This is a genomic window from Caballeronia sp. INML2, from assembly GCF_023631365.1.
In the GTDB taxonomy this organism is placed as follows: domain Bacteria; phylum Pseudomonadota; class Gammaproteobacteria; order Burkholderiales; family Burkholderiaceae; genus Caballeronia; species Caballeronia turbans.
Genome location: NZ_JALQDH010000111.1, coordinates 55,062 through 111,157, shown reverse-complemented (window position 1 = coordinate 111,157; position 56,096 = coordinate 55,062). Strand labels below are relative to the sequence as shown.

The following is a 56,096-nucleotide window of genomic DNA, read 5'->3' as shown; positions in this document are numbered from 1 at the left end:
GCAAGCGCTTTCTGCTCCTGCTGATCGTGATCGTCGCGCCGCTGTGCGCGCTGCTTCCCAATGCGACGACGGTGATCCTCCTCGCTCCGATCATCATTCGCGTTGCCCGCGCGCTCGACATCGACATCGTGCCGCCGATGATCCTGACCGCCCTCCTCAGCAATGCCGCCGGTCTGCTGACGCTCGTCGGCGATCCGGCGACCTTCCTCGTCGGCAGTTCGATCGGCATGAGTTTCGGCGAGTATCTGCGGCGCGCGAGCCTCGGCGGCGTGCTTGCGATCGCCGTGGTCATTCCGTTGCTGCCCGTGCTGATGCGCGGGATCTGGCGAACCGTCGCGCCCCTGCCGCCCCGCGTCGCGCGGGCGAAACTGAAGCGGCCGGTCTACGCCGCGCTGGCGGTCGCGGTGCTCGCGCTCATGATGGTGCTCTTCGTGTTCGGCGAGGAACTGCCCACGCGCATCGTGCCGCCCGTCGTCGCGGTGATCGCGAGCGCGCTCGCGCTGCTCGTCGCGTATGCGTTCAAGGTCGAGCCCACCGATCGCGTGCTGCGCGATGTCGACTGGAAGACGCTGCTCTTCCTCACCTGCATCTTCTGTCTCGTGCAGGGCATGGCAAAGACGGGGCTGCTGCAGGTGATGTCGCTCAAGCTGTACGAGGTGTTCGGCACGCGCCTCACGCTCGTCGCGCTCGCGATGATCTGCGGCATCGGCCTGCTTTCCTCGCTGCTCGCCAATGTGCCGGTCGCGGCCGCGTCCATCCTGATGGTCAAGGGCTATCTCGTCACGGCGGAGTTCGTTCCGGAGTCAGCCATGTCGGACCAGTTCACGCAGTGGCCCGCGCCTGTCATTCCCGTTTTCATCGCCATGATGTACGGCGCGACGCTCGGGGGTAACGCGACGCTCGTCGGTTCGGCGGCGAATGTCGTGGCTGCGGGCATCTGCACACAGGAAGGCGCGCCGATCAGCTTCGGCCGGTTCCTGCGCTATGGCCTTCCGCTCACGGTGTGCCAGCTCGCGGTCACGGCGGCGTATGTCGTCGTGCTCACGCGCTTTCTTCATTGAACGCTTCACGATGCCGATCCATGCCAACTGATCACACGGCCCGGTCGCGGCGGGCCGCCCCCGACGCAGTGCGGCGCTGGACGCGCCATCTGCCGGTCGTCGCGATGTTGAGGGACTATCGCGCAGCGTGGCTGAAGAACGACATCGTCGCCGGTCTCGTGTTGACGACGATGCTCGTGCCCGTCGGCATCGCGTACGCGGAGGCGTCGGGCGTGCCCGGCGTGTGCGGCCTCTACGCGACGATCGTTCCGCTGCTCGCCTACGCGATCTTCGGTCCGAGCCGGATTCTCGTGCTCGGCCCCGATTCGGCGCTCGCCGCGCCCGTCCTCGCGGTCGTCGTGATCGGCAGCGCGGGCGATCCGTCACGCGCCATCGCCGTCGCGGGCATGATGGCGATCGTCTCGGGCGTCGTGTGCATCGTCTTCGGCTTGCTGAAGCTCGGCTTCGTCACCGAGTTGCTGTCCAAGCCGATTCGCTACGGTTACATGAACGGCATCGCGCTGACCGTGCTGATCAGCCAGTTGCCGAAGCTCTTCGCCATTTCCATCGACGATCAGGGGCCGCTGCGCGATCTGCTGACACTCTCCGAAGCCATCGCCGCCGGGCAAGCCAACTGGACGAGCTTCGCCGTAGGCGCGGGCAGTCTCGTGCTCATTCTGCTGCTCAAGCGCTTCGACAAGGTGCCGGGCATTCTGGTCGCCGTCGTGCTGGCGACCGTCTGCGTCACGGTGTTGCATCTCGACCGCGAAGGCGTGAAGGTGCTCGGCACGATTCCGCAGGGATTGCCCGCGTTTTCGCTGCCGTGGGCGAGCGGCGCCGATTTCTTCCGCATCGTGCTGGGCGGCTGCGCCGTGGCGCTGATCGCGTTTGCGGACACCAGCGTGCTGTCGCGCACCTTCGCGGCGCGCGCCAACATGCGCGTCGATCCGAATCAGGAAATGATCGGGCTGGGCGTTGCCAATCTCGCAACCGGGCTATTCCAGGGCTTTCCGATCAGCAGCAGCTCGTCGCGCACGCCGGTCGCCGAAGCAGCGGGCGCGCGCACGCAAGTGACGGGCATCGTCGGCGCGCTCGCCGTCGCGGCCGTCCTGCTCGCGGCGCCGAACCTGCTGCGGCATCTGCCCAACAGTGCGCTCGCGGCCGTCGTGATCGCGGCGGCGATCGGCCTCTTCGAGTTCGGCGATCTCAAACGCATTTATCGCATCCAGCAGTGGGAGTTCTGGCTTTCCATCTGCTGCTTCGTCGGCGTCGCCGTGTTCGGCGCGATACCGGGCATCTGCATCGCCGTGGTGATCGCGGTGATCGAGTTCCTGTGGGACGGCTGGCGCCCGCACTTCGCGGTGCTCGGCCGGGTGGAAGGATTGCGCGGCTATCACGACCTGAAGCGCTACCCGAACGCGGAACAGATTCCCGGACTGCTGCTGTTTCGCTGGGATGCGCCGCTCTTCTTTGCGAATGCGGAGTTGTTTCAGCAGCGCGTGATCGAGGCGGTGGATCACGCGCCGACGCCCGTGAAGCGCGTCGTCGTCACCGCCGAGCCCGTGACGAGCGTCGACGTGACGTCCGCCGACATGCTGCGCGAGCTGAATCGCGCGTTGAGAGAACGCGGCATCGACCTGCATTTCGCCGAGATGAAAGACCCCGTGCGCGACAAGCTCAGACGCTTCGAGTTGACGTCGGTCTTTCCCGCCGAGCGCTTTCATCCAACCATCGGCAGCGCGGTCGATGCGTATCGCGAGGCCGCGCGTGCGGATCAGGCGTCTTCCTTCTGAGGGTCGTCGAAGCGAATTCCGGGCGTCCTGGGTGCAAGCGGATGCCTCGGATCGAGACGGTTAAGGATCTAGACGAGACCCGCCGTTCGGCACCGGTGACTGCAGCGCAATGCTGCTTGTCGCCGTCTCGATCGATCTCCGTTCGAACCATTCAATTTCGGACAATTCGTGTTTGCCCATAGCGATCGGTAAGCTAAATTTCCGGCGCGTCGCCGCAGGATTGGGCAACAGCCTGCGCTCACGCGATCAGGTTGCACAACGTCAAACGCACTCAACGTCCACCTGACCGCCGAGCATGCCCATCCTCCCCCGTAGTCGGTTGTACAGCCTTTTGCTGCCCGTACTCTTTCTCGTCGTTACGCCCTCGGTTGTTTATGCGCAGGTTGCATCGCCGGACCGCACGGTCGTCGGCGCCAACGTCAGGAAGTACGCGAATGGCGTGCTCGCGATCATGTCCTATACCGCGGTGCCCGACGTCACGACGAGTTCGCTTTCCATCAAGAACGGCACGAGCGGCAATCCGGGCTTCGGCCAGACGCAGTTCGGCGGCGGCTTCACCCTCAGCCGCTCGTTCCCGCTCTATCTCGAAGGCACCGTCGCATACAGCCGGTACGATCCGATCTTCATCGCAACCAACGGCAATCAGCAACGCCCGGTGCCCGTGAAATGGAACACGGCCAGTTCGACCATCGGCATCGGCTGGGATTTCCCGACCACCGACGAGTTGCGCCTGCGGCCGATCGTCAACGGCATGGTCGGCCGTGTGGCGAGCGATCTGCACGTCGCCGAGACCGTGTTCAACCATGTCGCCAACACCAACCTCCAGTTCCTCGAAAACGGCGCGCTCAATGCGTATGGCGTGGGCGGCTCGCTGATGCTCGACCTGGAGCATTACCGCGAGCACTACGAGGTCGATCTCGAACTTCGCGCGACCGATATCTATTTACGCAGTTTCGGCGGATCGTCGGAAGCCGTGCGGGGATCGGCGACGGCGCAGCAGTTCAGCCTGTGGGGGCGCTGGCGCGCGCCCACAGGCCTTTCCGCGCTCGACCGCCCGGTGCGCTATGTGCTCGAAACCGCGTATTCGCATTACTTCGGCGACAGCGCCGGCGTGCTCGGCTTCAACGATCTGACTTCGCTCGGCGTGGGTCTCGAACTCGACAGCAGCAAGTATCCGGTCGTCATCACGCCCACGCGCGCGATGGCGCGTTACGTCTTCGGCCATAACGTGCGCGGCGTGTCGTTCGGCTTCGCCGTCAGCTTTTGAACGCGCTGTCACTGCCGTTTGATTTTCCATTGGCCGCCGCCTTTCCTGCACGCGGTCGGCGTCCACGATTGCGTCTGCCCTTTTGCGACCGCAACGAGCGTGACCTTACGGCACGTCTCGCTCCCGCTCTTCGCAGTATCGCGAGGCGTGACTGTGCCTTCGATGTGCACCGTATTGCCGGTGCCCGCGTTACTCCACTTGAGCGATTCGCCGTCCTTCTTCGTGTCTAGCGCTTCCTGTGCCGCGCGGTTGAGCGCCTGGCGGTCGGCCGGTCGCATATAGGTGATGGGCGTGTCCTTGAGGAAATTGAGATTCCCGGCGCAGGCGAGGGAGCAGGACATCGCCAGTGCAGAAATCGCGGTCCGCCGTGCGAAGCCGCGAACAATACAAGGCAAGCGCGCGCTCATGCTGACTCCTTCCTCGTAAATCGATCCGTTGACGGAGCGGCCTTTGCGTTCGCTTCCTGCGCGCCCCGAACATCGAAATAACATTGAAAGAGCATACGGTCGATGTTGGACTCTTCGCGTCACCCCGCAACGCCGTTCCGATTCGATCCAGGCTCACTGCTCCGCGTTTTCCCACCCCTGCGAGCTATTGACCCGATCGCTTGGACCGTTCTCGAGGAAATCGTCCTCGTAGCTTCGGCCGATCAATTCGTCGTACTTCGCTGATTCAGTGTCGACGATTGCCCGGAACATTTGTATCAATGCGTTGCCGTCGTGCAGATGCGCCACGATCACGCGCGCGGTACGCAGGGAAACCGATTCCCGCACGGGCGGCGCTTCGCTTCCGTCCTGAAGTTCAAACGCAAAGCGATGAATCTCCTCATGGCCGTCTGGCAACAGGCTATGGCCCCAAATAGTCGCTTTCATCATGCTCCGTCCATAGTTCTCGTGCGCAAAGCAAACGGAGTGCCACGCTTAAGCCTGCAATGACAAAGTGGCGCATCGTCAATTAAGAACGGTCGTTCGCAAACCTGCAAAAGCCGCCGGCACCGCATATCAGATGGCTCGCGCACAACGTCTCAGTGCTGCATCGACTGCCACTGCAATACAGGATACGTCGCGTCGGCCGGCATTGCCCACACACCGGACCGGCCGAAGCGATGGAGCCGCTTCCATCTGTCCGGCCCCACCACGGAAAGCGCGCTGCCCGACATCGCAATCGAGCCTCACACGCGAGCGCCTCTTTTATTCCTTCATCCCCCCGAAAATAAATTGTCGATCGCACGCGGAAGAAACGCGCGCACCCCGTTGTTCTGATATCACGGTCGCCGCAACCCGTGGCGATCCGAACGGCGCGTTTTCATCCGCCGAACCGCACGAACAGGGGGAATCATGCACCGCGCAATCTTTATCCTGGACCAGAGCTTTTTCAGTTTCGGCTGCTTCTACCGGGTGGACCTGCGCAGTCGCAGCGGCCGCCTGATCGAAACCCACTACGTGAAGCTCAACGATATCGCGTGGTGCTAGGGCGGCGCGGCGCAGCCAACGATCACATCCGGTTCCGAGGAGACCCATCCATGCCCTACGCTTACGCCAGTTTGCCCGACATCGTTCGCCACGATGAATGGCTGAGAGGAACGTCGTCGCTGCTTCAGGTGCGCAGTGCAGCGTTGAAAGATCTGGACGAGCAGATCCTGCTGTACCAGAGAAACCGAACCGTTCACCGGTTCCACAGCCTTGTGCGCGCCTTCGAGCGCTGGCAGCAGTCGGTCGGTCCCGGCGATGCCTGGAAAACAATGTCCCGCAATGGCGCGAAGTGCTTCACGCTGCTCGACCAGCAACTGCACGGCCAGGGCGACTCCGATGCCGCAGGCGGCGCGCTCGACTTCATGGCGCCCGCGCTCATCAATTCGCGGCTCGGCGTCCTCTATCTCTTCGGCAACATGGAAGTCGAGGACGACACGTTCCAGGTGCTTCTCGAAGGCGCTTTCGAAGTCACCAATGTCGGTCTCGGCTTCGCGCCGGAGGCCAATGTCGCGGCGTCGCGCGCCGCCGAGGTACTGGACAACAGTCTCGTGCAGAAGTCGGCATCGCTCGCACTCGAGCAGGTTCAGAAGAAGATAAAGAAGCACAAGGAACCCACGCTCGTGAGTTCGAATCAGCTCACGCTATCCACTGTCACGCTGCCTGCGTTGAGCAGTGCGGCGCGCCGTCTCTACGATGCCATTCGCGCCAAGGTCGAGGAAGGCGCGAAAAAACTCTGGGACATGATCCGCGAGAAAGTCACGGATATTCGCAATGACCCCGGCGGCTTCGCGCTCGATACGATGCCCGCGCTCTTGCGCAAGCTGGTGGACGTGCTGTGCGGCAAGCTGCTCGCCACGCTCGCACCGTTCATCGGCGCGGGCCTCGACATCGCCAAGGGCATCGCGAATACCGTCGACAGCAGCATCACCAAGTATCGCGAATGGGTGCAGGGCCGCGATGTGCAATTGCTCGCGGGACACCCCGGTACCATCGTGGAGGCGATCAGACGCGCGATGAAGCTGAGCATCGGCTCCGGCGTGTACGACCTAGTGAAAGGCGGCGCGAGCCTCGGCTTGCAGTTCGCGAGTCAGGGTGTATCGACCATCGTCGACGCGGTCGTCTCCATCATGGAAACGCTCGCGAAGGTCATCTGGAAGATCGTCGAAATCAAGCGCATCAAGCGGTTCTGCGAGCAGGCGAAGGAGTACTGGGACGCCCGCATGCAGCGCGATGCACTGCATACCCGGCCGATCGCGTTCAACAACTGGTTCAAGCGCTACGCGGTATCGATTCCGGCGCTGTCGGTGCTCGCCCTCAACTCGGGCATTTGCGGCGACAAGATGCACTTTCTCGCGATGTTCAAGGACGACGAGACCATCATCACGCAGGCGGCCTACACGGCGGGCTGCAAATACGTGGATAGCCTCAAGGTCTGGGGATCGAGCTATCTCGGGGATGCGGGTTTCGCGTTCAAGTCGGACGATGCGATGATCAGCGGCCTGCTCACGCTCGCCGCGAACCACGCGCAAGAGCAGACGTGGGACCTGAAACTGCGCAAGGCCGTTCTCGGTTTCCTGAACGCGTAACACCCCGCGATCTTCGACACATCGGACGCCCTCGCGCTCGCGAAGGCGTCCGCCGTTCAGCCGCTCATCTTTGCGGCTCGAGCATCACCGCGAAGCTCACAGGCGCGGAGCCCGCGAGCACATCGAGGTTCATCAGCGCGCGCAGCGCCTCGACCTCGTCTTGCAGGCCATAGTCCTTCAGGTTCACCACGATCGGCAGACGAGTACCGACATAAAGCGCGCCGTTCGCGAGCTTCACGACGCGCAAGCTGGCGCTCAGCGGTCGTGCCACGCCGCTGATCGCGAGCGCGCCGCTCACGTCGATGTCCATGCTCGCGCCCGTATGGAGCGCCTGCACGCGCCGCATATCGACGGCACCGTTGAACACGGCCTTCGGATGATCCGCGACCTTGAACAGCATGTCCTTCAGCCGCTGATTGCGCAGGTCGATGTTCGTTTCGACGCTTGCGAGATCGACATCGAAGACGAGCTTGCCGTCATCGCCGATCGAGCCGTCGATCTGCCTGAACGTCTGCACTTCCGCGAGCGCCGCCGCGCCCGGACGGGCGGCCTTCGTGGTCGTGAAGGAGAACGTGGACTGGCCGCTGTCGACGCGCCACGCCGCCTGGCTCGTTGCGCATGTCAGCGAGGCGGCGAGCGCGAGCGCGCCGGCCACGGCTTGTGAAGCAAGTTTGCTCATCATGGAGATTGCCCTGGTTGAGTGGTCCGAGTGTGCGAAAGCGACGCGCGATCACGAACGGCATCGCGCGGCGGTCTCGTCCTGCCGACAACACCGGGCGGTGCCGATTTGTTCCATCGGCCATAGGGGAAATTCTCTGGAATAGAAGCGGTGTCCCGGCTGTTTTCGTCGCAATCCCTCCATGCTTCGAGGCATCGACAGCGATGAACGTCCGAACCCTTTCTCACGCTCTGCGCTCAGGCTTCGCCGTTGCGTCTCTATGCGCGCTTCAGTGCGCATACGCGGGCCAGCCCGTCCTGCTGCCCGACGGCGCGGTCACGCTGGTCCGCGGCAAGACGGTCGTAAGCGTCGATGCACCCTTCGCTGTGGAGCCTGGCGATCTGCTCGCCACCGATGCCCACGGCGGCGCGCAAATCGAAGACGACGACGGCACGATCGTCGCCCTCGGTGCCGATACGCGCCTCGCCATCGATGCGGCGCCGCACGCCGTTGCGCTCGCGCTGCTGTCGGGCTGGATCAAGATCGCGCGCATTCACGCCGCAGCCGAACCCCTGTCGATCGAGACCGCGGCGCTTCGCGTTGCCCTGCGCGAAGGTTCCGCCGTCCTGCACGCAAGCCGCGATGCGACCTCGCTCTTCATCGAAAGCGGAAGCGTGACGCTCGCCCTGCCCGAGCACGCCGAAGCCCGCCAGCCATTCGACGGCGAGCGCTACATCGAGCGTGCGGCCGGCAAGCCGCTCGACGTGCACCCGCGCGCGGCTCAATCGTTCATCGCCGCGATGCCGGTTTCGTTCCGCGATCCGCTCGCGTTCGTCGCCTTCGCGAAAACGAAGCCCGACGCGCCGGTGCAAGGCCGTCCGGCGACGTATGCCGACCTCGCCGGCTGGCTCACCGCACCGCTCGATATCCGGCGCACCTTCGTCGCGCGTTTTCGGCCGCTCGCACAGGGCGAGCCGTTTCGCACGCAAGTGCGCCAGAACCTGCGCGATCTTCCCGAATGGCGGCGCGTGCTGTGCCCGCCGCCCGCCATGCCGCGCCGGCGCGCGGTCGCGCCCGTCAACGCGCAATCAACCGAGGTGGAGTCATGAGACTGTCGCTCGCCGTCAAGTTCAATCTGGTGTTTCTCGCGGTGTTCGTCATCGGTTTCGCGTCGGCCGGGTTTGCCGCGCGTGAACTGCTGCGGCGCGCGGCCATCGAGGAAACCGTGCAGAATGCGCGCGTCCTGATGGAAGCCGCGAGCGCGGCGCAGAACTACACCGCGACGCAGGTCACGCCGCTCCTGCAGACGCAGCTCAAATACAGCTTCGTGCCGCAATCGGTGCCGGCGTTCTCGGCGGTCGAAACCCTGATGACGCTGGAGAAGCGTCTCGCGGGATACTCGTATCGTTCGACGATGCTCAATCCGACCAATCCGCGCGACCGTCCCTCGGACTGGGAAGCGGACGTCATCCGGCATCTGCACGACAAGCCCGAGCTGAAGGAAGTCGTCGGTCTGCGCGACACGCCTTCCGGGCAGAACCTGTATATCGCGCGCCCCAACCGCATCAACGATGCCGCGTGCATGGAATGCCACAGCGTGCCCTCGCGCGCGCCGAAGACGCTCATCGACAAATACGGCCCGAACAACGGCTTCAACTGGGCGATGCATGAAGTCATCGGCGCGGACTTCGTCTCGGTGCCGATGGCGCTGCCGGTCGCGCGCAGCGATGCGGTGCTGCGCACCTTTCTCGCCTCGCTGCTCGCGGTGTTCGTGCTGCTGCTGATCGCGCTGAACGTGATGGTGCATCTGCTCGTCACAAGGCGCATCCGGGCGCTCTCGCAAGCCGCCGATCAGGCGAGCCTCGGGCATCTCGACGGCGCGGACTTCACCGAGCGCGGCCGCGACGAGATCGCTTCGCTCGCCGCGTCGTTCGCGCGCATGAAGACGAGCCTCGTCGAAGCATTCAAGATGATCGAGGCATGAGATGACGGGTGCCGCGATGGACCCGCCGCGCATCACGCACCTGGGCAAGTACCGCATCGAGGCGATGCTGGGCGCGGGCGCGATGGGCGTCGTGTATCGCGCGTTCGATCCGCACATCGAGCGGCATGTCGCGCTGAAAACGGTCCGTCACGATCTCTTCGACGGAGGCGAACGCGCGAGCCTCTTGGCGCGCCTGCGCAACGAAGCCCAGGCCGGCGGACGGCTCGCGCATCCGAATATCGTCGGCGTGTACGACTACGGCGAGACCGCGGACACCGCCTTCATCGCCATGGAACTGGTGAACGGGCAAGGCCTCAAGCAGTTGCTCGACGCGGGCCGTCCGCTCGCACTCGCGACCGCGCTCGACTGGTTCGCCCAGTTGCTCGCCGCGCTCGGCTTCGCGCACGCGCACGGCGTCGTGCATCGCGACATCAAGCCCGCGAACCTGCTCGTCAGCGAGCAAGGGCGGCTCAAGGTCGCGGACTTCGGCGTCGCACACGTCGAATCGTCCACGCTGACGCTGGCGGGCGCGATGATCGGCACGCCATGCTACATGTCGCCTGAGCAGTTCACGGGCGAGTCCGTCGACGGACGCTCCGATCTCTTTTCCGCCGCGATCGTGCTGTATCAGATGCTCACCGGATGCCGGCCTTTCACGGGCGCATCGCAGGCCGAGGTGATGCGGCAGGTCATGCACGAAACGCCGCGCGCGCCGTCCGCCTGCAATCCGGCGCTCACCCCCGCGCTCGACGACGTGCTGATGCGCGCGCTGGCACGACGCCCTGACGCGCGTTTTCAGACCGCTGCCGATTTTCAGCGTGCGCTGGATCACGCGCCCGTCCCGGCCGAGGACCGCACGGTTCTGGAAGCACGCACGGTGAGTCCCGACGGGCCGCTCGCCTCCGGTTCGGGCGCGTGGCGCGGCGACTCGCTGCCCTCGCTCACGATGTGGCCCGCCGCCATGCTCGCCTCGGTCGAGATGCAACTCGCCGGGCAGATCGGGCCGGTGGCCCGTCTGCTCGTGCGGCGCGCGGCAGCGCGCATCGCCGGCGCGCCGGACCTGCCCGCGCTGATCGCGCTGCTCGCCCCGCACGTGCCGTCCGACAAGGGCCGCGCGCTGTTCGTCGCGGCCTTCGAGGAAGGCTCCCGCGCGGGCACGACGCATGGCGCCGCGACGTCTTTGGACGCATCGCGCTTTCCGTCGCTCGGCGTGGAAGAGGTACAGGCCGCCGCGTCGAAGCTCGCGGTCTATCTCGGCCCGATCGCGAACATCGTCGCGAAACGCGAGGCCTCGCGCTCAGGCAGCCTCGAAGCGCTGCACGAGCGGCTCGCGGCGGCGATCTCCAACGAACACGACCGCTCGCGCTTCAGGCGCGACGTCGGACTGTAAGCACGCATCCGAAGGAGCTTTCACCGATGGATTCCGACACGTTGACGCGCCGCGCTCCGCTGCGCCTTGCCGCCTGCTCGGCGTTCGGCCACACCGATGCCGGGCGCGTGCGCCGCGACAATCAGGACCGCTTTCTGATCCACGCCGGGCTGAATCTCGTCGCGGTGGCGGACGGCATGGGCGGTCACGCATTCGGTGCGCGCGCGAGTGCGACCGCGCTCGAGTGCATCGCCGCCGAACTCGCCGCCCGGCCCGCCACGCATGCGAGCGCCGACGATCCCGACGCCACCGTGCACGACGCGCCGGCGTGTGCGATGCGCGCCGCCGCCGACGCACTCGATCACGCGAATGCGACGCTCCACGCGATGAACCAGCGCGAGCGTCTCACGCCGCAACGATCGATGGGCACGACGTTGACCGGCATCTGGCAGCCGCCCGGCTCGTTGCAGTTGATCTCGTTTCACGTCGGCGACAGCCGGCTCTATCGCTTTCGCGACGGCGCGCTGTCGCAACTGTCTCGCGACCAGACGCTCTATCAGCAAGCGCTGGAGCGCGGCGCCATCGAACATCTGCCGCCGCGCAACGTGCTGCTGCAGGCGCTCGGCCCGCTGCCGTCCATCGGGCCCGTCGTCGAAGCGCACAGCTGGCTTCCCGGCGACCGCTATCTGCTGTGCAGCGACGGGCTGCACGGCGAGGTGTCGCATCGCGAGATCGAGGCCGTGCTGAAAGGCGTGAAGCCGCACGGAATCGACGCGGCGTGCAGGCATCTCATCGCCCTCGCTCTCGATGCGGGCGGCAAGGACAACATCACGGCCGTCATCGTCTGCTTCGACGGCATCTAGCCTGCACGATCGAATAGCGCCGCGACGAACGCGGCATCGGGCAATCCGGCGCTCGCGCGCACCGATCCCGCATGCCACCAATGGCTCACTCCCCGCTCGCCCGCCCCGGACGGCACCGGGACGCCCGCCGCATCATCCGCGTGCGCGTGCGCGTGCGCGTGCGGGAGCGCGAGCAATGCGGCGTCGAAGTCGGCGAGACGTGCGTCCCGATCCAGCGTCGCGAGCGCGAGCGCGGCGCAGCGCGAAAACCAGCCGTCCATCTGAAAGCGCCACGCGAATGACTCGACGGGCGCAGCGATCGTGAGCGGAAAATGACGGCCCGCGCAATCGACGCTCGGCATCAGCACGCCCGCCCATCCGGTCTCGCCGATGACACCGTCGCCGAGCGCGAAGCACCACAGCGGCGCGGTCAGATACGCATCGAGCCACGCACGCCCGAGCGTTGCGCGGCTCGCGAGCACACCGGCCTGCAACATCGCATCCCACTGCTCGACGAAACACGGCGGCAAGCGCCGCGACACGAAGTCGCCGTTGCTTCGCAGCTTGCCGAAGCATCCGGCGATGCCCGGTCCCGTCATCACAGATGCTCCGGGCAGCGGAACTGCTCGAGCGGCGCGCGCCGCAACGGATTGACGACGCTCGTCGCATCCAGTTCGAGCACGGCCCGGCGACCGGCGGACGCGAGCGTGAGTGTGTAGCGGTCCGGCTGCGCGGTCGGCTCGAATCTGCCCGCGTCGAGAAGATGCAGCAGCGCCCAGGGTCCGCTCGCATCGAGCGCCGCGCCCTGCGCGGTCGCGGGCGGATCGAACTGCGCGCTCGCGCGGCCCGTGTTCCTGCTCCCCGGCCATTGCAACAGCATCGACTGAACGCCGTCCGCTTTCAGCGCGAGCTGCTGTCCGTCGATGTCGAGATTCACCTGCGCCACCGCCGGATCGAGCGAGAGCGCCTTCACGCGAAAACGGATCGACATGTCGTGGCCGCCGTCGCGGAAGAACGCGTCGCGGATCTGCGCGGCGCGCTGGAACTGCGCGAGCGCATCGCGCGGCATGCCCGCCGGCGGCGTGCCGGCGCGCCATTGCCAGACCGGCGCGCTCGTGTCCACCAGCGCGGCGAGGTTCTTCTGGAAGAAATCGTCGATGAGACCGCCGGGCGCGAAGAGCTTGCCGAAGTCGTCGGCGGCGACATCGCGGGTCGAGCCGTGCACGAACGGATAGCGGCCATCGAGCGCGCGGTGGCACAACGGGCCGGCGCTCGCGTTCCACAACGCGTTGAGGCGCGCGCGCTCGCCGCCCTCCATGAGCACCGTGCCCGCGGCGGCGAGCGACGCGGCCACGGGCGCGAGCGGCGCCGGACTCGTCTGGCTCGCGAGCCTCAGCTTGCCGAGTGCATCGCCGGCGGGCGCGGGTTTACCCGTTCTGCGCGCGGCGTCGGCTGCATCGAGATAGACGGCGGCGTCCTTGAGCGGCGCGAATTCGCGATCGAGCGACGCGGCATCGCCCGGCTTGCCCGCGAGCTGATGCAGCGCCTGAAAGTGCTCGTCGACGGGCGTCGTCGCGCTCTGTTTGCCCGATGCGTTCGACGCGAGCGTCGTCTCGCGCGCCGCCGCGACGATCAGCTTCCTGAGCGGCGAATCCGGCGCCGACAGTTCGTTCGCGATGCGCGCGCCATCGGCGAGCGCGGTGACGGGCACGGCGGTCACATCGTCGAGCAGGGCGTCCCAAGCGTGGACGTAGGCGTCGAAATAGCGCGCGTCGAGCGCGGTGCGCAGCGCGGTGACGCCTTCGGGCGTGGGCGCGACGTCGTCGCGGCCGAGCACCCACGCATCCTTCGCGACATCGGCGAGCGCGGCGTCGCGCAGCCGGGCGTAGCGCGCGTAGCCGTTCAAGGTGTATGCGCCCGCCACGCCGCCCGTGAGCGGCGCGCCGCTCGCGCGCCTGAGCAGCAGCGGCGCATTGGGACCGGCCGCGGCGCTCACGCTGAACGCGGGCACGTTCGCCTGCGCGAGTTCGCCATCGACGCGGTTGCCAATGCGCTGCGACAGCGGCAGTTCGGCCAACCGCGCGCGCGCCGACTTGATGAGCGCCTCGTCGAGCGGCAGCGACGGATCGAAGTGCGTCCGGTCGAACAGCGCGGCGAGGTGCGCATCGAGCGCGCTCCGTTGCGCCGGGCTCGCGTCGCGTGCCAGTGCCGGGACCAGATGCGCGCGCAGCGCGGCGGGATCGAAATGGCGCGCGTCGCCGAGCATCAGGTAGGCGCGCAAGGCTTCATAGCGATACGCCTCGGATGTCGAATCATTTCCCGCGCCGCCGTCTTGCAACTCCTGCGTGAGTTTGCCGACCGCGAGCGGCAGCAAGGTCTGGTCGAGCAGACGGCGGTACGTCACGCGCGCCTCCTGGCCGAGCTTGTCGCCCTGATAGAGCCAGAGCCGGGTGAGCCACGGCACCGGCTTGCCGGCGTCCGCGTAACCGCCGGGCAGCGCGCGCGCCGCGTCGAGCAGCGGCAGCACCGCGAGCGGATCGGCGGCCGCATTCGCGTCGCGCGCCAGTTGGCGCACGTGCTGCGTCTGCCGGTCGAACTCCGCGACATACGCGCGGTTGCGCTGATAGCTCACCGCCATGCCCGCGAGCGCGAGCATGAGCGCCACGCCGACCGCCGCCAGCGCCGCGCGCCGCAGCCACGCGCTGCATCGCTCGAAGCGCGCGTTCGCGCCCACCAGCCCGGCCTCGGCAATCACCACGTCCCTGAGCAGACCGTTGATGAAGTACGCGCGCCCCGAAGCGTCGCGGTTATAGGCGATGTCGCGCTGCAATCCGAGCGATTGCGCGATGGCGCTGATCGCGCGGTCGATCGGCCTGCCGTGCTGCGTGCCGCTCGTGAAATACACGCCGCGCAGGAGCGGCGACGCTTCGAAGCGCGTGCCGCGAAACACGCCGTCGAGGAAGCGCCCGAGCGCCGGCTGAAGGCCCGCGAACTGCTGCGCGAAGCCGTAGATGCGCGCACGCCGCGCTACGTCCGTTTCCCGCTGCATGCGATGCAGCACACGGGCCTGCAAGCGCGTGCCGAGCGCATCGAACTCGGCCGGGAACGCCGAGAGCGCCGGACCCGCGCCCGGGGATTCATCGAGCGCGAAGGTGATGCCCCAGACCTGCTTGCGCTCCGCTTCGCCGAGATCGTCGAAGAACTCGGTGAAGCCCGCGAGCAGATCGCACTTCGTCACGACGACGTAGACCGGAAAGCGCACCCCGAGCCGCTCGCTCAGCTCGGTCAGGCGGCTGCGGATCGTGCGGATGTGCGCCTCGCGGGCGGCGTCGTCCTGGCGCACGAGATCGGCCGCCGACAGCGTGACGATGAGCCCGTTCAACGGCCGGCGCGGACGGTATTTGCGCAGCAGTTGCAGGAAGCCGGTCCAGGCGGATTCGTCGGCCTGCGCGTCGCTGTCCTGCGTCGTGAAGCGGCCCGCGGTATCGACGAGCACGGCGTCGTCCGTGAACCACCAGTCGCAATGACGCGTGCCGCCGAGACCGCCGATCGCCTCGTCGCCGAGCTTCTCGCGCAGCGGAAAGCGCAGCCCCGAGTTCGAGAGCGCCGTGCTCTTGCCCGTACCGGGCGCACCGATGAACATGTACCACGGCAACTGATACACCCACTGACGCCCGTTGACGCCTTTCATGCGCGCCTGCCGCAGGATCGCGAGCGCCTGCTCGAAGCGCTCGCGCAACACGGCGAGCTCCGCGCTGCCCGCCGATGCCCCCGCCCCCTGCCCGGCGACGCCGCTCATGAAGCGCAGGTTGACGAGACGCGCGGCGCCGAGGCGCACGCCCCACGCGAGCGCCCAGGCGGCGACGAGCAGGGTCATCGCGATCCAGCGGGCGCGCGGCGATTCGAGCGGCGCGTGGCCGTCGAACGCGAAGAGCGGTCCTTCGAACCACACCACGACGAGCAGCGCGAGCACGCCCGCGAACGTGATCCATTGCGGTGTCCTGAGCGTTCCTGCGATCTTTTTCATCGATGTCTCCATGCCTGTTCTGCTAAACGAATGAGCCGCGCCTCAGGACGACGCGCCCGGGGCGAGCAGCGTGATCTCCACGCGACGATTCTTGGCGCGGCCGGCGGGCGTGTCGTTCGGCGCGAGCGGTTCGGCGTCGCCGCGGCCTTCGGCGGAAAAGCGCGCGGGCACGCCGGTGAGCGACGCGAGCATCGCCCGCACGCTTTCGGCGCGCGCCTGCGACAGATGCCAGTTGGACGGAAAGCGCGCGGACAGGAGGCGCTGGTCATCCGTGTGGCCTGTCACGACGACTCTGCCGGGCACCTGCTTCAGCGCGTTGGCGATGCGGCCGATCAGCGCATCGTAGGCCGGGTCGAGCGTCGCGCTGCCGGAGGTGAAGAGGTTGTCGCCGTTGATCGTGACGATGGAGCGATCCGCCGCCTCGCGAACCGAAACCAGGCCCTGGCGGATTTCCGGCGCGAGGAACGTCGAGAGCGTCGCGGCGGCGGCGGGCATCGCGGCGGGCGCGATCATGGCCGGCTGCGCCGCGGGCCGCTCGCTCACGCGGATGCGGTTGAGCGCGTCGAACACAGGGTCCGACGTGCGGTTCAGGCTCACGGCCAGCGCGATATGCGTCGCCACGAGCACGACGCCTGCGAGCGCGGCGCAGACCCACGGCGGCATGCGCTGCCCGAGCGGCCTGCGCGCGCGCTCGGCGGGCCGCCAGTGCACCGACAGTTCGGCCTCGAAGGGGCCGCGCTGGTTGCGGATGATGCGTTCGAGCCGCTCGCGCACGGAGTCGAGCTGGCTGCGCCCGCCGTCGATCAGCCGATAGCGCCCTTCGAAGCCGAGCGACAGGATCACGTAAAGCAGCTCCAGCACGTCGATATGGCGCGCCGGGTCCTGCGCGAGCCGCTGCAGGATCAGAAAGAAGCGCTCGCCGCCCGACGCCTCGTTATGGAAGGTGACGAGCAGGCTGCGGCTCGCCCACACGCCGCTGCCCCACGGCGTGCCCGAGATCGACTCGTCGATGCAGGTACACAGGCAATAGCGCGCCGCCGCGAGCGTTTCAGTGTCGATGCCGCTCGCGCGGGCGTCGTGCTCGAAGGCCCGCACCATCCGCACGAGCTCGGCGCGCAAACCTTCGATATCGGCGATGGCCGCACGATGGCGCAGCGGCAGCGCGAGTTGGAGCATCGGGTTCGCCGCACGCACGAGCGGGCTCAGGCCGCTCGCGACCGGCAGGACCGGCGCGCGCGGCGCGGCTTCCGGCCGCTCCTGCGCGCTCTCTTCCTGGCGCTCCTGGCGCGGGCGTGCCGCAACGGACCCGCCCGGTTGCGGAATCAGGATGGTGTCGTCCGGGTCGAAGCCGGCTGGCGGAAAGATCGGGGCATTCACGATGAGGTCCTTCTTCGAAGAGGGCGCGGCGCTCACGGGCGGATCGCCCAGAATTCGAGTTCGAGGCCCGGAAAGTCACCCGCGACATGCAGCGCGACGCCGGCCGAGGTCGCGAACTGTCGCCACAGATCGCCGCTGCGCTCCAGCTCGAAATAGGTGTAGCCGGCATGGAACGGCAACTGGCGCGGCGCGACCGGCAGCGCGCGCAGCGCGATCCCCGGCAACTGGAGATTCACGAGATCGCGGATGCGCTCCACCGGTCCGAGCTTGGCCTGCTGCGGGAAGCTGTTCAGAAGCGCGGCCGGCGCGAGATCGGCCTTTGCCGCGAGCACGAAGCTCGCCGAGCGGAACAGGTCGCGATCCGGCACGATCGCCACGCGCAATCCGTACTTGCGCTCCTCGAGCGCGATCGGCACCGCATGCGGATCCATCACCGCGTTCAGCGCGACGCGCAGCGCATCGACGAGCGGCGTGAAGGTTTCATCCAGCCGCTCGTGGCGATATCCGGGAAACGCGGCGGGACGCTTGCCGGGCTGGCTGAAGGTCGCGAGCTCGCCCGCCAGTTGCAGCGCATGCTGATGCAGATCGTGCGGATGCAGCCCGGTCGTCGAGGCGATCCCCGCGAACAGCGGCTCCGCCCGATTGAGCACCTGCAGCAGCAGGAAGTCGGCGATCTCCGCCGCGCCGGTCGCCGCGGGGCGGGCGAGGCGCGCGGCGAGCGCATCGGCGCGCTGGTGCATGAGGCCCGTGAGTTCGTCGACGAACCCGCACAGCCGGCGCGACACGCGATAGTCGAGACAGGGCGGCGCGTAAGCGGCATCGAGCACGATGCTGTTGTCCGCGCGGCGCTCGACGATGCGCGCGATCCCGAGCGACGTATGCGCATGGACCACGTCCCGCTCGAAGGCGAGCCGCAATTGCAGCTTGCCGACCTGCACGAGCGCCGCACCGACCGCGCCTTCGTTGCTGTCGGGCACTTCCGTTTCCGCGATGCGGTGACGCACGAAACCATCGTGGCCGGCCTGCGCCGCATACGCGGCCTCGGGCACGCCATGACGCGCGACGGGCAGCGCGAGCACGACCGTCAGGTCGCGCGCGTCCTCGGGCACGGCGAGCGGCAGCGGAAGTTCGTCATCCGAAGGAAGTCGGAACGGACTGCCGTCGGGCAGCACGCCCGCGCACGAAACCAGCGCGATGCGGCCGAGCTTCAGTTGCGCGGCGTCGATCTCCAGTTCCGAGAAGCCGAACGCATAGGGCCGCAGCGCCGCGCAGCGCGTCTCGATCTGCGCGCGCAGGTAGCGGTCGTGTTGTTGCAGATGCTGCGGCTGAAGCAGCATGCCTTCGGACCAGATCACCTTGTTGTTCCAGGACATCGATGCCTCGCTCTCAGTGGAAGGAAGTCTGCTTCGTATCGGCGAAGCTGTTCGCGTGCTGCTCGTATGCGTCGTTGAACGCGCTGCCGCACAGCGCCTGAAGGTCGTCGGCGCTCGCGCGGGTGAGCTCGGCATGCAGCGCGACGAGACGGTCCCACTGCCGCGCCTTGCGGCATGCGGGTAGCCAGTCGAGCCAGCCGCGCCGCGTATCGGCGCGCGTGAGCGCCTGCGGATCGAAGCGGCCGAGCAGATGCTGCATGGCGGCGCGCGTGCCCGCGAGGACCGCGAGCTCGTGTCGGCGGATGTCGTCGAACGCGCCTTCGAGCGCGGTCTGCGCGGGCAGATATCCCGTGCTCGCGCCACGCAGCATCTGCGCGAGCGCGCCGTCGCCGTCGGGGAAGAACTTGAGCGGGTTGTTGTCGCGCTGGACGAGCATCGTCGTGTCGAGGCTGATCTCGCGCTTGAGGACCGAGCGCGACAGCAGCACGTCGACTACGCCGCGCACCGCCGTGCGCAGCATCGCGCCGGCGAGACGCGCGATTTCGGCGGCGTTGCGCGTGCCGAGCGTGCCGGCATCGACGCCCATGCCGTCGAGCAGCGCGGCAAAGGCCGATTCGGCAATGGCGTCGTTGGCCGCTTCGGGTCTTTCTTCGGGTCTTTCTTCGGGCCTTATCGCGGCAGGCTGCGCCGGCGGAGTCACGACGGCCGCGAGCGGCGCGCATGCGTCTTCGCTCAACGGGTCGTAGTCGTGCGGAATGCCGCCCGCCGGCGCATGCGCTACCGCGCCGGCTGGCGGCACATAGGCGAACTGCTCCGGCGCCACGTGATCGCTCTGCGATCCGGCGAACGCCGCGCGTCCATCGAGCCGCGTCGCGGGTTCGTGCTCACCGTCGAGCGGCGCGGCGAGCGGATCGAAGCGCGGACCCGGCAGCGGCGCATCAGCGAGGACCGCCGCCAGCGCGAGCGGATCGTGCGCGAAAGAGCGCGGCGCTGCGTTGTCCTGAAGGCTCACGGCTTCGAGCGGATCGAAACCGTGGCGGTCATGCACGCCGGGCGGCGCATCGAAAGCTTCGGCGGGCGCGCGTTCCATCGTCCGCACATCGAGCCGGTAGCCGCCCATCTCCAGCCGGTCGCCGCTGGCAAGACGCGCGCTCTGCCCGGCGGACAGCGGCCGGCCATTGAGCCGGCTCGGATTGCTGCCGAGGTCGGCGAGCCGCCAGCCGTCCTCGGTCCAGTCGATGCGCGCATGCACCCGCGACACGGTCTTCGCCGCATCCGGCAACACGAGCGTGTTGTCGGAGCCGCGCCCGATGGTGCCGCCCGCCGCGCCGAAGCGGCACGAAAGCGGGGCGTCGGTCGGGATGCCCTGATAGGTCTCGACCGCGAGCGTCAGATGCATGATCTCTCCTTCGTGTGCGTTCATGTGGTGCCGTCGTCGGCCTGCCGGGGATCGGCGGGCGCATCCGGCGATGCGCTCGCCGCGCCCGCGCCGCCACCGCCGCCGCCGCAGTTGATCTGCACGACGACGCCGTCGATCGACACCGGCCCGGCCGCGCTGATCGCGATGCCTTCCGGCCCCAGCACGATCGTGTTGCCGCCCGCCTTGAGCGTGAGCGTCACGCCCGCCTCGATGGTGACGTTGGCCCCGCCCTTCACATCGACGTTAACACCCGCCCCCACCAAAATATTCGCCCCGCTTTTGTGATGTGTATCGCCGCCGACATCGAGCGAATATTTGCCGCCGATGCGCGCGCTGTGGCCGCCCTGCACCGCGTCGCTGCGGCTGCCGTTGCAGCGCGCAAGATCGTCGTGCTCGACGATTACATGCCGTTCGCCGCCGATGCGCGTCAGCGCGTCGTGCTTCACCCACGTCTCCAGATCGCGCTCGGCGTGAAAGAACAGTTGCTCGGTGTCTTTGGTATCGTCGAAACGCATTTCGTTGAAACCGTTGCCGCCTTTGGTCGAATTGCTCCTGAGCGTCGTGCGCGCCATCTTCGCGGGAAGTTCGTCTGGCGTCGTCTGCGCCGCGTTGTAGACACTGCCGATCACGAGCGGCTGGTCCGGGTCGCCCTCGATGAAATGCACGAGCACTTCCTGACCGATGCGCGGCAGAAAGAACGCCCCGTAGCCCTTGCCCGCCCACGGCTGCGCGACGCGCACCCAGCAGCGCTGCAAGGACTCGCGCGCCTCCGTGGGGCCGAGCTGTTCCCAATGGAACTGCACTTTGATGCGGCCGTATTTGTCGGTATGAATTTCCTCGCCCTTCGGTCCGACGACCACCGCCGTCTGCGGTCCCGCGACACATGCGCGGGGCGTGCTGCGCGCGGCGCGGAAGCCGGCATCGCGAGGCAGCGCCCTGAACGCGCAATCGAAAACGGGCGGCCGGTCGCGCGCGTCGAGCGTGGACAGATAGTCGTCCGAGTTGAGCGCGTACTCGGCCGCCACGACGAGATGCTCGCGGTTTTGCACGTCGAGCGGATGGCCGGTGAGCCTGACGAGGCCGCCGGGCCAGATGCCGCGCGCCGTCGCGCGAGCGCTCACGAAGACGTTGCCCGCCTGATGCGCATCGACATGCGCGCGTGCGAAGCGCTCGGCGTCCTCGTGACGCGTGTAGCCGAGGCCATGCTCCTGCATCGCGTAGACAGCCTTGTCGAACGGCTCGCTGCGCCGGGCGCGCGCGACGAGACCTTCCTGCGCCGATTGCGACGGCTTCTCGAAGTCGTAGTCGTTGGTTTCGACGATGCCCGTCGCCACCTCGCCGCCCGCGGACCACGCATAGACCCATTCGTGCTCGTGCGGCGCGGCGGGCTGCGGACGAAAGCGCAGCGTCGCGCCGTGCGGCGCGCTCTCGTGCACCTGCGACGAATCCGTGAGAATCATCCGATGCGTGCCGCCCCGATGCTCGATGAAGTAGTAAATGCCTTCGCGCTCGGCGAGCCGGCTCACGAAATCGAAGTCGGTCTCGCGGTACTGCGCGCAGTGTTCGAGGCTCGGATACGCCGCCGAGCATTTGTTCTCGAAGTCGATGTGATAGTCGGCGAGCACCTTGCCGATGATCGCGGGCACCGTCATCTGATGAAAGAACCGGCAATGCGACGCGCGCGTGAGCAGCCACAGGCGCGGCCGCACCGTTGCGCGATACAGCGCCGGACGGTTGGGCTGCGTGCTCGCGGCCCGCGCCAGCTCGAACGCCGTGACGATGCCGTTGTATTCGCGCGCGCCGTCGCCCGGAATCTCCAGCGACAGCGAGAAATCACTGCCGAGCATCGTCGCGATGTCGAGATTCGACTGATCGGCGAGCAGTTCGAGATCCCATTGCGCGAGCCGCCCCAGCGCCTCGCGTCCGCGCATGCGCCAGAGCACGAGCGCGTTCTTGCCGAGCGCGCAGCTCACGTGCGCGATGCGATTGGTATCGGAGAGCATCATGGCGGGCCTCGTCTTCAGGGAATCCGGGTGGCGCACGTCGCCGGCTCGACGACCGTCACCACGCCGCCCCAGTTGCAGAAGCACCTGGACACGTTGTCGAGCGAAGGCTGGTTGCCGAGCAGCACGGTGACCGCGCCCGGCGCCCACGGCGTCATGGTCGCGGGCACGCAGGGCATCGGCGTCAGGACGCCGAGCGCGGCGGCGGTCGCCGAGGCGACTTCGGGATTCGCCGCCGACGTGCACATGCCGAACGGCATGATGTTCACGAGCGGCTCGTGATCCATGATGTTCGCGGCGAGCGGCCCTTCGCAGCGCACGCGGTTCACGGGCAGCACGACGAGCGTCGACGGCGTCATGCCGAACGAGCACTGCAACGTCGCGCCCATGCTGACTTGTTGAGGCATGGCTGGCTCCCTGTCAATCGAAGGCATAGGTGAAGTCGCCGTCGCATACGCCGACCTCGACTTTTCCGATACTGCGGCCATCGACGAGACGGCCGAGGAATTCCGCGCTCACGCGGGGCAGCACGGTATTGGTGAGGATCGCGTCGATCATGCGGCCGCCGCTCGCGAGCTCAGTGCAGCGGCGCGCGATCTGTCGGACCACGGCGTCGTCATAGGCGAACTTCACGCGATGGCGCTCCGCGATGCGCCGCTCGATGCGAGCGAGCTGCAGGCGAATCACCGCATCGAGCATCGTGTCGTCGAGCGGGTAGTACGGAATCACCGCGACGCGCCCGAGCAGCGCGGGCGGGAAGGCGTCGAGCAGCGGCGCGCGCAGCGCACGCGCGATCTCTTCGGGCGACGGCGTCTCGCGCCCGCCACCGCACAGTTGCGTGATCAGCTCGGTGCCGACGTTGGTCGTGAGCAGGATCAGCGTGTTGGAAAAGTCGATCTCGCGGCCCTCGCCGTCTTCCATGCGGCCCTTGTCGAAGACCTGAAAGAACAGCTTGTGCACGTCCGGATGCGCCTTCTCGAATTCGTCGAGCAGCACGACGCTGTACGGACGACGCCGCACCGCCTCGGTGAGCACGCCGCCTTCGCCGTAGCCGACATATCCCGGCGGCGCGCCCTTGAGCAGCGACACCGTGTGCGCTTCCTGGTACTCGCTCATGTTCACGGTGACGACGTTCTCTTCGCCGCCATAGAGCGCTTCGGCGAGCGCGAGCGCGGTTTCGGTCTTGCCGACGCCCGAGGTGCCCGCCAGCATGAACACGCCGACGGGCTTGCCGGGATCGTCGAGGCCGGCGCGCGCGGTCTGCACGCGGCGCGCGATCATGTCCATCGCGTGGCGTTGCCCGACGATGCGCCGGTTCAGCGTCGTGGCGAGATCGAGCACGCTCGCGGCTTCGTCGCGCACCATGCGGCCGACCGGAATGCCGGTCCAGTCCTGCACGACCGATGCCACCGCATGCGCGTCCACGCCCGGCAGAATCAGCGGCGCTTCGCCCTGGCGTTGCGCGAGTTCATCGGTCAGGCCCTGCAGGTCGGAGAGGGTCACGGCTTCGCCGCCCTCCCCGATCGCACGGCGCGCCGCGAGAATGCGCGCGACCAGCGCACGTTCGGCTTCCCAGCGCGCCGTCAATTCCGCGAGACGCGCACGCTCGGCGTCGAGGCGCGCGGCGACATCCGCCGCGCGTTGCTGCGTGTCGATGCCGAGCGCGGCTTCACGCGCCACGATCTCGCTTTCGGTCTGCCACGTTTCGATGCGCCGCTTCGCATCGTCGATGGCCGGGGGCAGCGCCTGCTGGCTCACCGCGACGCGCGCGCAGGCGGTGTCGAGCAGGCTCACGGCCTTGTCGGGCAACTGGCGCGCGGGAATGAAGCGATGCGAGAGCTTCACCGCCGCTTCGAGCGCCTCGTCGAGCACCTGCACGCCGTGATGCGACTCCATCTTGCGCACGAAGCCGCGCATCATCGCAATCGCGTTGTCCTCCGAAGGCTCGGGCACTTTCACGACCTGAAAGCGGCGCGTGAGCGCCGGGTCCTTCTCGATGTGCTTCTTGTATTCGACCCACGTCGTCGCGGCGATGGTGCGCAGCGTGCCGCGCGCGAGCGCGGGCTTGAGCAGGTTGGCCGCATCGCCGGTGCCGGCCGCGCCGCCCGCGCCGACGAGCGTATGCGCCTCGTCGATGAAAAGGATCACCGGCTTGTCCGACTTCTGCACCTGCTCGATCACCTGCTTGAGCCGGTTCTCGAACTCGCCCTTCACGCTCGCCCCCGCCTGCAGCAGGCCGACATCGAGCGTGCGCACGACGGCGTCGCGCAACGCGGGGGGCACCTCGCCCGCGACGATGCGCTGCGCGAAGCCTTCCACCACCGCCGTCTTGCCGACGCCCGCCTCGCCCGTGAGGATCGGGTTGTTCTGGCGGCGGCGCATGAGAATGTCGACGACCTGGCGAATCTCCATGTCGCGCCCGACGATGGGATCGAGCTTGCCCTCGCGCGCCTCGGCGGTCAGATCGACGGTATAGCGGGAGAGCGCGTCATGCTGCGCGGGCAGCGCCACGGGCTCGGCGGCAGGCGCGGCCTGCGCTTCGGGCGAGCCTTCGAGCAGCGCATCGAAGCGTGCGGACAATGCATCGAAGCTGATCTTCTCGAACTGGCGCGAGAGCGCGTAAAGCGCGTTGCGCAGGTTCGGCGTGCGGAGAATGCCGATCACGAGATGGCCCGTGCGCACGTTCGCGGCGTCGAACATCAGCGAGCCGAAGACCCAGCCGCGCTCGACGGCTTCGTCGACTTGCGCGGAGATGTCGGAGACTGCGCTCGCGCCGCGCGGCAGGCGGTCGAGCGCGGCGGTCAGATCGCGTTCGAGCGCGGTCTCGTCGAGATCGAAGTGACGCACGAGGCGCCGCAGGTCGGAATCCGCCGCGAGCAGGATCTGATGCACCCAGTGCGCGAGCTCGACATACGGATTGCCGCGCAACTTGCAGAACGCCGCGCCGTTTTCTATCGCCCGATAGGCGAGCGGATGAAGCTTGCCGAACAACGCCATGCGGCTGATCTCAGTCATGAGGAGTCTCCTTGCGATGGCTCGCGCCCGCCTGCCCGGCGATCACGACCCGATGGTTGTCATGCACGGGCGCGCCGCTCGTGAGCCACGTGTTCCAGCCCAGACGCGCGCCGTGCGCGGTATTGCCCTGCAGACGCAGCGCGGGCACGTCGTCGCGCTTCAGATGCAGCGATACGTCCCAGTCGAGCGGATCGCGCACGTAATCGCGGACCCAGTCGGCGAGTTTCACGAGGCTCTGCCCGCCCGGCAGGAAGCGCGCGAAGTCCGCGTAGCGCAGCGGCCCGATCACGATGCGGAACTTGTGCTGGCAGTCCCACACCCGCGTGCCGACGACCGTCGATTCGCCGAGCCGCGCGCCGGACAGACGCGTGCGGCCTTCTTCCGGCAGCGTGATCCAGTGGCCGCGCCACGGCTCGACCGACACCGGCACGCCGAAGAAGCGCGAGAGAATGAGCCGCAGCCCGCTCGCATGGCGCGTGGGCGCGGCGAGGATGCCGGCGAAGTGGCGCTTCGCGGAATCGGGCACCGCGTCGCGATCGGCGAGCGCGGGCGCGCCGAGACCGAACAGGCTGCCGACGTAGCCCGCGAAGCGATCGTCGCCCGGACGGTCGGCGCTCACGACCGGCTGCGCATCCGCCCACGCGCGATAGAACAGCGACAGCATCCGGTGATGAAACACGTCGAGAAAGCGCGCGAGCGTGGGATCGTTCGCGTGACGGACGCGCTCGCGCACGTAAGCGGTCAGGTGCGTCGGCAGCGGGCCGTTGGGGCCGAGCAGCCCGAGAAAATTCACCGCGAGCCGCCCCGGCCGGCCGTTCTCGCCCGGCACGTATTCGCCGAGCGTGGTCGGATGAAAGATCAGCTCCGGGTCCTGCGAGAGCCGCACGGCATCGTCGCGCGCGGCGAGCGAGCGGCCGAGGCGCGGGCGCTTTGCATGCGCCTGCTCGATGAGCCGCAGCGCCTGGAAGAAGTCGAAGCGGCGCGCGTCTCGGGCGAGCATGCCGTCGAGGGTCAGAGCGTCGCGCATCGTCCGGTCCTCGCAGGCCACTGCATGATCGGGCCGCGCGCGAGCGTCGCGACGGCGGTCTCGGTGAACGAATTGATCGACACGTAGCGCGCGAAGAACTGCGCGAGCACCGCGCCGAGCAAAAACGCGCTCGCGCCTTCGAACGCGGCGTCGTCGAAGCGCAGCGTGACCGCGAGGCCGCGCCCGTAGACGATCGGCCCCGGCGACGGCAGGCGGCGCACGACCGGCTCGCACGACACCGAGCGCAGCCCTTCGACCTGCCGGTGCGCGGCGGCATCGTCGGCGGGGCAGTACAGCGCGAGCAGTTCCCGCAGCGCGCGGGCGCCTTCCTGCGCGTTCGTATCCACGAGCGACGCGTAGTTCAGCGAAAGATGATCGAGCAGCCGCCACGCCGCCGGCCCCTGCGCGAACGACGGCAGCGGCCGGCTCGGGCCCGCGACGCAGCGCACGGCGGTGACGGGCGCCTCGGCATCGAGCGTGAAGTCGGTCGAACCCGCGCCGACGGGCATCGAAAGCGGCAGATCGCGGTTCGTGCACCACGCGCTGATGCCGAGCTGACGCACTTCGCCGCGCTCGGGCGCGCTCGCCGCATCGACCAGCGCGATGAAGGCTTCGCTGCCGAGATAGCTGCTGCGCGCGCCGCTTTGCTGCTGCCGCACCGACGCACGCCGCGCCTCGCGCCGCAACTGATAGAACGCGCCGCCCTCGCCCGGCGCATCGAGATCCTTCGCGCAGTAGAACGGCCGATACTGCTTCTCGGCGGCCGCGCCCGCGCCGTAGCCGGTCACTTCGTCGATCTGATGGATCTCGTAGTCCATCGGCCGCGTGCGGTCGACGACGACGTGATACTCGAACTCGGTGTCCGACAGCGCGACGCGGTCGGTGCGGCGGCGAAACAGGTTGATCGCGGGCGTGCAGTTGAGCGCGAAGTGCGAAACGTCGACCCCGCGTTCGAGCGACGCATCGGCCTGATCGAGCAGGATCACGATCTCCGCTTCCGCGCCGCGGCAAAGACGAAGCGCGTCGCGCAGGCCGGCCAGCTCGACGAACATGAAGCGCGGCGCGAAGGCGAAATACTCCTGCAAGAGCCGATAGCCGTCGAACGATTGCTGACCGACCGGCAGGAGCGCCTCGTCCTCGGCGAAACCCATCGGCTGCAACGCGGTCTTCGGGAGCACGGCGAGCGTGGTCGACGCGCTTGCGCCGTCGCCCGGCTGCATCACCGCCACGCCGATGCAATGCGCGAGCAGACGCTCGTGCAGGCGCGCGGGCAAGCCGTCCGGACCGCGCAGATAGAGCGCGAGACGATCGAGCGAAAGGCGCTCGAAGCCGAGCGCGCCGGTCGCGCGCAGACGCAGGCGCAGCCCGCCCCGGACGTTGGCCGGCAACGACGATGCGCCGGGGCCGCCCGCATGGGTGAAGAACTTCGCCCGCGCGATCTCGACCGGCCACAGCGTGAGCGCATGCGCGGTGCGGTATTCGCAACGCGTGGAGGCGGACTTGTCGAGCATGCCTCGCAACGCCGTATGGCGCGGCACGACGATGCCATCGGCGCTCGCGGCAAGCTGCGGATTCCTATGGTCCGCGTGCAACTGGACGACCGCCATCGACGGCGTCGGCGCCAGATAGTGCGGATATGCCAGTTCGAGCAGATGCTGCGTGAAGCGCGGGAACTCGGCGTCGAGCTTCATCTGGACGCGCGCGGCGAGGAAGCTGAAGCCTTCGAGCAACCGCTCGACGTACGGGTCCGCGCATTCGACGCCGTCGAGCGCGAGCCGTCCCGCGATCTTCGGAAACGCGGCGGCGAATTCACCGCCCATCTCCCGGACGTGCTGAAGCTCCTGGCTGTAGTACTTGAGGAACGCGGGGTTCATGCCTGCTGCTCCCCGGCCGATGATCCGGCGCGCGTGGTCGATGCATCGGCGACGCGCACTTCGCCCGCTTCGAGATCCAGTTCCGTGCGCAGAAAAAGCCGCTCGGGATACGGCTGGGACCACATCTGCGCCTCGATCTCGAAGCGGATCACATGGCTGCGCGCCGCGCCCTTCGTATCGTCGATCGCCGTCACGCGCACCGATTCGCGCGCGAGGCGCGGCTCGAACGCCCACAGCGCGTCGCGGATCACGCGCTCGAGCGCGCCGGGCGTGAGCGCCGCGACGTTGCGCCCCGCGAGGTCCGGCAGGCCGTAGTTCAGCACCGATGTCGCGACGTGCGGCAGACCGGGCGCGTGTGCGCCGTCCGCGAGACCGCTCGCGTTCAGCAGCCAGCCGATGTCGCGTTGGACGCTCTCGCGCAGCGCGCGCGCCGACACCACGCGACGCTCGCGCGCTTCATGACGCGCGTGCGGCTCGAAATCGGTCAGCCGGTCCAGCAACGACGGTTGCAGGCGGTCACGGGCGGAGGGTTCGGACATGAGCAACTCCCTTTGAGCAAACGAGGCAGGACGGGCGGACACGGCGAGGCTCAGGCGGTCTTGGCGGTCGGCAGCTTCGACACGAGCCGCAGCGACACCGTGAGACCTTCGAGCTGGTAATGCGGGCGCAGGAAGAACTTCGACGTGTAGTAGCCCGGATTGCCCGCCACTTCCTCGACGACGACCTGCGCATCCGCGAGCGGCTTGCGCGCCTTGGTGTCGTCGGACGAGTGCGTGGGGTCGCCATCGACATACTGGAGAATCCAGTTCTGCAGCCAGCGCTCCATGTCCTCGCGTTCCTTGAACGAGCCGAGCTTGTCGCGCACGATGCACTTGAGGTAATGCGCGAAGCGGCTGCACGCGAAGAGATACGGCAGGCGCGCCGCGAGATTGGCGTTCGCGGTGGCGTCCGGGTCTTCGTACTCGGCCGGCTTGTGCAGCGATTGCGCGCCGATGAACGCCGCGAAGTCCGAGTTCTTCTTGTGCACGAGCGGCATGAAGCCGTTCTTGGCAAGCTCGGCCTCGCGGCGGTCGCTGATCGCGATCTCGGTCGGGCACTTCATGTCCACGCCGCCGTCGTCCGTCGGAAACGCGTGAACCGGCAGGCCTTCGACCGCACCGCCCGACTCGACGCCGCGAATGCGCGAGCACCAGCCGAACATCCTGAACGAGCGCGTGATGTTCGCCGCCATCGCATACGCCGCGTTCGCCCACGCGTACTTGCTGCTGTTCGCGCCTGCGGTGTCTTCCTCGAAATCGAAGGCTTCGACCGGGTCCGTTTTCGCGCCGTAGGGCGCGCGCGCCAGAAAGCGCGGCATCGCGAGGCCGATGTAGCGCGAATCCTCCGAATCGCGCAGCGAGCGCCACGCGGCATGCTCGGGCGTCTGGAAGATCTTGGTCAGATCACGCGGATTGGCGAGTTCCTGCCACGACTCCATCAGGAGCGCGGCCGGATCCGCGCCCGCGATGAACGGCGCATGCGCCGCCGCCGCGATCTTCGCGATCTGCGTGAGCAGGTCGACGTCGGGGCCGCTGTGATCGAAGTAGTAATCCGCAACGAGCGCGCCGTAAGGCTCGCCGCCGAACTGTCCGTACTCCTCCTCGTAGAGCTTCTTGAAGAGCGGGCTCTGATCCCACGCCACGCCGCGGTACTTCTTCAGCGTCTTGTGCAGTTCCGCCTTCGAGATGTTCAGCACGCGGATCTTGAGCGACTCGTCGGTCTCCGTATTGTTCACGAGGTAGTGCAGGCCGCGCCATGCGCTCTCGACCTTCTGGAACGGCTCGCTGTGCAGGATCAGATTGATCTGGCCGGTGAGCGCCTGATCGATCTGCGCGATCAGCGCCTCGATGGTCGCGAGGACGTCGCCCGAGATCACGCCGGTGTCGCGCAGCGCCTGCTCGGCAAGCGTGCGCACGGCGCGTTCGACGGCATCGCGGGCCCGCTCGGACTTCGGCTTGAATTCCTTTTGCAGCAGCGTGGAGAAATCGTCGAGCGCGGGCGCCGTTTCCATCACGCTGGCGCCGGCCTGTTGCTGGATGCTGAGATCGTTCATCGCGTCATGCTCCGGTAGTGGGCTCGTCTTCGTCGCCGTGCGGGCGAGGCTCTGCGCTCAGTGCTTTCATCAGCGCGGGTTCTTCCAGCAGGCGCGCGATCAGCGCTTCGGCGCCGGTCTTGCCGTCCATGTAGGTCAGCAGGTTGGCGAGCTGCGTGCGCGCCTCCAGCAGTTGCCGCAGCGGTTCGACCTTGCGTGCGATGGCGGCGGGCGTGAAGTCGTCCATACTCTCGAAAGTCAGATCGACGGCGACGTTGCCCTCGCCCGTCAGCGTGTTGGGCACCTGCACCGCGACGCGCGGCTTCATCGACTTGAGACGCTCGTCGAAGTTGTCGACATCGACCTCCAGGAACTTCCGCTCGGCGGCGGGCGCGAGCGGCTCCGCGCTCTGGCCCGAGAGATCCGCGAGCACGCCCATCACGAAGGGCAGGTTCACTTTCTTTTCCGAGCCGTAGACTTCGACGTCGTATTCGATCTGCACGCGCGGCGCGCGATTGCGCGCGATGAATTTCTGACTGCTTTCCTTTGCCACGATATCCACTCCTTTGCTTTTGCCTGAGTCCGGTCAGACGACCCCGCCCAGATGCCTGAATTGATGTGCGCCGTCCGGCGCGACGTCCTCGATGATTTCCATGAAGCGCTTGCCGACCAGCCTGCGGGCCCGCTGCAGCAGCACCGGCAGCGGGCTCGATGGCTCGTGCTCGTCGTAGTAGGCGCAGATCGCGTCGAGCGCATCGCTCACGTCCTGCGCGCTCGCGATACGCCGGGGCGTGGCGGGTCCGCCGATGGCGGCATGCGCCGCCGCTGCGCAACCCGCGCCCTCTTCACTGCTATGGGTCTCCATCGCACTGCCCCCTCGCCCCGTATCCGGATCGGGCGCTCCGACCCGCGCCGCCACGAACTCCGCGATGCGCCCGAGCGGACGCGCGAGCGGCCCGAAGTCGAGCGCGCGCGCCGGCCCCACGTGCTCTGTCAGCAAGGTCTCGATCTGCGTGAGCGAAGCCCGCGCCGACGACAGCGCCTCGCACTGCGCCCGTCCCGCTTCCGCGCCCGCTTGAGCGAACGCCGCATCGATGGCCGCGAGGGTCGGCATCTCGTCGCCTTCGAAAAGCGGCGCTTCGCCCGCGAGCACTTCCATGTCGCGCAGCGTGAATCCGCGCTGGCCGCGCGGCGCGACGAAGGGCGTGTCGCGCAGCTCGCCCACGAGCCCGGAGCCGTCGATGAGCGCCGACAGCGCGTTGACGCGCGCGGTCGGATCGTCGCCATCGCTTGCATCGAGTTGCGGATGCACGCCGCTCCAGTGCCGCGCGAGCAGCCCTTCGATCAGCGCGAGCCCGCGCGCAAGCCCGATGAAGTCCTCGCGGACCATGCTCGCCCGCGTGTAATGCACCGCCACCCGCAAGTCGCGTGTGCGTGCGAGCAGGGCCGTCGCGAGGGCGTGAGCCAGCGTCCAGTCGGGCGGCGTCGCGGCGATCACGGTGCCGCCATACTGGGCGTCGGGCTTGCCGGCGATTGCCTGCTCCAGCGCCCGGAAATCGGCGCTGTACTCTTCGTCCTCGCCGCACGGAGAATCCGGCGTGAGGTCGGTCAGCCAGGTTGCGATATCTGCGAGGTTCATGGCGGTGTCCGCGAGGCGCATTGAACGGAAGGCGGCTTAGCGGCTTCTCGTCGAACTCGACGAACTGGAACTGCTGCTCGCGCCGGAGTCGGATGTCGCCGAGTTTTTCGGGATGTTCCACTTGCCGGTCACCACGCCGCCCTTCTTCGCGCCGTTGTTGTCCTGCGGCTGGTACTCCATGTTGAATTCGGCGAAGTTCAGCGTGATGTTCTCGGCAACCTGATCGCCGCCGCCCGAGCCGACCGAATGGCTGCTGATGAGCACTTCCTTGAGCGTGATCTTCAGATACTCGACCGGCTCGTTGCCGCCCGCCTTGCGCAGCGTGAGCACGGCCTCCGGCATGTGCACGCCCTGGCAGCACGATTGCACGATGGTGGGCGAGCTCTTGTCGATGTACTTGCTGATCGACAGATCCTGCACCGACGCGGTCCCGGTGCCGCCACCCGTTCCGGTATGCGTGGTGCCCGTCTGCGAGCATCCCCACGACCAGCTCAGCACCTCGATTTCGTCGGTGTGACCCACCGCCAGTGATTCACCCTTGATGTCGCCCAGCTTGAGAAACATATCTACGGCCATGTCAGTCTCCAGAGAAAAATGCGCCTTGCGGCACAGGCAAAATTCGCGTCGTCGTTGATCGCGAAGTTGAAATTCGGGCGTACTTCCATCGCCCTGATTTATTTGGATTGCTAACTGTTCATACTGCTTCGATTCGTTTTTCAACGTCCCGCATCAACCTTGAATCACGCGCCGAGCGCCCGGCGGATCGCAGCCTGCACGGCCGGCATGTCCCCGCGCTCGCACAGCGCCGCCCAGCCCGCGAGCGTTTCGCGACCCACCGCAGGCGTTTCGCAAAGTTGTGCAAATCGTTCGAGGGTCGCCGCCGAACCGACTATGCTATGAAAACGTTCGCGTCCGATGCACGCGTCCAGCATGACCGCCATGCCTGCTTGCCGGGCCCGGTCGAGGAGGGTCTCCATGATCTGTCTCCTATTCGGTGGTTCGAGTGCGCCGCGTTGCGCGATCCGTGACCCGAAAACAGCCGCCCGCGCCTGCTTATTCCGCAAAAAAACTCGAAAAATTCGTGGAATAGATTCCAGCCTGGAGTGTTGTCAATCATGAGTGCGCCCATTTCAGGAGTTGCGCCGATGAACGACGACGACCTGCAAACCGTCCTGCCGACGCTGTTGCCGCGGCTATGGCGATTTGCACTGCGGCTCACGCAGAACCCGCACGACGCCGAGGATCTCGTGCAGCGGGCGTGCGTGCGGGCGCTCGAGCGGCGCAATCAGCTTCAGCCGGGCACGTCGGCGCTCAGCTGGCTGTTTTCGATCGTGCACTCGACATGGATGAACGAACTGCGCGCTCGTTCGATTCGAAACCGCGGCAGCATGGACTGGCAGGACGAGGAAATCGAATCCTTCGCCGATCCCGCGGCGCACAATCCGGAGCTCGATTTGTTGCATCGGCAGGTGATCGACGCCGTGGAGGCTTTGCCCGAGGCGCAGCGTGTCGTGATGGTGCTGGTCGCAATCGAAGGACTCAGCTATCGCGAAGCCGCCGAGGTGCTCGACGTGCCGATCGGCACGGTCATGAGCCGGCTGTCGCGCGCGCGGCTGACGATCGGCCAGAAGTTCAGTGCGCAGTCGCCGGCCGCGGCCCGAAAAGGAGAATCATTATGATGAATGTCGATGACACGCTGCTGATGGCCTATGTTGACGGAGAGCTTTCGCCCGAGCAGCGCGCGGAAGTCGAGGCGGCGATCTCGCATTCCGACGAACTGGCGGCGCGGGCCGCGGCATTGCAGGCATCGGTCCTGCCTTACCGCGCAGCTTACGACCGGCAATCGGTGCCGCCCGTGCCTGAAAGCCTGACGCGGCGCATCGAGGAACTTGTGAGCGTCAGCGCGCCGCAAGAGCGCGACGCGCGGCGCGGCAGCCGCCGTTTTTCGATGCAATGGGCCGCCGCGGCCTTCGTCGCAGGTGCGATCTGCTCCGGCGTGCTCACCGGTTATCTCGGGGGCGTGAATCCGTTGAAGCCGGGGGTCGATCCATGGGTGCAGAGCGTCGCGGATTATCAGGTGCTCTACGGGCGCGACACGGTTGCCAATATCCGGGAAGACAAGGCCACCACCGAGCAGGTGCTGGCGGATATCCATCAGCGCGACGGCATGCCGGTCGACGTTCCCGATCTGCGTCAGGTCGGCCTCAAGTTCAAGCGCGTGCAGCGCCTGAACTATCACGACCGTCCGCTCATTCAGATGGTGTATCTGCCGGAACGCGGCGATCCGGTCGCGCTGTGCGTGATCGAGGAAAACGAGGGCGATGCGCCGGTGCGCGCGAGTCGGGTCGGCGAAATGAAAACGGTCACGTGGCGCACGAATCGGCTCGCCTACGTGCTGCTCGCGAAGACGCCTTCTCTCGACTTGCAGGCTATCGGCGACAGCATCGCCAGTGGGAAGACGGCGCCGCTCTACAGCAGCGCCAGTGCAGACGTGGCGCGCGACAGCTAGGCTCACGCGTGCGCCGCGTGCCATGCTTTCGAACTGTCGGGCCGCTGCTCCGGCTAGCGCGAGGCCCGCGTGAACTCGCCGGCCTCGCGCGCGAAATGTGCCGGCATCGCCGCGCGCAGCGGTCGGCGTCGCGCGCCATGACGGCCGCAAGCCGATCGTGCTACAGCCTTTCCCATCAAGCCTTTCAGCCCGATTGCGTCATACATGGCGCACGCTCGTAAACCACTATCGCGCGTGGATTGGTATGCCAGTACTGTCACACGCGAATGTGTACGCGCGTGCCCTTCCTCGCGCTTCGAGGGGCGCCTTTGGAAAAAGTCCTGCTGCCAGTCCGATCGCGTCCCGCCTGGCAAATCTGAAAGATTCCTCGCTTTGCGCGCACCGTGTCGCGAATCCACGACGAGCCCTGTGCGCCAGCAGTCGTTAGATTCAATCCAACAAAAAGGAGACAACATGCGTCCAGGAATCAAGGTGCTTCGAGTGGCGGCGAGCGCGGCATTGGCGCTATGCGCAAGTGCGGCTTTCGCGCAGGCTTCGATCGTTTCCGGTCCGTCCAGCGATCCGGCGTGCATGGTTCCCTGGAAGAGCGACACGAAGTTCGTCAAGTATCCGAAGAAGAACGGCCCTTACCGCATCGCACTCGTGAACGGCTATATCGCCAACACCTGGCGCATCCAGATGATCAAGACGGCCAAGGCGTACACCGCGCAACCGGCGGTCGCCGCGAAACTCAAGGAATTCAAGGTCGTCTCGACCGGCGAGGACGTCCCGGCGCAGATCTCGGCCGTCAACAACTTCATCGATGCGGGCTATGACGCGATCATCGTCGATGCGCAGAATCCGTCCTCGTTCGGCCCGGCGATTCGCCGCGCGAAGAAGGCCGGCGTCGTGCTGATCGCGTTCGACAACACGCTCGACAGCGAAGACGCGATCAACGTCGACGTCGACCAGTACGGGCTCGGCGTGCTGTGGGCCAAGTGGCTCGCGAGCCATGTGCCCAACGGCGGCAAGGTGCTCGAGGTGCGCGGCGTGGCGGGCACCTCGGTCGATACTGACCGGCACAATGGTTTCCAGAAGACGCTCGACGAGACCGGCAAGAAGTGGAACATCGTCCAGGTCTACGGCAAGTGGGACGACGGGGTCGCGCAGAAGGCCGCCGCCGACGCCATTGCGGTGCAGGGCCATTTCGACGGCATTTCGGCGCAGGGCGGCGACACCGGCGTCGTGCGCGCCATGATCGACGCGAAGCATCCGTTCGTTCCGTTCGGCGGCGAGACGGAAAACGGCTTTCGCAAGTTCTGCGCGCAGTACGGCAGCCAGGGCCTGAAATGCACGTCGGCGGGCAGCGGTCCCGCGCAGGTGGCCGTGGCGATCAAGACCGCGCTCGCCGCGCTGGACGGTCAGACGATTCCCGTGGCGATCAAGCTGCCCCTCGACATCACTGACGATGCGAAGCTGAAGGCGGGCGTCAACTACTTCCCCAACGAATCCGACAACTTCTTCGTCGGCAACTCGTTTCCGACATGCGGCATCAACTTCTCCGCACAGGAAATCATGAAGCAGAGCCAGGGCAACCAGTAACCGGACGATGGCCGGCCACGTGACGGGAGACGAAGCATGCGGCAGGACGCAGAGCGGCCGTTCTTTCAGATGTCCGGGGTGTCGAAAAGCTACGGCGGCGCCGTCGCGCTGGATCACGCGGAACTCGCGGTGCGCCGGGGACGCATTCACGCGGTCCTCGGCGAGAACGGCGCGGGCAAGTCCACGCTGCTGAAGGTGATGTCCGGCGTCGTGCAGCCGGACGAAGGCACGATGCACCTCGACGGTCGCGAAGTCTCGTTCGCGTCGCCCGCCGCGGCGAACGCGGCCGGCATCGTCTGCGTGTATCAGGAGTTGTCGCTGATCCCCGACCTGAGCGTGGCGGACAACATCTTCGCTTCGAACCCGCCGCGACGCTTCGGCATGATCGACCGCCGCGCCCAGCGCCGCCAGGCCGAGGCCGCGCTCGCGCGCGCCGGCGCGGCCGACATCAATCCGCTTACAAAGGTCCGCGATCTGCCGCTGTCGCGCCAGCAGATGGTCGAACTCGCGAAGGGGCTGGCCCACGAGCCGCGCATTTTGATTCTCGACGAAGCCACGTCGGCGCTGACCGCGGCCGACGTGGCGCGCGTCATCGACGTGCTCAAGCGCCTGCGCGACGAAGGGCTCGCGCTGCTGTTCATCTCGCACCGGATGCACGAGGTGAAGGCGCTCGCGGACGAATGCACCGTCTACCGTAACGGTCGTCATGTGATGAGCTTCGAGGCAGGCACGCGCTCCGACAACGAGGTTGTCGAAATGATGATCGGCCGCAAGTACCAGCATGTGTTTCCCGCCAGGCCCGCGGACGCGCCCGGGCAGCGCGGCGCCGCCGCACCGGTGCTCGCCTGCCGAGACCTCGCGTGGAACGACACCCTGCGCGGCGTCAGCTTTTCTGTGAGGCCCGGCGAAATACTCGGGCTGGGCGGCCTCGACGGACAAGGCCAGCGCGAACTGCTGCTCGCGTTGTTCGGCGTGCTGCGCGGTTGCACAGGGGCGATCGAGATCGATGGCAAGGCCGTGTCGATAGAAAGCCCCGTGGCCGCCCGCGCCAATCGCATCGGCATGGCGCTGATTCCGGAGGACCGCAAGACCGAAGGGCTGATGCTGCCGATGTCGGTGCGCGAAAACCTGTCGTTTGCCGCGCTCGATCGCATGTCCACCGCAGGCGTGATCGATCGCGACCGCCAGCAGTCGTTCGTCGACCGGATGATGGCGCTCCTCGCGATCAAGTCGTTCAGCGTCGATGCGGCCGTGGGCTCGCTCTCGGGCGGCAACCAGCAAAAGGTCGTCATCGCGAAGTGGCTGGTCCGGCAGCCGCGAATCCTGCTGCTTTGCGACCCGACACGCGGCATCGACGTCGGCACCAAGCAGGAGATCTATCAGTTGCTCAGGCGGCTCGCCGACGAGGGCGCCGCGATCGTGTTCTATTCGACCGACTATGACGAGCTGATCGGCTGCTGCGACCGCGTGCTCGTGCTGTACGAAGGCAGGATCAAGAAGGAGCTGGTCGGGGCGGCGATCACCGAGCAGAGTCTCATCGCCAGTGCGCTGGACCTGCCCGTCGGACAGGTTGCGCCTTCCACAGGAGTCGCGCCATGAGCGGATTGCGCTACTGGTATGCGGAAAATCGCGGGTCGGCGTTCGCATTCGGCCTGTTCGTGCTGATGTTCGCGATTTACCTCTTCAACTATCCGTCGACGTTGTCGGCGAATGTGTTTCAGACGGCGGCCAACAAGGCGGTATTGCTCGCGCTGGTGTCGATGGGCCAGGCGCTCGTCGTGCTGACGGCGGGCATCGATCTGTCGATCGGAACGATGCTCGTGCTGACGAATTGCCTCGGATCGTGGATCGTCACGGGCGACGCGCTGCACAGCGCGCTCGGCATCGCCGGTGTGCTCGCGGCGGGCGCGCTGTGCGGCGCGCTCAACGGCGTCATTATCATTTTCGGCCGTCTGCAGCCCATCGTGACGACGATCGCAACGGGCGCCGTCTACTACGGACTGGCGCTGCTGCTTCGCCCGGTGCCCGGCGGCGCGATCAACGAAGATCTCGCCGACGCCCTGACCGGCAAGGTCGCCGGCGTCGTCCCGGCCAGCCTGCTGATTTTGCTCGCGGCCGTGGTGATCGTCTGGGTGCCCTTCAAGCGCTCCGCGATCGGGCGCGCGGCTTATGCAACCGGCTCGTCCGAGCCCGCGGCCTTCCTCTCCGGCATGCCGATCCGCCGCGCGAAGTTCGCGAGCTACACGCTCGCCGGCCTGCTCGCCGCGATCGGCGGCCTCTTTCTGACGTTCTTCACGGACACGGGCGAAGCGAGCCTCGGCAGCGCCAACTCCTATGCCTTGTTTTCGATCGCCGCCGTGGTCATCGGCGGCGTGTCGCTGCTGGGCGGCCGGGGCAGCGCGATCGGGGCGGTCTTCGGCGCATTCGCGTTCCGTTCGATCGGCGACCTGCTGTTCGTGTTCAACGTCGATGCGCTGTGGCAGCCGCTCTTCCAGGGCGTGATTCTTCTGCTCGCGGTCTCGATCGGCGCGTGCGGGCTGTTCCGGGTGCGCAACCGCCTGGAGTGGTTCCAATGAGCGACGTTTCCGCAAACGGCCGCAGCACGTTCGTGTCGAGGCTCGCGCGCCGGATCGACAAACCGATCGTGATCGCGTTCGCGTGCATCGTCGCGCTATTGCTCGTCGGCGGAATGTATTCGCGCAGCTTCACGTCGCCGGAGTACATCCTGCTGCAACTGAAGGTCGGCGCGTTCCTCGGCATCATCGCGACCGGCCTGATGATGGTGATCCTGCTCGGCCACATCGACCTGTCGTTGCCGTGGACCATCACGGTCGGCGCGATGATGGCGTGCGCCGTCGCCGGGCACGGCGAACTGGGACGCGTCCTCGCGATTCCGGTCGGGATCGGTTGCGGCGTGCTGATCGGCGTCGTCAACGGCATTCTCGTGGCGCTCCTGCGCATTCCGTCGATGATCGCGACGCTCGCAACGAATGCGGTCGCGCAGGGCATCATGATCGTCTACACGGGGGGATCGTCGCCGCAGGATTCCGCGCCGCACGTGATGCGATGGCTCGCGGCGGGCTGGCTCGTGCCGGGCGTGCCGAATGCGGTCGCGCTGTGGGTCGTGATCGGCGGCGCGACGATGTTCCTGCTGTCGCGCACGACGTTCGGCCGAACGCTGTACGCGATCGGCAACACCGAACGCGCGGCGTATCTTTCCGGCATCGATACGCGGCTCGTGACCGTGGCCGCTTTCGCCGTGTGCAGCGCGTTCGCGGCATTCGGCGGCGTGCTGCTCGCAGGTTATGCGTCGAAGGCCGCGCAGTCGATGGGCGATGCCTACCTGTTGCCGGCCATCGCGGCGGTCGTCCTCGGCGGCACGTCGATTCTGGGCGGTCGCGGGTCGTACCTCGGCACCGTGGCTGGCGCAATTCTCATCACGCTGCTGCAGTCGATCCTCTCGGTCGCACAGATGCCCGAAGCCGGACGTCAGATCATCTACGGCGTGGTGATCGCAGCGATGTTGCTGCTGTACGGGCGCAGCAAGCCAGAGGCGTAGATCACCGAGGCGGCAATCGCGTCGTAGCTGCGAATCACCAGGTTTCGAATCCCTTTCTTTCGCCGCGAACCCGGTGCCGCCCTGGCCGCTGCGCCATCGACCGCGGCCGGGGGGGCCCGTTTCTTGCTCGCTGCCGCTTCTACCGATCCGTACATTCATATCGAAGAGCGCGCATATGCCGGAAAAACTGCTTCACGCCCCGAACGGCCGCATCGAATCCGGCATTCTGGGCCTCGACGACATCCTGGGCGGCGGGCTGACCCCTCACAGGATGTACCTGGTGGAAGGGGCGCCGGGCGCAGGTAAAACGACCCTTGCCCTGCAATTTTTACTCAAGGGCGTCGAGAACGGCGAATCCGGCCTCTATGTCACCTTGTCCGAGACGAAGGCGGAACTGATCGCGGTCGCCGAAAGTCACGGCTGGGACACGACACGATTCACCATCACGGAATTGCTCTCGGATGAAGGGCTGGACCCGAGCTTCGAGCAGAGTGTGCTGCATCCTGCCGAGGTCGAGCTGGGAGAAACCGTTCGCGACGTGATCGCCAAGGTCGATGAGATGAAGCCGGCCCGGCTCGTTTTCGACAGCCTGTCCGAGCTTCGGATGCTGTCGCAGAATCCGCTGCGCTATCGTCGCCAGATCCTTGCCCTGAAGCGTTATTTCGCGACGCGTGCCTGCACCGTGTTGTTGCTCGACGACAATACCTCGGAGCCGGGCGACTTGCAGTTGCACAGCATCGCGCATGGCGTCATTAGCCTCGACAACGTGACGCACGATTACGGCGGAGAACGCCGGCGCCTGAGGATCGCGAAAATGCGCGGCATCCGGTTCCGCGAAGGCTTTCACGACATGACGCTCAAGACGGGCGGCATCGAGGTCTATCCGCGTCTGATCGCAGCCGAGCATCACACGGACTATTCGTCCAGCGCGCTCAGCACCGGCACCGGCGGCCTGGATGCGCTGCTCGGTGGCGGACTGGTTCCGGGCACCAACACGCTGATCGTCGGGCCTTCGGGCGTCGGCAAGACGACCACGGTCGCGTCCTGTCTTCTCGCTGCGCTCGAACGCGGCGAGCCGTGCACCTACTATCTCTTCGATGAGACGCGCATGACGCTCCTGCGTCGCTCGACGAACCTCGGCATCGACCTGCGGCCGCACCTCGATAGCGGACTCCTGACGCTTCGCCAGATCGACCCCGCCGAAATCGCTCCCGGCGAGTTTGCGAGCGACGTGCGCAAGTGCGTCGAGGAACACGGTGCACGATTCGTCGCCATCGACAGCCTCAATGCGTATCTTCAGGCCATGCCCGGTGAACGCTATCTGCTCCTGCAGATGCACGAATTGCTGACCTATCTCAACCAGCGCGGCGTGATTACGTTACTGGTGCTGGGGCAGCACGGCATCATCGGAGAAATTCAAAGCGACATCGACATCAGCTATCTCAGCGACGTCGTCCTGTTGTTCCGATATTTCGAGCGTCACGGCGAAGTCCTGAGCGCCATTACCGCGGTGAAGAGTCGCGCGAACGGACACGAACGCTCAATCCGGCAGTTCCGGCTCGACAGTGAAGGACTGGTTGTCGGTGAAGCGTTGCGCGACTTCGAGGGCATCCTGAGCGGCCTGCCCTCGTATTCCGGCGATTCGCCCATGCTTGCGCCGGCCCGCGGCGAGTCACTCGAACCTCCGGGCCGATGACAAAATGGAGTATCGCGTTCTAATTCTGGCCCCGTTCGGCCGCGACGCCCGTGTGATCACCGACGTCCTCGCGCCGGAAAATCGCACGTGCTTCGTATGCGCCGACTTGCATGAGCTTGCGACGGAACTCGACCGGGGCGCGGGCCTCGCCATCATGACCGAAGAGTCGCTTCGGCATGACAACGGTGCGGCGATTGCGCAATGGCTGCAAAAGCAGGCGGCCTGGTCGGACCTTCCGGTGGTGCTGCTTTCCGGGAAACTCTCGAGCGGGCGTTCGGCGGCGAGCATCGACATGCTCGAGCGACTGGGCAATGTCCTGGTGCTCGAGCGGCCGTTGAATTCGGAAACCCTGCGCCGCGCGGTCGCCTCGGCGTTGCGCGCTCGCACTCGACAATATGACGCACGTCGACATCTTGCGGAATCGCAAGAGCATCTGATCGAACGGGCACAAGCTCAGGAAGCACTGGAAAAGCTCAACGCATCCCTCGAGAGCCGCATCGAGGAGCGCACGCAGGAACTCGCGTCGGCGAACAATCGCCTCATGAAAGAGATTCATGAGCGCGCCAAGGTGCAAGCAGTGCTCGTTCAGTCTCAGAAGATGGAAGCGCTCGGACAGTTGACGGGCGGCATCGCGCATGACTTCAATAATCTGCTCAACATCATCATGGCGAACGCTGAACTGCTCTCGCGCATCAGCGATGACGAGCGCGTCCGCAGGATGGCCGCGACGACGAAGCGCGCCACCGAACGAGGGGCGAAGCTCACCGCGCAGTTACTGACGTTTTCCCGCACGAGCAACCTCGACCTCAAGGCAATCAACGTTGCCCCATTGCTGGACGGAATGCGAGACATCATTTCGATCTCGCTCGGATCGCATATCGACTTGTCGACGACTTCGAGTTCCAGGCACCTCTGGACGAAGGCCGATGCCAACCAGCTCGAGCTCGCGGTCCTGAACCTCGCGATCAACGCGCGCGACGCGATGCCCGGCGGCGGACGCCTCTCCATTCATGCCGACGAACGAACGTCGGACGATGCGGCGCTCCCTGCGGGACGTTATGTCGTGGTCAGCGTCAGCGATTCCGGCTCCGGTATCGAGCCGAACGTGCTCTCACGTGTCTTCGATCCATTCTTCACGACCAAGCCGATTGGAAAAGGAACGGGGCTTGGACTCAGTCAGGTCTATGGCATCGCTCGACAAGCGGGCGGCGAAGCGCGCATCGAGAGCGAGCCGGGCAAGGGAACGACGGTGCAGATCTGGCTTCCGGTCAGCGTGAGCGATATTGCGGAGTCGAGCGTCGAAGCCGCTTCGCCCGATGTCCCGCTCCTTGCACGTCACATTCTCGTCATCGAGGACGACGAAGAAGTGCGCGCGATGCTCGTCGAATGCCTGGAGGTGCTGGGCTATAAGGTCACGCACGCGCACGACGGCGCAAGCGGCTTGTCGCGCCTCGACACCGACAAGCCGGACTTGCTGATCGTCGACTATGCGATGCCGGGCTTGAACGGCGTGCAAGTCCTGATGCGTGTGCGCGATATCCGGCCCGACATTCCAGTGATCCTCGCCACCGGATACGCGGACGTCGATATCGCAAAGATCACGGCAACGCACTTTACCGCGCTGCGCAAGCCTTTCCAGCTCGACGAACTCGCACGCACTGTCCGCGCGGCGCTCAAGGCCCATTGATCGATCTTGTCTGGGAACGAGCGACGGCGGCTCGTTGCGCTTCAGAAAAATAGCAAGGTGCGCAGTTCGATGCTGCGGCGCGGCCGCGCGTCGGGCGGCGAAGCCGGATCGTCGAAGGCGGTGTGCGCGGTGAGGCGCGCGAGGCCATCGCCCGCCGAGTCGTAGATCTTGATGAGCAGCGCCTCGTCGGGCGACATCCGCGGAAAGTAGTACCAGCGATGCCGCGGGTTGTGGACGAACGCATAGGTTTCGCCGGTCATCGTCGGATAGATGAAGTCCTGCGCGACGATATCGCGCTCATCGATGCTGCGCGAGTCGCACAGTGCGAGCGGCGAAGACTCGACCACGTCGCCCACCGGCCGCCACAGATTGACGATCGCGAAGCGCCCTTGCAGCAGTCGCGCGGCTTCGTCGGCGGGAACATGATCGCGTACGCGGCGCGGTCCCGATACGAAGGTCTGATCGTTGTGGATCAGATGCACGGGCTCCCTGACACCGTTCGCGCGCGCGGCGCTGCCGTCGCGCAGCGTGTGATCGAAGATGACGACGCGCTTCGCGCCCGTCCACTGCTTCAGCAGACGCTCGGATTGCGAGTAGTAGACCGAACGAATGGCGGCATCGTCGGAGAAATCGGACAGTGCGCTTGGCTCGCGATGCAGCTCGAAACCGTTCCTGTCGAGCGACAGACCGCCCGGCGGCGGGCGCAGCCGCGCATTCGAGATCGTCACCGCATGCGTGCGATATTCGCCGGTGCGGCGCGGCACGCCGGGCGGCGGCTCGTAAGCGTAGGCAGTCGGCCTGACGCCCGTGGGCACGAGATAGTTGAGTGCGGCCTCGACTTCGACCGGTTGTTCGACCACCACATTGCTCATGGTTTCGCTCCGTGCAGGACCATTGCTTCAAAATCTAGGCCGCCGGGAACGGTTCCACAACGAAGCTTTTCTGCAATGCATTGCAGGTCGTCAATCGTGAGACGGCGTATCGACTGCCGCTCGCGCGACGAACGCGATGCAGCGATCACGCGGCATCGTCAGCCGGTCGTGGCGCAGGCACAACCGGCTTTCGCCCACGCTCGCGCCGTACGCCGAGCCGAACGACGCAAGCCCGGGGATACGCTTTTCGAGCAACGCGCGGTCATCGGCCCAATGGCGGCATCGCCCGCATTCGGGCGCGCCCGCGCAAGGCCGCGCGCTCATTGCCCGAGCGCCGACCAATACGGCGCGAAGAGATGCACCGACAGCAGATAGCCGATCACGACATTGACCGCGACGCCTGCCGTGAAAGCCGCGAGCGGCCGCGCGCCGGTTCCGGCGAGCGTCGAGAAGCGCGTCGTCAGTCCGATGCTCAGGAAGCAGAACGTGAAGGCCCAGGTGCGCAGCGCGACGATCGGCGCGACGAACGCGGGCGTCACGATGCTGCGATAGTCCGCCAGCGTGTAGTGCGATGCGATCCACGTGACGATCGCCGAAGCGACGACGAAGCCGATCACGAACTTCGGAAAGCGCGTCCAGATTTCGCGGGCGCTCGGTTTGGCCTGCACGCCGTCGGCGGCATCGCGCTCCCAGCGTGTAGTCGCGACGATCGCGAGCACGAACGCCCAGATGCCGATCCAGATATCGCGCCCGACGACCTTCATCAGCACGAAGGCCTGCAGCGACGCATCGGGCGCGCCGGCCACGACGCCCGGCGCATGCCGCGCGAAATCGCCGTAGGCCTGCGCAGCGGCGATGCCGGCGGCATCGGCGAATTCGGACGTGCCGATCCATGCGCCCGCGACGCCGGTCGGCAGACCGAGCGCGCGCGAAACGGCGGGCAGCGCGAACACCATCACGATCGCCCAGACGACGACCAGCGTGATCGCCACCGACGCCTGTTCGCGCCGCGCGCGCACCGCGCCGGCGATCGCGATGGCGGCCGACACGCCGCATACCGCGCCGCCGACGCCCAGCACTGCGGCAAAGCGCTTGTCGATGGCAAGCGCCCGCGCCGCGCCGTAGATCACGAAGAAGGTGACGAGCGACACGATGGTTGCCTGTCCGATCGCGACCGGTCCTGCCCAGACGATCAGCGTGAGCGGCAGCGTCGCGCCGAGCAGCACGATGCCGACCTTGATATAGAACTCGACGCGCAGCGCCGGTGCGAGCCAGGCGGGCAACGTGAAGAGGTTCGACACGAAGAGCCCGAGCGCCAGCGCGATCAGCGGCGGTTCGAGGTTGTAGGCGCTCGCCTCTACCCATGCGCCCGCCGCGAAGATGATCGTCGACACGACGAAGATGACGAGAAAGCCCGCGAGGAATCGCCCGACGTGCAGGCCGAGCGCGGCGATGGCAACCGAAAACACCGCCGCGAACGTGATGAAGAGCGCGACGTAGCCGCTCGCATGCTTGCCGAGATCGCCCGCGAGTTGCCCGATGCCCGACCATTTCGCCGGCGCGACGGCCAGCCATTTGATGCTGCTGCCCGAGGCGAACAGCGCATACGCGATGACGATCGCAAGCAAGCCGATGGCGACTGCCCACCAGTCTTCCGTGCCGAAAGGTCTGCGCGCTTCGCTCGACGGTACGGCGTTTCCCGCGACGGCGTCGCCGGTAATCGATCTGTTGCTCATCGGTCTTCCCCTTTGCGCGGCGGATCAACGCTTCAGTATGAAATCGTCGGCTGCACAGCGGAAATGACTTTTTTGTCTTTCGATATAGCCACCGATAATGCGTGCGGGCCGGCGGCGGTTATCTGATCGTCGAGGCGCTCGTGGTCGTGCTGCGTCGCGCCGATCGCGTAGCCTGCGCTGACGCCGACCCCCGATGCGCCGTCGAGCGCCTTCGCGGGATTCTCGAACGAAGCCTTGCAGATCGAGTAGCTGCCCGAACGTTCGAGACAGCCGGGTCCGATGCTACTTGCGCCGTCTCGCGTGAAGGGTTTCGCGGCCGGCGTACACGGACATGAAAACGCCCACGAGCAAGGCCGCGACACCCAGCGACTGGTCGACCGTATCGGCGAACGAAGACACGCCGCGGTACCACAGTGCCACGCCGATCGCCGTCATGATCAAACCGAACACCAGTCCCCATTCGGGGCCGCTCGTCGACGACGTGACCCGGTGAGCCATCTTCATCTACTCCTCCCTTACGATGACAAACTCCGCTTCTTCACCGCGGGCCGTGACGCGCCGGTCGTGACGCGCCCCTTGCCCGGCGAAGCGGAAATTCAAACGCCAATAGCCCGGCAGCACGAAGCTGTCCGCGCCGGCCTTTGCATATTCCTGCAGCGCGCCGCCACTGTCTGTGCGTCGCCGACCAGAGCCCGCCCACGGCTTCGCACCAGTCCAGGTCCGAAAGCAGACTGAGAGATTCGGCCCGGCGTTGCGCGCGAACGCGGTGAAATCGGCTATCCACCGGAAGCACAAGCATATGAACGCGATGACGATAGCGTTATCTCCATTGCTACGTTGGTCCGTATGCGCCTTCGCTCTACGATCTGAGGCTCCTTAGAAACGCCGGATTCCCGTCATGTCCAAACGTAGACCTATCGCTGCTCGCCGTGCTTTCCTGTCTCTTTCCGCGCGCGCCGCGGCGAGCGCCGCCGCATTTGCCGCGATGCCCGCAGCCTTCGCGCAGCAGGGCGCGCAAGGAGAGCCGCGCGTGCTTCGCATCGGCAACCAGAAGGGTTATCTGAACCTGCTCAAGGGACGCGCCACGCTGGAAAAGCGGCTGGCGCCGCTCAACGTATCCGTGAGCTGGACGGAGTTTTCCGCCGGCCCCGTGCAACTGGAAGCGCTCAATGTCGGCTCGATCGATTTCGGCGACGTCGGCGAGGCGCCGCCGATCTTCGCGCAGGCGGCCGGTGCGCCGCTCGCGTATGTCGCGGCGACGCCCGCGCGACCGCAATCCGAAGCCGTGATCGTCCCCGCGCAATCGTCGATCAGAGCGGCGGCGGATCTGAAGGGCAAGCGCGTGGCGCTCAACAAGGGCAGCAACGTCCATTACTTTCTCGTGAAGCTGCTGCGCAAGCACGGTCTCCGGTATGGCGACGTCGAACTGGCCTTTCTCGCCCCCGCCGATGCGCGCGCCGCGTTCGAGCGCGGCTCCATCGATGCGTGGGTCATCTGGGACCCGTTCTTCGCCGCGGCGCAGAAGACGCTGAATGCGCGCATCGTGGCGGATACGAGCGGCGTCGTCGGCAATCGCGCTTACTATTTTTCGTCGCAGCGTTATGTGGCGAAGAATCCCGATGTGATCCGCATCGTCATCGAGGAAATCAAGGCGGTCGATCAGTGGGGCAAGCAGCATCCGGACGAACTCGCGCGCGAGCTCGCGCGGCTTTGGGGCTTGCCGCAACCTGTCGTAGAACTCGCGGTGAGCCGGCAGGCGTTCGGCACGGAGGTCATTACGCGCGACATCATCGGCGAGCAGCAGCAGATCGCCGATACGTTCGTCGAGCTCGGCCTCATACCGAAGCACGTCGATGTGCTCAAGGCCGCACCGCCCGATCTCGCCTGAGCGCCGCGCGCCCTGTCACGCACCGGCGCGCGCGGACTTGCTGCGCTGATCGATCCATAGCCGGGCCCAGCGCGCCGCATATGCGATGGCGTGATCGGGCTCGAAGAAGTAGTCGAGCGCATCGAACGTAAACGATGCCCCGCTCGCCGCCGTGTGGCTCTCGATAATCAGGTTCGCCGCATACAGGCCGCTCGGCAACGCATGTGCGGACGGTGCCACGTCATATCCCTTGTATCGCATGAAGTTTTCCTGGAAAGCCGCCAGAGCGTGAAATCATCTCTGGCGCCCGATGCTAAAGCGCGATGCGCGCATCGCCAACGAATGCTTTGGCGAAAGCAAATCAGCGGCGGCATCGTTTGGTCATCACAGCGCGCTTCGTGTCTTTTTTCGATGTAGCGGGGATGCTTTGGATAGCGAATTAATTCTTGACGAGGCGCGCAGATGATTGGCGTAGCTGTCTCGGACTACAGACGAACTAGACGATTAGTTGCAAATCGAGCGAGGCAGGGAGCCGCGATTCGGAATCCCCGCAGGCGATGTCATCCAGTGTCCGCCCGGGCACAAGCACAGGCACGGCGCGACGTCGACGACCGCGATGACGCTCGCTACGAGATTCGCGCGTGAGTGCCTTTTCGAAAGCGACTCAGCGTGGGACGTTCGCCTCACAGTCTTCCCAGTACCGCAGCGGGTCTCGATTGTGTGGATAGCGCGCGCTGAGCCAGCTCGACAGCCGGCTCCAGTCCGGATGATTCGTACCCGTTTGCGCCGACCAGACCGATGACCTCTCGAGGACCTGGCCAGTCTCGCGGTCGCGGACAAGCACGCTGCCTAATCCGCTCGTGCTGTTCGCTTGCGACTCCACCAGGTAGCGCGGCAATATCCTGAGCTCGGCATCCTTTGCCCAGCCGTAGACGGCGCGTACCACGTCGGACGAATCTCGCAACTCTGTCGGTCCTGTTCCCGGGCGCACGGCTTTCCATCCTTCAGGAAAATCGCCGACAACCTCGTTTTCGGTCACTCTCACCCACTTCACGCGCCACGCCTGCGCAAGCGCCTCGCGCATGCGGGACGCGGACGCGTAGCCACTCGGCAACTCGATCGTCACCGGAAGCGTGATGAGATTGTCTTTCCAAAGCTTGGCTTCGTCGTCGGCACGGCTCGCTGCCTTGAACGGCTCGTCACCGAATGGGTTTTCCGGTCGGCTCGCTGCTGTCGTGGTGCCGGCCGGCAGGCCCTCAAAAAGCCGCTCGGCATCCTGACGCGTAACTTTCGTCTTTCCTTTTTTCATCGCTTTCTCTGTAGTGGGTAGTCTCTGGACCATGGATTTGCTTTCCTTCAGGCACGTTCCGTTCTATAAGTGCCCAGAGTCTTATTCTGCGCTATGCGCGTGCACTCGGCGCGGCTGCCGGAAACGATGACCGTATGCCTGCTTCCACCCGGTATGTCGACATCTTGTGGTACCGACACGCGTAAGTATTTATCTTCGCCTTCGTGTTAAGGGTAAACGCGAGTACGATGATATCGAAGCGCACAATTACAAATCTTGATCAGCCGCACTAACCGCATCTGTTTTTCCCTGACTACCTTGATTTGCAGCGTTTGCCCCCGTCGGGAAATAGGCCATTTCGAGTTTCGCTGGCCGCCCGGTGACACGCCTGTATCCGATCCACGCTTGACACTTGCTTGTGTCATTTCTAAATAGAAGCGTCCAATGAAAAATTTCAACGTAGCAGCCGCAAGAAGCAATTTGAGCCATCCGCCCTTCGACAGCCAGTTACCCCCAGAGTAGGGTTATTCGTTTCGGCCGTTCCTAATGACGATTTCACCGAAGCATCGAATCTCGATTCGCACTCACCGAAATCAGGCAATAAAACCGAACGCGCGCTGCAACCGGGCCCGCAATGGCTCTCCGGCCGATTTTCCCACCCCACGGGCGTGCATGAATTCAAGGTCTACGTGCCATCGAGCTATGACGGCGCAGCTACATCGTTGATCGTCATGCTTCACGGCGCAGGCCAGGACGCCGACGACTTTGCGCTCGGCACCGAAATGAATCTGGCCGCTGAAAGCGGCGGTCATATCGTCGTGTATCCCGAGCAGGGAACCAGTGCCAATATGTTCCGATGCTGGAACTGGTTTCGGCCGGCGGATCAGCTCCGCGATTCCGGCGAAGCCTCCATCATCGCAGGCATCACGCGCGAGGTGATGGCATCTTACGAGATCGACCCGACGCGGGTTTTCATCGCCGGAATGTCGGCGGGTGCCGCGATGGCGGTCAATCTTGCGGTCACCCACCCCGACCTTTACGCGGCGGCTGGAATTCATTCCGGCCTGGCGTTCGGCGTCGCCGACGAAGCCTTTTCGGCGATGTCCGCAATGAGGATGGGACCCTGCGCGCCCCTGTTGAGCGCCGCGCGAGATGCGATAGGCGTGCGCCGCGCGGTGCCCCTTATCGTCTTTCATGGCGATCAGGACACTACGGTGCATCCGCAAAACGCCGAGGTCCTCATGCAGATGCATCGGAACCTGATGGCCGGGACCGAGGACGCGCGCGCATCGGTTACGACCGAGCTTGGACAAGTGGAGCAAGGCTATCCCTATACCCGCAATACGTTTTGTCATGGCGGCGGCGAGGTTTTCGGCGAACAGTGGCTGATTCACGGGCTTGGGCACGCCTGGTCGGGCGGCGATTCGAACGCCACGCATACCGACGCCCGGGGACCGCACGCTGCGCGCGAGATGATGCGGTTCTTCGACACCGTCGCCGACGCACGATATGCGGCTCAATCAGGCGGCGTGCTGGAAGATTAAATGGGTCGTTTATACCTGTTCCAAGTCATTCAGTGAATTATCGAAATGGGGCGGCGTAAAAAATACGAGTGGGGAATTTGATTCCGGGTTAACTGAAATAAGGCTTGACGCTCGAATTTAATGCTGTAGCATGAATTTCACTGTGCGGTGCAACAACAGATTTGCCGCGTTGCCTCGGATTCAAACCCTTTCTAAATTTCCACGGGATATTCCATGTTCATGATCTCTCCGCAACAAGTAGCAGCGTTTCAAAAAGCCAAATTCCAGGCCTGGATGAGCCTGACCGATAAATATATGGACGGTTTTCAAAAGCTGACGCAATTGAATGTGCAAACGGTCAGAACGCTCATTTCCGAAAACGAGGGTGCAGCTAATTTAACGCCTGAGAACGGGAACGACGTGAGCGAATGGCAATCGAATTTGCTCAAGCAGTTTCAGGAAAAATCGGCATCGTATAGTCGCCATTTTTATGCAATTGTCTCGGCGACCGGTGAGGATGTGGTGCGCGAGGCGCAAAGCCAGTTCGCTTCGTATGGCGGTCAAGTCAACGAGGTCTTAAAGACCGCGGTGGAAAACGCATCCGCGGCGTCCGAAAAGGCTGCTGCGGCTGTGGAGACAAACCTGAAGCAGGCGACCTCGGCATCGTTCGACGCCACAGCGAACGCGGCGGATTCACTCGCGAAGGAAACCCAGTCGAATGTCTCGGCCGCGGGCAATGCCGTGAAGACCGGCGCCGATACCGCCATGCAGTCGGTGAACAAGCCGAATCAAAAGCATTGAATAGCTGGGTCTGCTCGTTTCAGCACGACCCATTGCAGCAACAAACAAGGACCCGCTTTCGAGCGGGTTTTGTATGCCGAAGGCCGGTCGACCACGCCCAGCGAACTTCGCGTGGCAGCCAGTCCCGCTCCTTGAAACTTCCCTCAGCTCGAACTCTTTCGAGCGCATCCGTCGCCGTAGCGTCCACGGGTAATTAGACCCATCGGCACTCATAGATTGAGTGGATATCGCTTAATTGCGCTCATCCGGGCAACGGAACGTGCGCATAAGGCCTCGCTCCATTCGCTTCGCCCCCTGGGCATAGCCGTTGCGCTACCAACCTCAGCACCACCTCCGAAAACTCAATGTTTTTCGGCTTCCTAACGATATGGATTCGAACATGCGCCTGCTCACTACACAAGACGGTCTTCCCCGCATCTCCTGGGGTGCCGTCATCGCCGGGGTCATCCTGTCCCTGATCGCTTACCTCATTCTCACGGTGCTCGGAACGGCTATCGGAGCGTCGGTCCTGTCGCCGCTCACTCAGCCCGACCCCACGCGCGGTTTCGCGTTCGGTTCGGGCGCTTACATGATCGCGATGACGGTCATCGCTGTATTCATCGGTTCGTACTTCGCCGGCCGTTGCGCGCCGGTGTTGGGCTGGCTTCACGGCCTCCTCGCCTGGGCGGTGATGATCATCGTGATGGCTTACGGTGCAACGTCGCTGGTCGGCAGCGCCGTCAACACCGCGGGCAATATTGCATCGACAGGCGCGACGGTGACCGCCGCCGCGAATCCGTCCGCCGCCAGTGGAACGATGATGGGTTCGCTCAAGGCTCAGGTTCAGGGCGCGGTGGCCTCGGCGACCGCCATGGCCTCCAGTCCTCAGGCTGAAGCCGATACGCGCCAGGCGGCCGACACGGCAGCGCGCGGCGTTGCCCGTGCCTCATGGTTCTCTTTCGCGGCACTCGTGGTCGGCGCGATCATCGCCCTTGTTTCGGGTGGCGCGGGCTTTCGTCATCAGCCGCGGTTCGAGGACGCCGGCGGTGCTGCCTACGAGGACGATAACGTCCGCTCGACTGACCGCACCGCACCGCGCAGCCGTCCTGCGCACTGAGCGACGCGCCTCGCGAACCGGAGCACGGACATGAGCAGTGACGCTGAACCTATGCGGGAACTCGCTAGCGACTCGGCTACGCTGACTGCTAGCGAGGAACGGCTAGCCCTTTCGGCCCACGAACAGGAAACCGGCGCGGTTCGCGTTCGCACCATCACCCATACCGAACTGCGTGAGCTTCCCGTTCTGCTGCACAGCACCGCCGTGCAGATGGAACGTGTTGCAGTCAATAAATTCGTCGATGCCGAGTTCGCTCCGCGCAAAGAGGGCGACACCTTGATCGTGCCCGTCTTCGAGTATGTGCCGGTGACCGAACTCCGGCTGATGCTCAGAGAAGAGCTGCGTATTACGACGGTCGTCTCCACCACGTCCGACGTCCACGTCGCCGAGGTGCAGCGTCAGGAAGTCGTCGTAGAAAGACGAGTCGGATCAGCTGGAGACTGGATCGCGGACCCCGCGATACCGTCCTCAGGCGTGGGCGAGTCCGCTTCAAATCCCGCTGTATAGATTTCAATTTCTGGCCGGCCGTCAGGCTGACAACATATATTCGGAGCTACACATGACTCAGGCAATCGTAGGTGTATTCGACTCGTTTCAGGATGCTGAGACCGCTGTCTCGCGCCTAGTCCAAGGCGGTCTCGACCGCGCCGACATGGAGGTGCACGCCACCGGTCAAGCAAACGTGCCCGGCGAGCGCACGGTGGTCGATACGCGCTCGTCGACCGCGACGACGGACGAAGTCGGCGTATTCGGCAAGATCGAACATTTCTTCAGCAATATGTTCGGCGCAGACGATCGGCCGGACGAGGTGGGCGACTATCAGGAAGCCGTCCGACGCGGCGGCGCATTGCTCACCGTCACGGTGGTCGATGAAGCGCACGTCGGACTGGTGCGCTCGACTCTGCATGAAGCAGGCGCCGTAGATATCGATGAACGCGTAGCGCAATGGAAGAGCAATGGCTATGCAGGCTTCGACTCCACCGCCAAGGCTTACACGCCGGATGAAGTTGCCGCGGATCGCAAAGCGTTCGCGGTGACGCGTGAATCGCTCGACGTGGGCAAGCGCGAAGTGGAGACCGGTGGCGTGCGCGTCTACTCCCGTGCCACGGAAACGCCTGTTTCCGAGACCGTGAATCTGCGCGAAGCCCACGCGACGATCGAGCGCCGGCCGGTGGATCGCGTGGCCACGGCCGCCGATCTGAAGGAAGGTTCGGTGGAAATTCGCGAGACGGCTGAACATGCAGTGGTGGCCAAGACGGCACACGTCATCGAAGAGGTCGTCGTAGGCCGCGAGGCAACCGAACGCACGGAAACCATCAACGAAACCTTGCGCGGCACGGACGTCGAAGTCGAGCATGTCGGCGCCGGCACGGCCGGTCTCAAGACGGCGGAGCAAGAACGTCCGCCCGGCACGCAAAGCGCGGACGATGCGATCGTAAAGACGCCGACGAAATCCGTGTAAATGAAAACCGGGGCGATTGCCGGGCGTCTCTGAATGGCGCTCGCCCTGGCTCTTGTGAGGGACATTCCATGAAAAATCCCTGGACGAAAAAGAATCCGTTCATGAGCATGTGGCTGAGCGGTGCGAACACGGTGATCGGCTCGGCGCGCGGTCGTGCGAATGCCGCAGCGAAACGCGGCGTGGTCGATTTCTGGACCGCGGCGCTCACACCTGCCAAAGCAAAAAAGCGCAAAGCAAAGCGTTAGCCCACTTGCGGTGCCGCCTCTCAACGCGAGATGCAGGCACCCGTCTTATCGACACCCGATAACTGAAACTAACCACGCCAAAGCGATTTTCGCTTTGAGAACTGAGCGCCTTCATCAGAAGGCGTGCCGCGTCAATTCTGGCGCGGGACTGCTCGGCGAAATATCGTCATTGGCGAGAGCGTCCGATAAATACGGGACGTCTCGTGCACATGGCGAAGACTCTTCTTCAAAGGAAAAACGTCGTGTTCATTCACAACAAGCGCCTCCAATACACCGTGCGCGTCGCAGCGCCCAATCCCGGTCTCGCCAACCTGTTGCTCGAACAGTTCGGGGGACCGCAAGGCGAACTCGCCGCTGCATGCCGATACTTCACGCAGGCCGTGGGCGAGGACGATCCGGGTCGCAAGGATCTGCTGTTCGATATCGCGACCGAAGAATTGAGCCATCTGGAAATCATCGGTTCGATTATCGCGATGCTGAATAAGGGTGCGAAAGGCCAGCTAGCCGAGGCGGTCGAGAGCGAGGCAGAACTCTATCGCTCGATGACAGGCGGCGGCAACGATTCGCACACCACATCCCTGCTTTATGGCGGCGGACCTGCCTTGATCAACTCGGCCGGCACGCCGTGGACGGCCGCGTACGTCGATACGATCGGCGAACCCACTGCCGACCTGCGTTCCAACATCGCGGCCGAAGCGCGCGCGAAGATCGTTTATGAGCGGCTCATCAACGTAACGGACGATTCGGGCATTCGCGACACGCTCGGCTTTTTGATGACGCGAGAGATCGCGCATCAGAAATCATTCGAAAAAGCCCTTCATTCGATACAGCCGAACTTTCCGCAAGGCAAGCTTCCCGGCTTCCCGGAATTCGCGGGCGTCTACTACAAGATGTCGCAGGGCGACGCGGCAGTCACGCGTGGCCCGTGGAACGACGGACCGGAGTGGACGTTTGTCGGCGATCCCCAACCCGCAGTGGATGGCGGCGATGGATTGGCGACGGTCACGGTGACGCCGGCGGATGTCGAAACGCTGCAAGCCATGGCTGCACGCACGGCGTCCGATCCCAGCAGCGACCCGGTCACGGGTGCTGAACTCGGAGCAGGCCAAGCTGCGTGATCGGGTTGGTGTAATAGCAATGCAAAAGCGGCCCGAGGATGGGCCGCTTTTTTGCATTGGCTGTCAGGCCTTGCCATCGACTGGCGGAAAGTGCCTGATCGACTTGTCAAGATGAAAGTCGAGCGTTCGCAGAAGCGCTTCGAACTGAACAGGCTTGGTGAAGTGATAGTTGAATCCCGCTTGAATAGAGGCCAATCGATCCGGAAGAGAGTTCAAAGCCGTCAGCGCGATCAGCAAGGGGGGCGCTTTTGAAGCCACGGTCCGAACGTTCCGTGCGACCGTGCACCCGTCCATGACCGGCATTTCTATATCGAGCAACGCGATATCGGGCTGCCAACTCAGGATGACTGTCAGTGCGGAATATCCATCGATCGCGGTGCGAACCTCGAATCCCTCGAGCACCAGTGCGTCTGCGCAAGCCTGAAGCGTCACGCTATCGTCGTCGGCCAGGAGTAGCCGGGCTCCTGTGTGTGTGCGCATTGTCTTCTCCAGGATGTCAGGAACATCACGCGCACTTGGCATTCCCGATCGGACGAGACTGCCGAATGAAGCAAACCGCAGCGTTCCACTACGTTCTGACTGGTTTGGAAGCCTTCAAACGGGGCCGCGCAGCGGGCGCGAGCGAACCCCGCGCCCGACCGCCTTCTCGTAATCGTTATTTCCCGACCTCTGCTTCCGAAAGCTCTTGTTTGGCCAGCATTGTCAGCTTGGTGTCGGTGGCCTTTTCTTCTTCGAGCGTCTCCAGCAGCAGATTCATCCCCTGCTCGTAGCCCAGTTTCTTCGCGAGGGTCGCGAGCGTCCCGTACGTCGCGATCTCGTAGTGCTCGACTTTCTGCGCTGCTGCGATCAACGCGGCATCGAGAATCGGCCCCTTTTCGATCTCTTCGATCTGTTCTTGTCCTTCTTCGACGAGGCCTTCCATCGCGACGCACTTCACGCGCTTGAGTTTGATGTCGCAAGCCTCGACGACCTGGTCGATTCGCTCGACCTGACCTTGCGTTTCTTCAAGATGCGTCGTGAAAGCGGCGGCAAGTTCGGGATGGGTTGCGGCGCGCGCCAGCTTAGGCAGCGCCTTGGTCAATTGCTTTTCGGCGCTGTACACGTCGGAAAGGGCGTGGATGAACAGATCATTCAAGGTCTTGGCAGCCATGGGATTCTCCTGGAATAGGCGGATGTGCGGTGCACCCTGTCTCACCGCAATCGCCATGCCGTCGGATAC

The 56,096-nt window shown here is 65.5% G+C and carries 52 protein-coding genes and 1 pseudogene (1 of these 53 only partly in view); 26 read left to right on the top strand and 27 right to left on the bottom strand.

Annotation, left to right across the window (positions count from 1 at the left end; all coding sequences use genetic code 11):
• From NCT32_RS33015 to NCT32_RS33005, 3 genes are all read left to right on the top strand, one after another.
• On the top strand, positions 1–1,061 hold the 3' portion of the coding sequence (locus NCT32_RS33015) for an SLC13 family permease (protein WP_061118465.1). Its footprint begins 280 nt before the window's first position; only the last 1,061 of its 1,341 coding nucleotides appear in the window; its start codon lies off the left edge, out of view; the stop codon is at positions 1,059–1,061.
• A gap of 20 nt (positions 1,062–1,081) precedes the next feature.
• A complete protein-coding gene (locus tag NCT32_RS33010; RefSeq protein ID WP_061118464.1) occupies positions 1,082–2,833 on the top strand; it encodes a SulP family inorganic anion transporter in 1,752 nt (583 codons plus the stop codon).
• Between the two features lie 295 nt (positions 2,834–3,128).
• On the top strand, positions 3,129–4,100 hold the full coding sequence (locus NCT32_RS33005) for a hypothetical protein (protein ID WP_061118463.1): 972 nt from the start codon (positions 3,129–3,131) through the stop codon (positions 4,098–4,100).
• 8 nt (positions 4,101–4,108) lie between these two features.
• Here the strand turns inward: NCT32_RS33005 and NCT32_RS33000 are convergent, their stop codons facing one another.
• Positions 4,109–4,441, bottom strand: coding sequence for an RT0821/Lpp0805 family surface protein (locus NCT32_RS33000; RefSeq protein ID WP_250491281.1), 333 nt, complete (start codon positions 4,439–4,441; stop codon positions 4,109–4,111).
• A 219-nt stretch (positions 4,442–4,660) separates the two neighbouring features.
• Positions 4,661–4,975 (bottom strand): hypothetical protein, encoded by a 315-nt coding sequence (locus tag NCT32_RS32995; protein WP_061118462.1) that lies wholly within the window; start codon positions 4,973–4,975, stop codon positions 4,661–4,663.
• A 462-nt stretch (positions 4,976–5,437) separates the two neighbouring features.
• Here NCT32_RS32995 and NCT32_RS37380 point away from each other — a divergent pair, with 462 nt between their 5' ends.
• Positions 5,438–5,572 carry a hypothetical protein gene (locus NCT32_RS37380; protein ID WP_284502485.1) on the top strand — a complete coding sequence of 45 codons (135 nt, stop codon included), beginning with the start codon at positions 5,438–5,440 and terminating at the stop codon, positions 5,570–5,572.
• Between the two features lie 50 nt (positions 5,573–5,622).
• Complete coding sequence (locus NCT32_RS32990) at positions 5,623–7,158, top strand: hypothetical protein (RefSeq protein WP_061118461.1); 1,536 nt, start codon at positions 5,623–5,625, stop codon at positions 7,156–7,158.
• A 64-nt stretch (positions 7,159–7,222) separates the two neighbouring features.
• Here NCT32_RS32990 and NCT32_RS32985 read toward each other — a convergent pair whose 3' ends face one another.
• Entirely contained in the window at positions 7,223–7,840 is a 618-nt protein-coding gene (locus NCT32_RS32985; RefSeq protein WP_061118460.1) for a YceI family protein, read from the bottom strand.
• A 200-nt stretch (positions 7,841–8,040) separates the two neighbouring features.
• On the opposite strand from NCT32_RS32985, the gene NCT32_RS32980 reads away from it, so the two are divergent.
• From NCT32_RS32980 to NCT32_RS32965, 4 genes are read left to right on the top strand one after another with little or no spacing between them, the layout of a single operon-like run.
• Positions 8,041–8,925: a FecR domain-containing protein gene (locus NCT32_RS32980; RefSeq protein WP_061118459.1), complete on the top strand. Its 885-nt coding sequence runs from the start codon at positions 8,041–8,043 to the stop codon at positions 8,923–8,925.
• Positions 8,922–9,800 carry a DUF3365 domain-containing protein gene (locus NCT32_RS32975; RefSeq protein ID WP_061118458.1) on the top strand — a complete coding sequence of 293 codons (879 nt, stop codon included), beginning with the start codon at positions 8,922–8,924 and terminating at the stop codon, positions 9,798–9,800. Before NCT32_RS32980 ends, NCT32_RS32975 begins: the two co-directional genes overlap by 4 nt.
• 1 nt (position 9,801) lies before the next feature.
• Positions 9,802–11,190 (top strand): serine/threonine-protein kinase, encoded by a 1,389-nt coding sequence (locus NCT32_RS32970; RefSeq protein WP_061118457.1) that lies wholly within the window; start codon positions 9,802–9,804, stop codon positions 11,188–11,190.
• Between the two features lie 26 nt (positions 11,191–11,216).
• The gene (locus tag NCT32_RS32965; RefSeq protein WP_061118456.1) at positions 11,217–12,032 is read left to right on the top strand and encodes a PP2C family serine/threonine-protein phosphatase; all 816 of its coding nucleotides are present in this window, start codon (positions 11,217–11,219) and stop codon (positions 12,030–12,032) included.
• On the opposite strand, the gene tagF is transcribed toward NCT32_RS32965, so the two are convergent.
• The 16 genes from tagF to NCT32_RS32885 form a co-directional block, all read right to left on the bottom strand.
• Positions 12,029–12,610, bottom strand: coding sequence for a type VI secretion system-associated protein TagF (tagF, locus tag NCT32_RS32960; protein WP_061118455.1), 582 nt, complete (start codon positions 12,608–12,610; stop codon positions 12,029–12,031). The genes NCT32_RS32965 and tagF overlap by 4 nt on opposite strands.
• The gene (gene tssM, locus NCT32_RS32955; RefSeq protein ID WP_061118555.1) at positions 12,610–16,038 is read right to left on the bottom strand and encodes a type VI secretion system membrane subunit TssM; all 3,429 of its coding nucleotides are present in this window, start codon (positions 16,036–16,038) and stop codon (positions 12,610–12,612) included. Before tssM ends, tagF begins: the two co-directional genes overlap by 1 nt.
• 42 nt (positions 16,039–16,080) lie before the next feature.
• On the bottom strand, positions 16,081–17,415 hold the full coding sequence (locus NCT32_RS32950) for a DotU family type VI secretion system protein (protein ID WP_061118554.1): 1,335 nt from the start codon (positions 17,413–17,415) through the stop codon (positions 16,081–16,083).
• 32 nt (positions 17,416–17,447) lie between these two features.
• Positions 17,448–18,788: a type VI secretion system baseplate subunit TssK gene (tssK, locus tag NCT32_RS32945; protein WP_061118454.1), complete on the bottom strand. Its 1,341-nt coding sequence runs from the start codon at positions 18,786–18,788 to the stop codon at positions 17,448–17,450.
• Between the two features lie 13 nt (positions 18,789–18,801).
• Positions 18,802–20,211: a type VI secretion system-associated FHA domain protein TagH gene (gene tagH / locus NCT32_RS32940; protein ID WP_061118453.1), complete on the bottom strand. Its 1,410-nt coding sequence runs from the start codon at positions 20,209–20,211 to the stop codon at positions 18,802–18,804.
• The gene (locus NCT32_RS32935) at positions 20,208–22,214 is read right to left on the bottom strand and encodes a type VI secretion system Vgr family protein (protein ID WP_061118452.1); all 2,007 of its coding nucleotides are present in this window, start codon (positions 22,212–22,214) and stop codon (positions 20,208–20,210) included. Before NCT32_RS32935 ends, tagH begins: the two co-directional genes overlap by 4 nt.
• 14 nt (positions 22,215–22,228) lie before the next feature.
• Positions 22,229–22,618: a DUF4280 domain-containing protein gene (locus NCT32_RS32930; protein WP_061118451.1), complete on the bottom strand. Its 390-nt coding sequence runs from the start codon at positions 22,616–22,618 to the stop codon at positions 22,229–22,231.
• Positions 22,619–22,631: 13 nt separating this feature from the next.
• Positions 22,632–25,226 (bottom strand): type VI secretion system ATPase TssH, encoded by a 2,595-nt coding sequence (gene tssH / locus NCT32_RS32925; protein ID WP_061118450.1) that lies wholly within the window; start codon positions 25,224–25,226, stop codon positions 22,632–22,634.
• A complete protein-coding gene (gene tssG / locus NCT32_RS32920; RefSeq protein ID WP_061118449.1) occupies positions 25,219–26,253 on the bottom strand; it encodes a type VI secretion system baseplate subunit TssG in 1,035 nt (344 codons plus the stop codon). The genes tssH and tssG overlap by 8 nt, the downstream gene beginning before the upstream one ends.
• Entirely contained in the window at positions 26,238–28,127 is a 1,890-nt protein-coding gene (tssF, locus tag NCT32_RS32915) for a type VI secretion system baseplate subunit TssF (RefSeq protein ID WP_061118448.1), read from the bottom strand. Before tssF ends, tssG begins: the two co-directional genes overlap by 16 nt.
• On the bottom strand, positions 28,124–28,666 hold the full coding sequence (gene tssE / locus NCT32_RS32910; RefSeq protein ID WP_061118447.1) for a type VI secretion system baseplate subunit TssE: 543 nt from the start codon (positions 28,664–28,666) through the stop codon (positions 28,124–28,126). Before tssE ends, tssF begins: the two co-directional genes overlap by 4 nt.
• Positions 28,667–28,716: 50 nt before the next feature.
• Entirely contained in the window at positions 28,717–30,177 is a 1,461-nt protein-coding gene (gene tssC / locus NCT32_RS32905; RefSeq protein ID WP_409241560.1) for a type VI secretion system contractile sheath large subunit, read from the bottom strand.
• A 46-nt stretch (positions 30,178–30,223) separates the two neighbouring features.
• The gene (gene tssB / locus NCT32_RS32900) at positions 30,224–30,751 is read right to left on the bottom strand and encodes a type VI secretion system contractile sheath small subunit (RefSeq protein ID WP_061118553.1); all 528 of its coding nucleotides are present in this window, start codon (positions 30,749–30,751) and stop codon (positions 30,224–30,226) included.
• Positions 30,752–30,784: 33 nt separating this feature from the next.
• Positions 30,785–31,837: a type VI secretion system protein TssA gene (tssA, locus tag NCT32_RS32895; protein WP_061118552.1), complete on the bottom strand. Its 1,053-nt coding sequence runs from the start codon at positions 31,835–31,837 to the stop codon at positions 30,785–30,787.
• Between the two features lie 36 nt (positions 31,838–31,873).
• Positions 31,874–32,413: a type VI secretion system tube protein Hcp gene (locus tag NCT32_RS32890; RefSeq protein WP_061118445.1), complete on the bottom strand. Its 540-nt coding sequence runs from the start codon at positions 32,411–32,413 to the stop codon at positions 31,874–31,876.
• A gap of 164 nt (positions 32,414–32,577) precedes the next feature.
• Positions 32,578–32,814 carry a hypothetical protein gene (locus tag NCT32_RS32885; protein WP_086961081.1) on the bottom strand — a complete coding sequence of 79 codons (237 nt, stop codon included), beginning with the start codon at positions 32,812–32,814 and terminating at the stop codon, positions 32,578–32,580.
• 168 nt (positions 32,815–32,982) lie between these two features.
• Between NCT32_RS32885 and NCT32_RS32880 the strand changes: the two genes are divergently transcribed.
• From NCT32_RS32880 to NCT32_RS32845, 8 genes are all read left to right on the top strand, one after another.
• Positions 32,983–33,516, top strand: a complete 534-nt coding sequence (locus tag NCT32_RS32880; RefSeq protein ID WP_061118443.1) for an RNA polymerase sigma factor — start codon at positions 32,983–32,985, stop codon at positions 33,514–33,516.
• Positions 33,513–34,346, top strand: a complete 834-nt coding sequence (locus NCT32_RS32875; RefSeq protein ID WP_250478335.1) for an anti-sigma factor — start codon at positions 33,513–33,515, stop codon at positions 34,344–34,346. The genes NCT32_RS32880 and NCT32_RS32875 overlap by 4 nt, the downstream gene beginning before the upstream one ends.
• 453 nt (positions 34,347–34,799) lie before the next feature.
• A complete protein-coding gene (locus tag NCT32_RS32870; protein WP_061118442.1) occupies positions 34,800–35,927 on the top strand; it encodes a sugar ABC transporter substrate-binding protein in 1,128 nt (375 codons plus the stop codon).
• Between the two features lie 36 nt (positions 35,928–35,963).
• On the top strand, positions 35,964–37,526 hold the full coding sequence (locus tag NCT32_RS32865) for a sugar ABC transporter ATP-binding protein (RefSeq protein WP_061118441.1): 1,563 nt from the start codon (positions 35,964–35,966) through the stop codon (positions 37,524–37,526).
• Positions 37,523–38,503 carry an ABC transporter permease gene (locus NCT32_RS32860; RefSeq protein ID WP_061118440.1) on the top strand — a complete coding sequence of 327 codons (981 nt, stop codon included), beginning with the start codon at positions 37,523–37,525 and terminating at the stop codon, positions 38,501–38,503. Before NCT32_RS32865 ends, NCT32_RS32860 begins: the two co-directional genes overlap by 4 nt.
• The gene (locus NCT32_RS32855; RefSeq protein WP_061118439.1) at positions 38,500–39,486 is read left to right on the top strand and encodes an ABC transporter permease; all 987 of its coding nucleotides are present in this window, start codon (positions 38,500–38,502) and stop codon (positions 39,484–39,486) included. The genes NCT32_RS32860 and NCT32_RS32855 overlap by 4 nt, the downstream gene beginning before the upstream one ends.
• A 175-nt stretch (positions 39,487–39,661) precedes the next feature.
• Positions 39,662–41,182 (top strand): ATPase domain-containing protein, encoded by a 1,521-nt coding sequence (locus tag NCT32_RS32850; RefSeq protein ID WP_061118438.1) that lies wholly within the window; start codon positions 39,662–39,664, stop codon positions 41,180–41,182.
• A 4-nt stretch (positions 41,183–41,186) separates the two neighbouring features.
• Entirely contained in the window at positions 41,187–42,869 is a 1,683-nt protein-coding gene (locus tag NCT32_RS32845; protein WP_061118550.1) for a response regulator, read from the top strand.
• Positions 42,870–42,910: 41 nt separating this feature from the next.
• On the opposite strand, the gene NCT32_RS32840 is transcribed toward NCT32_RS32845, so the two are convergent.
• The 4 genes from NCT32_RS32840 to NCT32_RS32825 all read right to left on the bottom strand — a co-directional run bounded on the left by NCT32_RS32840 (position 42,911) and on the right by NCT32_RS32825 (position 45,981).
• Complete coding sequence (locus NCT32_RS32840) at positions 42,911–43,741, bottom strand: CmcJ/NvfI family oxidoreductase (RefSeq protein ID WP_061118437.1); 831 nt, start codon at positions 43,739–43,741, stop codon at positions 42,911–42,913.
• A gap of 90 nt (positions 43,742–43,831) precedes the next feature.
• A complete protein-coding gene (locus NCT32_RS32835; RefSeq protein WP_061118436.1) occupies positions 43,832–44,065 on the bottom strand; it encodes a hypothetical protein in 234 nt (77 codons plus the stop codon).
• Complete coding sequence (locus NCT32_RS32830) at positions 44,062–45,477, bottom strand: YeiH family protein (protein WP_086961079.1); 1,416 nt, start codon at positions 45,475–45,477, stop codon at positions 44,062–44,064. The genes NCT32_RS32835 and NCT32_RS32830 overlap by 4 nt, the downstream gene beginning before the upstream one ends.
• Positions 45,478–45,759: 282 nt before the next feature.
• Positions 45,760–45,981: a hypothetical protein gene (locus NCT32_RS32825; RefSeq protein WP_061118435.1), complete on the bottom strand. Its 222-nt coding sequence runs from the start codon at positions 45,979–45,981 to the stop codon at positions 45,760–45,762.
• A 394-nt stretch (positions 45,982–46,375) separates the two neighbouring features.
• On the opposite strand from NCT32_RS32825, the gene NCT32_RS32820 reads away from it, so the two are divergent.
• Entirely contained in the window at positions 46,376–47,365 is a 990-nt protein-coding gene (locus NCT32_RS32820; protein ID WP_061118433.1) for a sulfonate ABC transporter substrate-binding protein, read from the top strand.
• A 15-nt stretch (positions 47,366–47,380) separates the two neighbouring features.
• On the opposite strand, the gene NCT32_RS32815 is transcribed toward NCT32_RS32820, so the two are convergent.
• Positions 47,381–47,605, bottom strand: coding sequence for a hypothetical protein (locus tag NCT32_RS32815; protein WP_061118432.1), 225 nt, complete (start codon positions 47,603–47,605; stop codon positions 47,381–47,383).
• 268 nt (positions 47,606–47,873) lie between these two features.
• On the opposite strand from NCT32_RS32815, the pseudogene NCT32_RS32810 reads away from it, so the two are divergent.
• A pseudogene (locus tag NCT32_RS32810) lies at positions 47,874–47,966 on the top strand (cupin domain-containing protein); the annotation flags it as partial.
• A 42-nt stretch (positions 47,967–48,008) separates the two neighbouring features.
• On the opposite strand, the gene NCT32_RS32805 reads toward NCT32_RS32810, so the two are convergent.
• Positions 48,009–48,653 carry a hypothetical protein gene (locus tag NCT32_RS32805; protein ID WP_061118431.1) on the bottom strand — a complete coding sequence of 215 codons (645 nt, stop codon included), beginning with the start codon at positions 48,651–48,653 and terminating at the stop codon, positions 48,009–48,011.
• A gap of 647 nt (positions 48,654–49,300) precedes the next feature.
• Between NCT32_RS32805 and NCT32_RS32800 the strand changes: the two genes are divergently transcribed.
• The 7 genes from NCT32_RS32800 (at position 49,301) to NCT32_RS32770 (ending at position 54,877) form a co-directional block, all read left to right on the top strand.
• Entirely contained in the window at positions 49,301–50,176 is an 876-nt protein-coding gene (locus NCT32_RS32800; RefSeq protein ID WP_061118430.1) for a PHB depolymerase family esterase, read from the top strand.
• A gap of 213 nt (positions 50,177–50,389) precedes the next feature.
• Positions 50,390–50,956, top strand: coding sequence for a TIGR01841 family phasin (gene phaP, locus NCT32_RS32795; protein ID WP_143756339.1), 567 nt, complete (start codon positions 50,390–50,392; stop codon positions 50,954–50,956).
• Positions 50,957–51,335: 379 nt separating this feature from the next.
• The gene (locus tag NCT32_RS32790) at positions 51,336–52,052 is read left to right on the top strand and encodes a hypothetical protein (RefSeq protein ID WP_061118548.1); all 717 of its coding nucleotides are present in this window, start codon (positions 51,336–51,338) and stop codon (positions 52,050–52,052) included.
• A 30-nt stretch (positions 52,053–52,082) separates the two neighbouring features.
• Positions 52,083–52,559, top strand: coding sequence for a YsnF/AvaK domain-containing protein (locus NCT32_RS32785; RefSeq protein WP_061118428.1), 477 nt, complete (start codon positions 52,083–52,085; stop codon positions 52,557–52,559).
• Positions 52,560–52,611: 52 nt separating this feature from the next.
• Positions 52,612–53,514: a YsnF/AvaK domain-containing protein gene (locus NCT32_RS32780; RefSeq protein WP_061118427.1), complete on the top strand. Its 903-nt coding sequence runs from the start codon at positions 52,612–52,614 to the stop codon at positions 53,512–53,514.
• A 68-nt stretch (positions 53,515–53,582) separates the two neighbouring features.
• On the top strand, positions 53,583–53,759 hold the full coding sequence (locus tag NCT32_RS32775) for a hypothetical protein (RefSeq protein ID WP_250478323.1): 177 nt from the start codon (positions 53,583–53,585) through the stop codon (positions 53,757–53,759).
• A gap of 242 nt (positions 53,760–54,001) precedes the next feature.
• Positions 54,002–54,877 carry a manganese catalase family protein gene (locus NCT32_RS32770; RefSeq protein ID WP_061118426.1) on the top strand — a complete coding sequence of 292 codons (876 nt, stop codon included), beginning with the start codon at positions 54,002–54,004 and terminating at the stop codon, positions 54,875–54,877.
• Positions 54,878–54,940: 63 nt separating this feature from the next.
• Here NCT32_RS32770 and NCT32_RS32765 read toward each other — a convergent pair whose 3' ends face one another.
• Together NCT32_RS32765 and NCT32_RS32760 are read right to left on the bottom strand one after the other, a co-directional pair.
• Positions 54,941–55,357, bottom strand: a complete 417-nt coding sequence (locus NCT32_RS32765) for a response regulator (protein ID WP_250491280.1) — start codon at positions 55,355–55,357, stop codon at positions 54,941–54,943.
• A 175-nt stretch (positions 55,358–55,532) separates the two neighbouring features.
• A complete protein-coding gene (locus tag NCT32_RS32760) occupies positions 55,533–56,027 on the bottom strand; it encodes a ferritin-like domain-containing protein (protein WP_061118424.1) in 495 nt (164 codons plus the stop codon).
• Positions 56,028–56,096 lie beyond the last annotated feature (69 nt).

Excerpts from the sequence above, each read along its gene's own strand:
- NCT32_RS33010 (WP_061118464.1), top strand. The coding sequence starts at position 1,082 with ATGCCAACTGATCACACGGCCCGGTCGCGGCGGGCCGCCCCCGACGCA.
- NCT32_RS33005 (WP_061118463.1), top strand. The coding sequence starts at position 3,129 with ATGCCCATCCTCCCCCGTAGTCGGTTGTACAGCCTTTTGCTGCCCGTA.
- NCT32_RS33000 (WP_250491281.1), bottom strand. The coding sequence starts at position 4,441 with ATGTCCTGCTCCCTCGCCTGCGCCGGGAATCTCAATTTCCTCAAGGAC.
- NCT32_RS32995 (WP_061118462.1), bottom strand. The coding sequence starts at position 4,975 with ATGATGAAAGCGACTATTTGGGGCCATAGCCTGTTGCCAGACGGCCAT.
- NCT32_RS37380 (WP_284502485.1), top strand. The coding sequence starts at position 5,438 with ATGCACCGCGCAATCTTTATCCTGGACCAGAGCTTTTTCAGTTTCGGC.
- NCT32_RS32990 (WP_061118461.1), top strand. The coding sequence starts at position 5,623 with ATGCCCTACGCTTACGCCAGTTTGCCCGACATCGTTCGCCACGATGAA.
- NCT32_RS32985 (WP_061118460.1), bottom strand. The coding sequence starts at position 7,840 with ATGATGAGCAAACTTGCTTCACAAGCCGTGGCCGGCGCGCTCGCGCTC.
- NCT32_RS32980 (WP_061118459.1), top strand. The coding sequence starts at position 8,041 with ATGAACGTCCGAACCCTTTCTCACGCTCTGCGCTCAGGCTTCGCCGTT.
- NCT32_RS32975 (WP_061118458.1), top strand. The coding sequence starts at position 8,922 with ATGAGACTGTCGCTCGCCGTCAAGTTCAATCTGGTGTTTCTCGCGGTG.
- NCT32_RS32970 (WP_061118457.1), top strand. The coding sequence starts at position 9,802 with ATGACGGGTGCCGCGATGGACCCGCCGCGCATCACGCACCTGGGCAAG.
- NCT32_RS32965 (WP_061118456.1), top strand. The coding sequence starts at position 11,217 with ATGGATTCCGACACGTTGACGCGCCGCGCTCCGCTGCGCCTTGCCGCC.
- tagF (WP_061118455.1), bottom strand. The coding sequence starts at position 12,610 with ATGACGGGACCGGGCATCGCCGGATGCTTCGGCAAGCTGCGAAGCAAC.
- tssM (WP_061118555.1), bottom strand. The coding sequence starts at position 16,038 with ATGAAAAAGATCGCAGGAACGCTCAGGACACCGCAATGGATCACGTTC.
- tssK (WP_061118454.1), bottom strand. The coding sequence starts at position 18,788 with ATGTCCTGGAACAACAAGGTGATCTGGTCCGAAGGCATGCTGCTTCAG.
- tagH (WP_061118453.1), bottom strand. The coding sequence starts at position 20,211 with ATGAACGCACACGAAGGAGAGATCATGCATCTGACGCTCGCGGTCGAG.
- NCT32_RS32935 (WP_061118452.1), bottom strand. The coding sequence starts at position 22,214 with ATGATGCTCTCCGATACCAATCGCATCGCGCACGTGAGCTGCGCGCTC.
- NCT32_RS32930 (WP_061118451.1), bottom strand. The coding sequence starts at position 22,618 with ATGCCTCAACAAGTCAGCATGGGCGCGACGTTGCAGTGCTCGTTCGGC.
- tssH (WP_061118450.1), bottom strand. The coding sequence starts at position 25,226 with ATGACTGAGATCAGCCGCATGGCGTTGTTCGGCAAGCTTCATCCGCTC.
- tssG (WP_061118449.1), bottom strand. The coding sequence starts at position 26,253 with ATGCGCGACGCTCTGACCCTCGACGGCATGCTCGCCCGAGACGCGCGC.
- tssF (WP_061118448.1), bottom strand. The coding sequence starts at position 28,127 with ATGAACCCCGCGTTCCTCAAGTACTACAGCCAGGAGCTTCAGCACGTC.
- tssE (WP_061118447.1), bottom strand. The coding sequence starts at position 28,666 with ATGTCCGAACCCTCCGCCCGTGACCGCCTGCAACCGTCGTTGCTGGAC.
- tssC (WP_409241560.1), bottom strand. The coding sequence starts at position 30,177 with ATGGAAACGGCGCCCGCGCTCGACGATTTCTCCACGCTGCTGCAAAAG.
- tssA (WP_061118552.1), bottom strand. The coding sequence starts at position 31,837 with ATGAACCTCGCAGATATCGCAACCTGGCTGACCGACCTCACGCCGGAT.
- NCT32_RS32890 (WP_061118445.1), bottom strand. The coding sequence starts at position 32,413 with ATGGCCGTAGATATGTTTCTCAAGCTGGGCGACATCAAGGGTGAATCA.
- NCT32_RS32885 (WP_086961081.1), bottom strand. The coding sequence starts at position 32,814 with ATGGAGACCCTCCTCGACCGGGCCCGGCAAGCAGGCATGGCGGTCATG.
- NCT32_RS32880 (WP_061118443.1), top strand. The coding sequence starts at position 32,983 with ATGAACGACGACGACCTGCAAACCGTCCTGCCGACGCTGTTGCCGCGG.
- NCT32_RS32875 (WP_250478335.1), top strand. The coding sequence starts at position 33,513 with ATGATGAATGTCGATGACACGCTGCTGATGGCCTATGTTGACGGAGAG.
- NCT32_RS32870 (WP_061118442.1), top strand. The coding sequence starts at position 34,800 with ATGCGTCCAGGAATCAAGGTGCTTCGAGTGGCGGCGAGCGCGGCATTG.
- NCT32_RS32865 (WP_061118441.1), top strand. The coding sequence starts at position 35,964 with ATGCGGCAGGACGCAGAGCGGCCGTTCTTTCAGATGTCCGGGGTGTCG.
- NCT32_RS32860 (WP_061118440.1), top strand. The coding sequence starts at position 37,523 with ATGAGCGGATTGCGCTACTGGTATGCGGAAAATCGCGGGTCGGCGTTC.
- NCT32_RS32855 (WP_061118439.1), top strand. The coding sequence starts at position 38,500 with ATGAGCGACGTTTCCGCAAACGGCCGCAGCACGTTCGTGTCGAGGCTC.
- NCT32_RS32850 (WP_061118438.1), top strand. The coding sequence starts at position 39,662 with ATGCCGGAAAAACTGCTTCACGCCCCGAACGGCCGCATCGAATCCGGC.
- NCT32_RS32845 (WP_061118550.1), top strand. The coding sequence starts at position 41,187 with ATGGAGTATCGCGTTCTAATTCTGGCCCCGTTCGGCCGCGACGCCCGT.
- NCT32_RS32840 (WP_061118437.1), bottom strand. The coding sequence starts at position 43,741 with ATGAGCAATGTGGTGGTCGAACAACCGGTCGAAGTCGAGGCCGCACTC.
- NCT32_RS32835 (WP_061118436.1), bottom strand. The coding sequence starts at position 44,065 with ATGAGCGCGCGGCCTTGCGCGGGCGCGCCCGAATGCGGGCGATGCCGC.
- NCT32_RS32830 (WP_086961079.1), bottom strand. The coding sequence starts at position 45,477 with ATGAGCAACAGATCGATTACCGGCGACGCCGTCGCGGGAAACGCCGTA.
- NCT32_RS32825 (WP_061118435.1), bottom strand. The coding sequence starts at position 45,981 with ATGAAGATGGCTCACCGGGTCACGTCGTCGACGAGCGGCCCCGAATGG.
- NCT32_RS32820 (WP_061118433.1), top strand. The coding sequence starts at position 46,376 with ATGTCCAAACGTAGACCTATCGCTGCTCGCCGTGCTTTCCTGTCTCTT.
- NCT32_RS32815 (WP_061118432.1), bottom strand. The coding sequence starts at position 47,605 with ATGCGATACAAGGGATATGACGTGGCACCGTCCGCACATGCGTTGCCG.
- NCT32_RS32805 (WP_061118431.1), bottom strand. The coding sequence starts at position 48,653 with ATGAAAAAAGGAAAGACGAAAGTTACGCGTCAGGATGCCGAGCGGCTT.
- phaP (WP_143756339.1), top strand. The coding sequence starts at position 50,390 with ATGTTCATGATCTCTCCGCAACAAGTAGCAGCGTTTCAAAAAGCCAAA.
- NCT32_RS32790 (WP_061118548.1), top strand. The coding sequence starts at position 51,336 with ATGCGCCTGCTCACTACACAAGACGGTCTTCCCCGCATCTCCTGGGGT.
- NCT32_RS32785 (WP_061118428.1), top strand. The coding sequence starts at position 52,083 with ATGAGCAGTGACGCTGAACCTATGCGGGAACTCGCTAGCGACTCGGCT.
- NCT32_RS32780 (WP_061118427.1), top strand. The coding sequence starts at position 52,612 with ATGACTCAGGCAATCGTAGGTGTATTCGACTCGTTTCAGGATGCTGAG.
- NCT32_RS32775 (WP_250478323.1), top strand. The coding sequence starts at position 53,583 with ATGAAAAATCCCTGGACGAAAAAGAATCCGTTCATGAGCATGTGGCTG.
- NCT32_RS32765 (WP_250491280.1), bottom strand. The coding sequence starts at position 55,357 with ATGCGCACACACACAGGAGCCCGGCTACTCCTGGCCGACGACGATAGC.
- NCT32_RS32760 (WP_061118424.1), bottom strand. The coding sequence starts at position 56,027 with ATGGCTGCCAAGACCTTGAATGATCTGTTCATCCACGCCCTTTCCGAC.